The following is a 57671-nucleotide window of genomic DNA, read 5'->3' on the forward strand; positions in this document are numbered from 1 at the left end:
GGACGATAAAGCCGACAACGAAACGGGCGTGCATGAGTATGTTGTATCCACGGGCGATACCCTGAGCAGCATCCTGAATCAGTACGGCATCGATATGGGGAATATCAGCCAGCTTGCCTCGGTGGATAAAGACCTGAGAAACATGAAAGTGGGGCAACAGCTCTCCTGGACGTTAAATGATGATGGTGATCTACAACGTCTGACCTGGGAGATGTCGCGCCGCGAAACCCGCACCTACGACCGCGTTGCAAACGGCTTTAAGATGAGCAGTGAGATGCAGCAAGGCGAGTGGGTGAATAGCCTGATAAAAGGTACCGTAGGCGGCAGCTTTGTTTCCAGCGCCGTGAATGCTGGTTTAACCAGCGTTGAGGCCAGCGCAGTCATTAAAGCGATGCAGTGGCAGATGGACTTCCGTAAGCTTAAAAAAGGCGACGAGTTCTCCGTGCTGATGTCGCGTGAAATGCTGGATGGTAAACGCGAGCAGAGTCAATTACTGGGTGTGCGTTTACGTTCCGGTGATAAAAACTATTACGCGATCCGCGCTGAAGATGGCAAGTTCTATGACCGTAATGGTACCGGGCTTGCGAAGGGCTTCCTGCGTTTCCCTACTGCGCGTCAATTCCGCGTGTCATCAAACTTTAATCCGCGTCGTCTGAACCCTGTTACCGGGCGTGTTGCGCCGCACCGTGGCGTTGATTTCGCCATGCCGCAGGGTACGCCAGTTCTGGCGGTAGGTGATGGTGAAGTGGTGGTGGCGAAACGTAGCGGTGCCGCTGGCTACTACGTTGCGTTACGACACGGTCGTACCTACACGACTCGCTATATGCACTTACGTAAGCTGTTAGTGAAACCGGGTCAGAAGGTAAAACGTGGCGATCGTATTGCGCTGTCCGGAAATACCGGTCGCTCAACCGGCCCGCATTTGCACTATGAAGTATGGCTCAATCAGCAGGCCGTAAACCCGCTGACCGCGAAGCTGCCACGCACCGAAGGGTTAACGGGTTCCGATCGTACCGATTACCTGGCGCAGGTGAAACAGGTGTTACCGCAACTGCGTTTCGATTAATTTCGTCTAAGAAGTATGCGTTCAGAGCCGGTGCTTTAGCAGCATCGGCTTTTTCTTTTGTGCGAAACACCTAGCCTCGCTACACTATCTGCTTATCCACACCGACCCGATGACTCACCCCAGGAACAGGCATGGAAACGAAAAAAAATAACAGTGAATACATTCCCGAGTTTGAGAAATCATTCCGCCACCCACAATACTGGGGCGCTTGGTTAGGCGTGCTGGCGTTTGCTGGAATCGCTTACATTCCGGCTAAAATTCGTGACCCGCTTTTGGGTAAACTCGGTCGTCTGGCGGGGCGATTGGGCAAGAGTGCACGTCGTCGTGCGCAGATAAATTTACTCTACTGTTTCCCCGATAAGACTGAAGCCGAGCGTGAAGCCATTATCGATGAGATGTTCGCCACCGCGCCGCAGGCGATGGTTATGATGGCTGAACTGGCGCTCAAAGGGCCGGAAAAGATCGTTAACCGCGTCGACTGGCAAGGTCAGGAGATCATTGATGAAATGCGCCGCAATGGCGAAAACGTGATCTTCCTGGTGCCACACGGTTGGGGCGTTGATATCCCGGCGATGCTGATGGCGTCTCAGGGTCAGAAGATGGCGGCGATGTTCCACAACCAGGGCAACAAAGTCTTCGATTATTCGTGGAACACCGTTCGCCGCCGTTTTGGTGGTCGTCTGCATGCGCGTAATGACGGTATTAAACCGTTTATCCAGTCAGTACGTCAGGGCTACTGGGGCTATTACTTGCCCGATCAGGACCACGGCGCGGAGCACAGCGAATTCGTCGATTTCTTCGCAACGTATAAAGCGACGCTACCCGCCATTGGGCGTTTGATGAAAGTGTGCCGCGCGCGCGTGGTGCCGCTTTTCCCGGTTTATAATGGCGATACTCACCGCTTAACGATTATGGTGCGTCCGCCAATGGACGATCTGTTGGAAGCGGATGACAACACGATTGCGCGTCGCATGAACGAGGAAGTCGAAATATTTGTCGGGCCTCATGCTGAACAATACACTTGGATCTTAAAGCTTTTAAAAACGCGCAAACCGGGTGAGGTCGAGCCTTACCAGCGTAAAGAGCTGTACCCGAAGAAAAAGAAATAATTCGGTAACCCGGCCGAGCGAATACGACGCCGGAAATAGGCACCGAGCCTTCCCGGGGGCGGCGTAAACGCCTTGTCCGGGCGACCATGTAAAAAGCCCAGTCCTCAGGACTGGGCTTTTTTGTACCACCAGAGAGACTTACTCGACGGTGAGGATACGCGTGGTGTTCGTTGAGCCCACGGTGCTCATCACATCGCCTTGGGTCACGATGACGATGTCGCCGGACATCAGATAACCTTTGTCACGCAGCAGGTTCACCGCGTCGTGTGCTGCGGCTACGCCATCGCAAGCGCTATCGAAGAATACCGGTGTCACGCCGCGATACAGCGCCGTCAGGTTAAGCGTGCGCTCGTGACGAGACATGGCAAAGATCGGCAGGCCAGAGGTAATACGTGAAGTCATCAGTGCAGTACGACCGGATTCGGTCATCGTGATGATTGCCGTTACGCCCTTCAGGTGGTTTGCTGCATACATCGCAGACATCGCGATTGCTTCTTCAACGTTATCGAACTGTACATCCAGACGATGTTTAGAAACGTTGATGCTTGGGATTTTCTCGGCACCCAGACACACGCGGGCCATAGCCGCCACGGTTTCAGATGGATACTGACCGGCAGCCGTTTCAGCTGACAGCATCACGGCATCGGTACCATCAAGCACGGCGTTTGCCACGTCCATAACTTCTGCACGGGTTGGCATAGGGTTTGTGATCATCGACTCCATCATCTGGGTCGCAGTAATCACCGAGCGATTAAGCTGGCGGGCGCGACGAATCAGCGCTTTCTGAATACCGACCAGTTCAGGGTCACCGATTTCAACGCCGAGGTCACCACGAGCGACCATCACCACATCAGAGGCCAGAATGATGTCATCCATGGCGTCCTGGCTGCAAACCGCTTCCGCACGCTCTACTTTCGCGACGATTTTGGCATCGCAACCTGCTTCGCGTGCCAGACGGCGTGCGTAGTTCAGATCCTCGCCACAGCGTGGGAAGGAGACCGCCAGGTAATCAACGCCAATTTTCGCGGCGGTATGGATGTCAGCTTTGTCTTTTTCGGTCAGGGCTTCAGCGGAGAGGCCACCGCCTAATTTGTTGATGCCTTTGTTGTTGGACAGCGGGCCGCCAACGGTCACTTCGGTGAAGACCTTCATGCCCTGAATTTCCAGAACTTTCAGCTGTACGCGGCCATCATCGAGCAGCAGGATATCGCCTGGAACAACGTCAGCGGGCAGGCCTTTGTAGTCAATACCGACTTTCTCTTTATCGCCTTCACCTTTACCCAGGTTGGCATCAAGCAGGAATTTATCGCCGATATTGAGGAAAACTTTGCCTTCTTTGAAGGTCGAAACGCGAATTTTTGGACCCTGCAAGTCACCAAGGATGGCAACATGACGTCCCAGTTTTGCTGCAATTTCGCGGACTTTATCAGCACGAAGCTGGTGATCTTCTGCTGTACCGTGAGAGAAGTTCATACGCACGACGTTAGCGCCAGCGGAAATCACCTTCTCGAGGTTATTGTCGCGGTCAGTTGCTGGGCCTAATGTGGTAACGATCTTGGTTCTGCGAAGCCTTCTGGACATGTAATACTCCGTTGACTAGTACAACTTAGGTGTTGCGTGAACAGGAATTCGGCAATGTCGCCAGCTTGGCGCTACCGAATGAGTTAATTAATGACGCTATTATTATCGCTTTTAGTGGTTATCGCTGTGTGCTGAAAGCTCTTTATCAAACCGCGATTCTTTCAATGCTTCTTTGACTCGCTTCAAATTATCCCTGAATTTTGCACCACGACGTAGAGTAAAACCCGTCGCCAGGACATCGATCACGGTGAGCTGTGCCAGCCTGGACACCATTGGCATGTAGATGTCGGTATCCTCAGGAACGTCCAACGTGATGGCGAGAGTGGCTTCTCGTGCCAGCGGCGTACCGGCTGAAGTGATGGCGATAACCATCGCATCGTTTTCTCTTGCCACTTGGGCTATCTCAACCAGGCTTTTGGTTCTGCCGGTATGGGAAATGAGCACCACAACGTCGTCATCGCTGCAATTCATACAGCTCATTCGTTGCAAAACAATGTCATCAGAATAGATGACTGGGACGTTGAAGCGGAAAAATTTGTTCATTGCATCGTGTGCGACGGCTGCCGACGACCCCAGCCCGAAAAAGGCAATTTTATTGGCCTGGGTGAGGAGATCGACCGCGCGATTGACGGCCGACATATCCAGCGATTGACGCACATGGGCGAGGCTTGCCATGGCGGATTCAAAAATTTTCGCCGTATAGGCTTCGACGCTGTCATCTTCGTCGACATTACGATTAACGTACGGTGTACCGTTAGCCAAACTTTGGGCAAGATGCAATTTAAAGTCGGGGAATCCGCGCGTTTCCATGCTGCGACAAAAGCGGTTAACGGTCGGTTCGCTGACCTCCGCTTCCAGGGCGAGTGCGGCAATACTTGAATGGATTGCCTGGTCTGGGGCCGCAAGAATAACTTCCGCGACTTTTCGCTCGGATTTGCTAAGGTTTTCCAGTTGGGACTGAATTTTTTCCAGCATGTTCATCGTAGCAAGGCGCTCATAGATTGAAACGATTCCATTAATGGGTGAAATCTTCGGGCGTTTTAGCAAGAATATACGCTCGAACCCGGTCATAAAGTGAATAAGCACGGCAAAAAATGTTGTTTTTTTTCATTACATGATCAGCGTCGTATTTTAACTGACGCCATTGAGGCGAAAGAACAAACAAAATTGGCGGATTGCCTAACGCTGTTGCCACAACGGTTCCGATTTGTGCGATCGACGGATGAGAAGGGCGTTAAAGGGTTTCGGCAATTTGGTAAACACAGTACAGTGCACCGTAAGAAAATTACAATGATATCCGTCGTTTTTCAGGAAAACCTGATAGATCACGGATATGTAGCCTGGCACAGAACCAGGAACTTAAACTGAGGAGAATGACATGGCGGTAACGCAAACGGCGCAGGCATGCGATCTGGTCATTTTCGGCGCTAAGGGCGATCTGGCCCGCCGAAAACTGCTGCCTTCCCTGTATCAGCTTGAAAAAGCCGGGCAGATTAATTCGGACACCCGGATTATCGGGGTGGGTCGTGCAGACTGGGACAAAGCGGCGTACACCAAAGTTGTCCGCGAAGCGCTTGAAACTTTCATGAAGGAGAAAATTGATGAAAGTTTGTGGGATACCCTCAGCGCACGTCTTGATTTCTGCAATCTGGATGTGAATGACGCGCCCGCGTTCTCCCGTCTAGGTGAGATGCTCGATCAAAAAAACCGTACCACCATCAACTACTTTGCAATGCCACCAAGCACCTTTGGCGCCATCTGCCGCGGTCTGGGTGAAGCCAAACTGAATGCGAAACCAGCGCGCGTCGTGATGGAAAAACCGCTGGGTACTTCGCTTGAAACATCCCGTGAGATTAACGACCAGGTTGGCGAGTATTTTGAAGAGTGCCAGGTTTACCGTATTGACCACTATTTAGGTAAAGAAACGGTATTGAACCTGCTGGCACTGCGCTTTGCCAACTCCCTGTTTGTTAACAACTGGGACAACCGCACGATCGACCACGTGGAAATCACCGTGGCCGAAGAAGTGGGTATTGAAGGTCGTTGGGGTTACTTCGATCAGGCCGGCCAGATGCGCGACATGATCCAAAACCACCTGTTGCAGGTTTTGTGCATGATTGCCATGGCGCCGCCTTCAGATTTGAGCGCTGACAGTATCCGCGATGAGAAAGTGAAAGTGCTGAAGTCTCTGCGTCGAATTGACCGCAGCAATGTGCGCGAAAAAACCGTTCGCGGCCAGTACTCCGCTGGTTTTGCGCAAGGGCAGAAAGTGCCAGGCTACCTCGAAGAAGAAGGGGCGAACAAATCCAGCAACACTGAAACCTTCGTCTCGATTCGTGTGGATATTGATAACTGGCGCTGGTCTGGCGTGCCGTTCTACCTGCGTACGGGTAAACGTCTACCGACCAAATGCTCTGAAGTTGTCGTCTACTTCAAGAATCCTGAGCTGAACCTGTTCAAAGAAACCTGGCCTGAATTGCCGCAGAACAAACTGACCATCCGTTTGCAGCCGGATGAGGGCGTCGATATCCAGATTCTCAATAAGGTTCCGGGTCTGGAGCACAAGCACAATCTGCAAGTCACCAAGCTGGACCTGAGCTATTCTGAAACGTTCAATCAAACGCACCTTGCTGATGCCTACGAGCGTCTGCTGCTCGAAACGATGCGTGGCATTCAGGCACTGTTTGTGCGCCGTGATGAAGTGGAAGAAGCCTGGAAGTGGGTCGACTCCATTACCGAAGCGTGGGCAAGCGATAATGATGCGCCAAAACCGTATCAGGCTGGCACCTGGGGACCAGTGGCTTCTGTTGCCATGATTACCCGTGATGGTCGTTCCTGGAACGAGTTCGAATAAGCGGTATTGATAATCCGTAAGGGTTATTTTACCGGTAACATGATCTAACACAGCATGTAGTGCTTTTTCTGCGCATTTAAGCCCCGGGTGGATTCACTCCCGGGGCTTTTTTTATTACACTACCCGTAGATACTTGCCTCTGAGCTGCGCTATACCGGTGTTTTTGATAAGTTAGCCCAATGTATTCACCGTATTTGTTGGCGGCCTGGACAGAAAAATTTTGAGGAGCCTTTATGAACTCTGTAATGTTACGGGTAACAAATCGCATTATCGAACGCTCTCGTGATACGCGCGAAGCCTATCTGGCGCGTATTGAGCAGGCAAAAACTGAAACGGTTCACCGTTCAGAACTGGCCTGCGGCAACCTGGCGCATGGCTTTGCAGCCTGTCAGGCTGACGATAAAGCGTCGCTGAAAAGTATGCTGCGTAACAATATTGCGATCATTACCTCCTACAACGACATGCTTTCTGCCCATCAGCCGTATGAAAACTATCCGGATCAAATCCGTAAAGCGTTGCACAGCGTCAATGCGGTTGGTCAGGTCGCGGGCGGCGTACCGGCCATGTGCGATGGTGTCACGCAGGGGCAGGACGGTATGGAACTTTCCTTGCTGAGCCGTGAAGTGATTGCCATGTCTGCTGCGGTTGGCTTGTCTCACAATATGTTTGATGGCGCGCTCTATCTTGGTGTATGCGATAAAATCGTCCCGGGGCTGGCGATGGCTGCGCTCTCATTTGGCCACTTGCCGTCTATCTTCATCCCATCAGGCCCGATGGCCAGCGGTCTGCCAAACAAAGAAAAAGTGCGTATTCGCCAGCTTTATGCCGAAGGCAAAGTTGACCGTAATGCGCTGCTGGACTCCGAAGCCGCTTCCTACCATGCGCCAGGAACCTGCACCTTCTACGGTACTGCCAATACCAACCAGATGGTGATTGAGTTCATGGGGATGCAACTGCCGGGCTCATCATTTGTTCACCCGGATGCTCCGCTGCGTGCTGAACTGACCGCGGCGGCGGCACGTCAGGTGACGCGTATGACCGGCAACGGCAACGACTGGATGCCGCTGGGTAAAATGGTTGACGAGAAAGTGGTGGTGAACGGGATTGTGGCATTGCTGGCAACCGGCGGCTCAACAAACCACACCATGCACCTGGTAGCAATGGCTCGCGCGGCGGGCATTATCATCAACTGGGATGATTTCTCCGATCTTTCCGAAGTGGTTCCACTGATGGCGCGCCTCTATCCGAATGGCCCGGCTGACATAAATCATTTCCAGGCTGCGGGCGGTGTACCCGTGCTGATACGCGAACTGACGAAAGGCGGTTTGCTGCACGAAGATGTGAACACCGTAGCAGGTTTCGGCCTGTCTCATTACACCATGGAACCGTGGTTGAATAACGGCAAGCTGGACTGGCGTGAAGGCGCAACCGCGTCGCTTGATGACAGTATTATCGCAACCTTTGACAAGCCGTTCTCTAAACATGGCGGCACCAAAGTCTTGAGCGGTAATCTTGGTCGTGCGGTGATGAAAACCTCAGCTGTGCCGGTTGAAAACCAGGTGATTGAAGCGCCTGCCGTGATTTTTGAAAGCCAGCATGATGTACTACCAGCGTTTGAAGCGGGTCTGCTGGATAAAGATTGCGTTGTTGTTGTGCGCCATCAAGGGCCAAAAGCGAACGGCATGCCAGAATTACATAAACTTATGCCGCCACTTGGTGTATTATTGGACCGCTGTTTCAAAATTGCGTTAGTCACTGATGGCCGACTGTCTGGAGCGTCCGGAAAAGTCCCTTCAGCGATTCACGTGACCCCTGAAGCCTATGACGGTGGACTGCTGGCAAAAGTGCGCGACGGTGACATGATCCGCGTGAACGGCCAGACTGGCGAGCTGACGCTGCTGGTGGATGAAGCCGAACTGGCTGCGCGTCAACCGCATATTCCTGATCTGAGCGCTTCGCGCGTGGGCACAGGTCGTGAGCTGTTCGGTGCACTACGGGAAAAATTATCCGGTGCAGAGCAGGGCGCAACCTGTATTACCTTTTAAGATGACACGATTTGTAGATCTGGCGAGAGAAAATTTCTGATGAAAAACTGGAAAACAACTGCAGAAGCAATCCTGACCACTGGCCCAGTAGTACCGGTTATTGTGGTAAACAAGCTTGAGCACGCTGTACCGATGGCAAAAGCACTGGTTGCTGGTGGTGTACGTGTACTGGAAGTCACGCTGCGTACCGCATGTGCAATGGAAGCGATTCGTGCCATTGCGAAAGAAGTTCCGGATGCTATCGTCGGCGCGGGTACCGTGACCAACGCACAGCAGTTGAAAGAAGTCACCGAAGCGGGCGCACAGTTTGCTATCAGCCCGGGTCTGACCGACAGCCTGCTGAAAGCAGCAACGGCTGGGACTATCCCTCTGATCCCGGGCATCTGCTCTGTATCTGAACTGATGCTGGGTATGGAACACGGCCTGAAAGAGTTCAAATTCTTCCCGGCTGAAGCGAACGGTGGCGTGAAAGCGCTGCAGGCTATTGCTGGTCCATTCTCTCAGATCCGTTTCTGCCCAACTGGCGGTATCTCTCCGGCTAACTACCGTGACTACCTGGCGCTGAAAAGCGTTCTGTGTATCGGCGGTTCCTGGTTGGTTCCGGCTGATGCGCTCGAAGCAGGCGATTACGATCGTATCACCAAACTGGCTCGCGAAGCGGTTGCTGGCGCGAAACTGTAAGGTGTTGCTTTACCCGGCCTTGTGACCGGGGAGCAGAAAAGAAGGGCGGGTATGCGCAAGCAGCCCGCCTTTTTTCTTATCCTTGAACGATGACCGCCGCCGCGGCGATTTTTGCCCGCTCAACGGCGTCTTCAACGCTATCACCGGTTGCCAGCGCGACGCCCATACGGCGGGAACCGGCGATCTCCGGCTTGCCGAAAAGGCGCAGTTGCACGCCAGCGCCCAGCGCATTTTGCACATTATCAAAAGTGACGTTGCGGCTGGTTAACTGTGGAAGTAACACGGCGGAAGCACAAGGGCCGTACTGACGAATACCGCCAACCGGCAGGCCGAGGAAGGCGCGGACGTGCAGGGCGAATTCAGAGACGTCTTGTGAAATTAGCGTCACCATCCCGGTATCGTGAGGACGCGGTGACACTTCACTGAACACCACATCATCACCACAGACAAACAGTTCAACACCGAACAGACCGTAGCCACCAAGCGCCAACACGACTTCACGTGAGATTTCCTGCGCCCGCGCCAGTGCAAGTTCGCTCATTTGCTGCGGCTGCCAGGATTCGCGATAATCGCCGTCTTCCTGACGATGACCCACCGGTGCGCAAAAATGAACGCCATCTACGGCATTTACTGTCAGCAGGGTGATTTCAAAGTCAAAGTTCACCACGCCCTCAACAATGACACGACCGGCACCTGCCCGTCCGCCCTGTTGTGCGTACTGCCATGCTTGTGCCAGTTGGTCTTCATGGCGAATAAAGGTTTGCCCTTTACCGGATGAGCTCATCACCGGTTTAACGATGCACGGTAGGCCGATATCAATGACGGCCTGACGGAATTGCGCTTCGCTATCGGCAAAGTGATACGCCGAAGTGGGGAGCTTCAGCGTTTCCGCCGCCAGTCGACGGATGCCTTCACGATTCATGGTTAACTTTGTTGCGCGGGCGCAGGGCACCACATGCTGACCGGCCTGTTCAAGCTCAATAAGCATGTCGGTGGCAATGGCTTCAATTTCGGGCACGATAAAGTCAGGTTTTTCCTGCTCAACCAGAGCCTTTAACACCCTCTCATCAAGCATATTAATAACATAGGAACGATGTGCGACGTGCATTGCTGGCGCATCGGCATAACGATCAACCGCAATGACCTCAATCCCTAATCGTTGACATTCAATGGCGACTTCTTTGCCTAATTCACCCGAACCCAAAAGCATTACGCGCGTCGCAGCAGGACGCAGAGCTGTGCCTAATAACGTCATGACCCATTCCACCGTCTATCCAAAATTTGACGCATTATAAACGAAAACGTTTGCGTCTGTCTTGTTATCGCTGTTTTGTCGGCACTATCACCTTAAATTTGCGCATCTTTATGCGTAACAGACATATCCTGACATCTGCTCGCTTAGGCTGGGTTATTAATGCATTTCTACTGGAGGTCATATGTCAGGTTGGCTTAATCAACTGCAATCATTGCTTGGACAGAAATCAGGTGACGGGAAAAAAGATCTCAGCCAGATGCTGGTGCCTGGCGCTTTAGGTGGGCTGGCTGGGTTGCTGGTGGCCAGCAAATCGTCGCGCAAAATGCTTGCAAAGTATGGCACTGGCGCGCTGCTGGTCGGCGGTGGTGCAGTTGCCGGAAGCGTGCTGTGGAACAAGTATAAAGATAAATTGCGTGCAAGCCCGCAAACTGAAACGAAATACGGCGAACCGGCGGCCCCGCTTGATGTTCGTACTGAACGCATGATTCTGGCGCTGGTCTTTGCCGCGAAGAGTGACGGGCATATTGATGCAAAAGAACAGGCTGCCATCGAGCAACAGTTGCGTGAGGCGGGTGTGGAAGAGCAGGGACGGGCGATCATCGCTCAGGCGATTGAGCAACCGCTGGATCCGCAGCGTTTGGCACGTGACGTTCATAACGAAGAAGAGGCGTTAGAGCTTTATTTCATCAGCTGTGCCTCCATTGATATCGATCACTTTATGGAGCGCAGCTATCTGAACGCGCTGGGCGATGCACTGAAACTGCCGCTTGAAGTACGTGAAGGGATTGAACAGGATTTACAGCTGCAAAAACAGCAACTTTAACGGTCAGAACGCAGGTTTTGCTTGCATCGCCGTCTAATTTGTCCACCCTTAGAGGGTGTGACTAAAACAGATGAATAATGAGATGCCACCTAAAGCGAAACGGATCCCCCACACCATGACATTGCATGGTGATACGCGTATTGATAACTACTATTGGCTGCGTGATGACACACGGTCTGAGCCTGCGGTACTTGACTATTTAAAGCAGGAGAATGACTACGGGCGGGAGGCGATGTCCTCGCAGCGCAGCTTACAGGACAACGTTCTTAAAGAGATTATTGACCGAATTCCGCCCCGTGAAGTCTCCACTCCCTATATCAAAAATGGTTACCGCTACCGACAGGTCTATGAGCCGGGACACGAGTATGCGATTTACCAGCGTCAGGCGTTAAACGAAGAAACCTGGTCGCTGCTGATTGATGAAAATAAACGCGCGGCGGACAGTGAGTTTTATACGCTGGGCGGCCTCAATGTTGCGCCAGATAATAATCTGCTGGCCGTTACCGAAGATTTTCTATCACGTCGCCAGTACGGTTTGCGCTTCCGCCATTTGGACAGTGAAACCTGGCTGCCGGAGGTTATTGAAGATGTCTCTCCTGGCGTGGTGTGGGGAAATGACTCACGTACCCTCTATTACGTGCGTCAGCATCCGACCACGCTGCTGCCATGGCAGGTCTGGCGTCATCAGATAGGCGCGCCCACTTCACAAGATGAGTTAATTTATGAGGAAGCTGACGAAGCATTCTATGTCAGCCTACATAAAACCTCTTCACGTAAGTACGTGGTGATTGCCCTTTCCAGTGCGACCACCAGTGAAATGCTGTTGCTGGATGCTGATAAAGCTCATGCACAGCCTCAGTCGTACCTGCCGCGTCGTAAAGATCATGAATACAGCCTCGATCATTATCAGCAGCAGTTCTATCTACGTTCCAACCGTGACGGTAAAAACTTTGGCCTTTACCGCAGCGAAAGCTGGGAAGAGAGCGCGTGGCAAACGGTGATCCCGCCACGTGATACGGTGATGCTGGAAGATTTCACCCTGTTTCGCGATTGGCTGGTGGTGGAAGAACGCCAGCAGGGGTTAATTCGTCTACGGCAGATCCATCGCCACAGTCAGCAGGAGCGGGAAATTGCGTTTGATGACCCCACCTATGTAACGTGGATTGCCTATAACCCGGAGCCTGAAACCTCCTGTCTGCGTTATGGTTATTCGTCAATGACCACACCGGATACGCTCTTTGAGCTGGACATGGACAGCGGGTCGCGCCAGCTGCTTAAACAGCAAGAGGTGAAAGGCTTTGATGCCAGCCACTATCGCAGCGAGCGTTTATGGGTAACGGCACGTGATGGAGTCAATGTTCCGGTGTCATTGGTGTATCGTCATGAACATTTCCGCGCCGGGAAAAATCCTCTTCTGGTCTACGGCTATGGCTCTTACGGTGCCAGTATGGACGCCGATTTCAGTAGTAGCCGCCTGAGCTTACTCGACCGGGGTTTTGTCTTTGCTATCGCCCATATTCGCGGTGGTGGTGAGTTGGGGCAGCAATGGTACGAAGACGGCAAGTTCCTCAAAAAACAGAATACGTTTAATGACTATATCGATGTCTGCGATGCGCTACTGATGAAAGGCTACGGTGATCCAGCGCTGTGCTACGGTATGGGGGGAAGTGCGGGCGGTATGCTGATGGGAACGGTGATTAACGAACGTCCTGAGCTGTTACACGGGGTGGTCGCTCAGGTGCCATTTGTCGATGTCGTTACCACCATGCTCGATGAATCTATCCCGCTGACGACCGGGGAATTTGAAGAGTGGGGTAATCCTCAGGATGAAACCTATTATCAGTACATGAAATCCTATAGCCCGTATGACAACGTCAAGGCGCAGGCATATCCGCATTTATTGGTGACCACTGGGCTGCATGATTCTCAGGTGCAGTATTGGGAGCCGGCGAAATGGGTGGCAAAACTGCGTGAGCAGAAAGTCGATGATAACCTTCTGCTACTGTGTACCGACATGGATTCTGGCCACGGTGGTAAGTCCGGGCGCTATAAGAGCTATGAAGGCGTGGCGCTAGAATACGCCTTCCTGATTGCGCTGGCGCAGGGCACGTTACCCGGACAAACGGAGCGCTAGTTACTTCTCCAGATAGTGCTTTAACGTCATTTTGAGTTCCGGGCTCATGCGCTCAAGGTTATTGAACAGCCAGCGCAGATAGCCCGGATCGTCTTTGGCGATCTCAGCCACTTCCTGCCCGCGGTATTTTCCAAAGGTAAATGTGCGCAGCAGCGCGGGGCGTCCGGTGACGTCAACCATTTGGTTCGCCGTCCAGCCGGAAACGTCCATGATATCAATCAGCAGCGCTGCGGTGATGTAGCAGTCATATAAGGCGCGGTGGTGGTGAAGACCTGGCGGTGTCGCCACGCTCAGCTTGCGGGATTTATACAGCGCCATATTGCTGTACTTAATACCCGGCCACAGTCGGCGCGCCATCTTCATGGTACAAATCCACTCGCCTTCCATTTCCGGTAGTACACGGCGGTCAAAACTGGCGTTATGCGCCACGTACCACGGGCTTCCCTGGTAGAAGGGAACGACATCTTCAATCCACGGCTTGTCGGCAACCATCTCTTCGGTGATGCGGTGGATAGCCATCGCCTGGGCGCTGATAGGGCGGTCAGGGCGCACCAGGTGGCTCATTGGATTGACAATTTTACCGTCTACAACATCGACGGAGGCTATCTCAACGACGCCCCCTTGTAAGTCGCAGGTTTCGGTATCGATAACGCGCAGCATGGCGAACTCCCGGCCAAAAACGCCTAGCGTAAAGGAATGATCTCGCCTTGCCAACCCTGGGCGCTTTTTCTGCCGGTGAGCAGCAATTCACCGCTGTCGGCACGAACGATAAGTTGTCCGTTTTCATCCCATAGCGCGCTCCCCCCAGAAAACGTCCCGCTCGCATAATTGGACTTTAGGACGGCGATAGCATACTTATGCGCGAAACGTTGCAAACGCTGGGTCGTACGCTGCTGCTGGGGTTCAGCCATCGAGCTGACGGTCGCCAACAGCGATGCCTGATGTGACAGCTCGCAGCCTTCATCGTTAAGTTCAAAGATGCTGATTTGATCGGAGTCCGGTGCAAGACAGGTTCCATTTCCCTGATGATGTTTAGCCGGTTGACGGGTGTGAGGGGCGAAAATGACGATGCCTTTAATCCGTGTGCCGTTTTGGTCGACCGGCAGTCCGGCAATGATGGTCATTTGATAACGCTGGGCTGCGTCACTCAGCGGTTGAAGCTGGGCGTCGCAGGGCGGGGTCGGGAGGTATTGTTCATCATTGGGCCCGGTGAGCGATAATTCAGGGAAAATTAATACTTTGCATGCCTGCTTTGCGGCGGCATCGATAAAACGCAGATGGTGGGCGATATTTTCTGCGACGTCTCCTTTACGTGGCGCATATTGCGCCGCAGCAATAGTCCATGTCAGCATAGTTGCATCCTTCAACACGTGTCAGTGGTCTTTTATTCTGTAAAAGAGTATCAAATCGGATGTCAGGATTTGTCACTAAGCGTAATCATTATTTAGATTTCGGCTCATACGGCAGACGAGAAAGATTGACGGACGCTAAACGGTGCGCAATCAACCGCTCACGAAACCAGTCTCGCAAGTGTTCGGGCTGCTCGCGTTCGACAACTTCGGCCACGATAGGCATGTTGTAGCGTTCTTTAAACGCGACGCCTGCGGCAGCTAGGTCGACGTTGACTTTATCCATCTCATCTTGTGGAAGGGTGGCGAGATTGGTTTGCATAATTGACTCCTTAAGGTAACGCGCAAAAGTTACTAAGAGTCTCGCAAAATGGCAAGTCCATAGGGCGCTTATCTCGACTCGAACATTATACAGCGTTATTCTTTAAGCTAGATTGATAACTAAAGGGAATGATGGAAATGAACTTCACCACGTCTCGCGCATTTTGTGCATCGCTATTCTTGTTAGGCATCTTTTCGACTTCGCAGGCTTTAGCGCATGCGCATCTACAGCAGCAAACGCCTGCCGCTAATTCGGAAGTCAGCCCCGCGCCGCAGACACTCACGCTAAACTTTTCAGAAGGTATTGAAGATAACTTTAGCGGCGTAACGCTGAAAGGGCCGAATCAGCAGACCATCACTATCGGCAAAGCGGTACGTAACGGGACAGATAAAAAGCAGCTTGTCGTCCCGTTGACGGAGTCGCTGGCATCAGGGTTGTACACCGTTGAATGGCACGTTGTTTCGGTCGATGGCCATAAAACGAAAGGCCAGTATCAATTTAGCGTTAAGTAATCATGCTGACGGCACTCTATATTGCGCTACGGTTTATCCATTTCACCTCACTAATGGTCGCTTTTGGCTGCACACTTTACGGCGGCTGGTGGGCACCACCTGCTCTACGACGTTTACTGACACAGCGCTTTTCTCAGTTGCTACGGGGAATGCTGGTACTCAGTGCGCTTACCGCAATGTTGATGCTGGGCGTACAAGGCGGGTTAATGGGGGGAGGCTGGTCAGATACCTGGCGACCTGACATCTGGCGAGCGGTGTTGCAAACACAGTTTGGTAGCGTCTGGCTATGGCAGATTGTATTGGCATGGGTTGCTTTGGGGATTGTCTGCGTACATCCCCGTCAGATGATGCGGAGACTTTTGCTTCTTGGGGTGGTGCAGTTTATTCTGCTCGCAGGTGTCGGTCATGCAGCCATGGGCGATGGCGCGATGGGGTTAGTGCAGCGGACAAATCATGCGCTGCATCTACTTTGTGCTGCCGCATGGGTGGGCGGGTTGGTGCCATTTCTTTATTGCCTACGTCTGACCAATGGGCGCTGGCGTACGCTTGCGATAACCACCATGATGCGCTTCTCCCGCTATGGTCACCTTGCGGTCGCAGGGGCAATTGCCACCGGTCTTATTAACGCCTGGCTTATCCAGGGGGGCATGACAACGGCAACACCTTATGGTCGCGCCTTATGGGTGAAATGTGGCCTTGTTCTACTGATGGTGACGGCGGCGTTAGTGAATCGCTATCTTCTGGTGCCACGCTTGGCAGCATCCAGGCCGCGGGTTCATCACCTGTTTATCCGTATTACGCAGGTTGAAATTGTTTTGGGGGCCGGGGTACTGGCATGTGTAAGCCTGTTTGCGACCTGGGAACCCTTTTGATTAAAAATGGCGAAATTATGAAAAAAATGATCTTTTCTTTATTGCTGTTAAGCGTGTCGGGTACGGCGCTGGCAGCACAAGTTATCACGGTCAGCCGTTTTGAAGTGGGCAAAGATAAGTGGGCGTTTAACCGTGAAGAGGTGATGTTGACCTGTCGGGAGGGGAATGCGTTGTATGTGATAAACCCGAGCACCCTGGTTCAGTATCCGTTGAACGACGTGGCGCAAGAACAGGTGAAAGCCGGAAAAACCCAGGCGCAGCCGCTCAGCATCATTCAGGTTGACTCCCCCAAACAGCCGGGCGTAAAAATGAGTTTAGCGCCGTTTATTGAGCGAGCGGAGAAACTTTGCTAACCAGTAGTATATCCATCTGAAAATTAACAAAAAACCGCAGCCTTTCTCGCGAAATGTCTGCGGTTTTTTCATTTTATGCCGTTTATTAGACGAAAATTTTCAGCTCACAGAGGGTGTGGACTGGAAAACCTGTCACGGTCATCTATTCTTATAAAGCAAGGCGATTGAGCCTGCATTAATGCCAACTTTTAGCGCACGGCTCTCTCCCAAGAGCCATTTCCCTGGACCGAATACAGGAATCGTATTCGGTCTCTTTTTGCCTGCTGTATACGTCCGGCAGGACAAACAGCGTCATGCGACCGCGTGCTTGTTAAACCAATGTAAACAGATTCGCGCTGCCATCCAAGCATTTTTTCACCTATGAGGTAAAATTATTTTTGCCATAACAGGGGAATTTCCGTACCCGTTATCGTATTTGTCCAGGAGTCGTCTGGATTAAATAAAAAGATCAACGGCTAATAATATTAATGTGCGGAAAATGGTGTACTATTTCGGCCTGTTACTAAAAATCTCTATTTTTTTTTTACGAAAAGGTGCATGCTTGCGGCGAGTTTAGCCACAGCTTGCCACGCCACGTCTTTTGCTGTCTCTGTGATGTTTTGTAAAAATCATACAGGTGGTGAATTTGTCGAACGTAGTACTGTCGAACACTTATACGTATCGCATAAAGACAGATGAACGGAATCGTTTTTTCCTTAGGCGTTACCTGTGCTCCACGTTACTGGAATAAATGATGTTCAAAAATTTTGATTTCCGCTTGCTTCACCCGCGTAATGGGCTGAAGTGGTTCGCTTTGGCTGCATTATGGTTGGTGGTTCAACTCCCTTATCCAATACTGCATTCCCTTGGCACTTCTGTTGGTAAAGCATCACGTCGATTTTTAAAACGCCGTGAGCGCATCGCTGCACGCAATATTGAACTCTGTTTCCCCAAAATGGACGCTGCTGAGCGGGAAAAATTGATTGAGCAAAACTTCATGTCGCTTGGCATGGGGCTTATCGAAACCGGAATGGCCTGGTTCTGGAGCGATGCACGCGTCAAAAAATGGTTTGATGTGGAAGGCTATAACAACCTGATCAACGCGTTAAACGAACAGCGTGGTGTAATGGTAGTTGGCGTCCATTTTATGTCTTTAGAATTGGGTGGCCGTGCAATGGGCTTGTGCCGTCCGATGATGGCGACTTACCGCCCGCATAACGATCCGCTCATGGAATGGGTGCAGACTACCGGTCGCCTGCGTTCTAATAAAGCGATGATTGACCGCCGTAACCTGCGTGGTTTGGTTCAGGCATTAAAAGCCGGTGAAGCCGTATGGTTTGCGCCCGATCAGGACTACGGCCCGAAAGGTAGCGTATTCGCACCATTTTTCTCGGTGAGCGAAGCGGCAACCACCAACGGTACCAACGTCCTTTCGCGCTTATCCGGCGCCGCAATGCTGACGGTGACCATGGTGCGTAAACCGCACAAGAAAGGTTATACCCTGCATATCAGCGAAGCGATGACGGATTACCCGAAAGGGGATGACGTTTCAGCGGCGTCCTATATGAACAAAATTATCGAACGTGAAATTCTGCGCGCGCCAGAGCAGTATCTGTGGGTGCATCGCCGGTTTAAAACCCGACCTCGGGGAGAAGCCTCTTTATATAAGGCCGTTCCGCACGCCAAATAATAAATAACCCGCCTGATGGCGGGTTCTTTTTGGGTTAAGCAAGCCGCATAACCCAGGCGTCGGAAGGTTGGTCGTAGTGTTTACGATAAAGGACTGACTGTTCGCCATCAAGAAGTGCGGGAATGCTGATATCGGCATCCCAGGCATCAAGTTGCATGCATAAATCAGGATCGGACTTACAAGGGATACTTAACGTTCGTTCGCCGTGTTGCTCGGCATGCAGCACGGCATCATCAATTTCGAATGCGCCGATGCGTACGCTGGTTTTACTCATAGTGATCTCCGTTACTCTGCTGACCGGGTGTGGTACGACCAGTTGGGCCGTACCTTTCAGACTAGTCAACGCGGAGATTTATGCCAGTCAAAAAATGCGTTTTTTTATCCGCTACTCAGACTTGTTGGTAAACAGCTTGCCATCACGAACCAGCTCACGTGGATAGCTGTTTTTCAGACGCGAATTAATCCGCTTAGCTAACCCCAACGGGAAGCCCTGGAAGGTGACAATAACATCGTCATGCGCAGGAGATTGTTGCGGGTAAACATCGCGACCCCGATACCACTCCTGCGCCTCTTCCAGCGTTAACTCGTGTCCCCGCTTGCTGGTGTTCGCCAGCGCTATTACGGCCTCATGCTGCCAGCGGAATCCTTTATTGTACGTTTCGGCAAGTTTAATACCAATGCGGGAAAAGCGAACTTTCCCGAGCAGCGGTGCAATCTCTGTCGGGAACAACCAAATTTCTTTGTCTCGTTGCCACAGCGTGAGTGCGTCATCCCACTCGATACCTACGCTTCTCGCCGCGTCCGCAACGCTTGCTGACTCACGTGTTTTCATCGGCATGAATGGGAGTTTACCGACCTTATAACCTGGGACCGGCAGCGCGTCGATGCTGGCTGTTTTATGCAGTCGGGCGACGAAAAAGCCTTCACAGTCGTAAATTTGTGGGAAAACGTGCAGGTAGCCTTCTGGGGTCAGCGCTTCTTTCGCACTCGGGAACAGTTCACCCAGTGTCGAAACCGTTACGGCATCCGGGTAGCGTTCTAGCAGCCAGGCCACGACGGACTCATTTTCATCGCGGTTTAGCGTACAGGTGGAATAGACCAGCGTCCCGCCCGGACGTAGTGCATGGAAGGCGCTATCGATAAGTTCACGCTGGGTATTGGCAATGTCTTGATTGCTGGCCTGAGACCAGTTTTTTAACGCATCCGGGTCTTTACGCACCACACCTTCACCGGAGCAGGGAGCATCGAGCAAAATAGCGTCGAAACACTCGGGAAGTGCTGCGCCGAAAACACGACCATCGAAATGGGTTAAGGCGGTGTTACTGATCCCGCAGCGGCTGATATTGGCATGTAGAACCTTGACGCGACTGGCGGAAAACTCGTTCGCCAACAACATGCCACGGTTATTCATTCTTGCGGCAATTTGGGTGGTTTTTGAACCAGGGGCGGCGGCGACATCCATTACGCGCTCAGGGGTTAACCCTTCGGCGAACAGTGCGGCAACAGGGAGCATTGAGCTGGCTTCCTGAATATAAAACAGACCGCTTAAATGTTCTGCGGTACTGCCCAGCGGCAATTCATCTTCATTCTCGCGTTCAATCCAAAAACCTTCTGCGCACCAGGGTACGGGCGTTAACTGCCAGCTGTAGGGTGCAACCAACGCCAGGAAATCATCGACCGTAATTTTGAGTGTGTTGACGCGTATGCTACGGCGCAGTGGGCGCTGGCAGGCATCAATAAACGCTTCATAGGAGAGATGAGCAGGCATGGCCTCACGCATTTGCGCAAGGAATTCATCGGGGAAATAGACTGAGTTTTGAGCCACTGGCGAGTACCACAAGGAGATAAAGAGCGCGCAGTCTACCAGAAAAATGCGCCGGTGGCAGGCACCGGCGCTTACGCAATTAACGCGGCAGGGCAGTACCCCACTCGCGCCACTCTTTCGGTTCAGACTCCAGCAACAGGTAATGCTTACCTTCCTGCGCTTTCGGTGCCAGCGGTGTTCCTGGCGGAGTGGCGAAGGCGATCCCACCACGAATGAACTGATTAAAGGTGCCGGTTTTCACCACGCCGCCAATCAGACCAAAGTCGAGGCTGTACCCGGATGCCAGCCAGAATACGGAGTTATTCCGCACCAGATGCTGATATCGTTGACCGATGCGCATTTCAATCATCACGCGGTCAGACAAGCTGCCCAGACGCAGACCCGTAACCGTACCGACTTCTAACCCGCGGAACAGAATCGGCGTACCAATATTCATCGAGCCGGCTTCTGGTGCTTCCACCACGATGTTCAGACCGTTGAGATATCGTGAGTCGGAAATCGTCGCTTCCTGCAGCTCAAAGTCCCGGCGCATTTCGCCGTGTCCCGGCTCCACGTTAACGTAAGGCTGGAGCAGGGTATCCAGATGCTCGACACCGGCGGCGGAAATCTGCGGTGTGATCACCGAGAATCGGGTCCCGCGACGGGCGAAGGTGCTCACGTATTCCGGGTAGAGCACCGCGCTGGCTTCCACTTCGTTACGTGAAGCGTTCAGCTTGAGATCCTGAACTTGTCCGATATCGATACCCAGATAGCGAATTGGCATTCCGGAGGAGAGTTTATCGGCATCAAATGCGTGCAGCGTGATTTGCCCGCCGATGGCACGTGCAGCCGTCTCTGAAGCAAACAGGACGCGTTTGTCTCCTTTGCGAATGCCGTTCTTCGCTTCGTTAATATTATCGAAGCTGACCGCGCCTTTTAGCGCACGAGACAGTGGTGACGCCTGTACCGTTAAGCCGCTGCCGTTAAGCTGGACTTTCGCGCCACCTTCGGCCCAGAAAACGCTATTCGCGGACAACAGTGAGCGATACTCGGGCTTAATATGCACCGCAATATCAAACGCATTTGCTTTTGGCTGGACGGAAGTTATCTCACCGACTTCAAACTTACGATACAGCACGACGGAACCGGTCTGAATATCCGGCAGGGTTTCTGCCGTTAACATGAGCGTCGTGGTTGGGAAATCGCTGAGGTTATTCTCCTGTGCTTTTTCCAGATTGGCGTATAGCGGATAGGTCGCTTTCATGGCACCTTTCTCACCCGGCAAAATGCGAATACCGCCGCTTAACCACTCGTTGGCGCTGGCACCCAGGAATTCAATACCATCGATGCCAACCTTTACGTCCATCTTGCTGTTAACAACGAACTTACTGTCGCCGTGAACCAGGTCGCGGTATTGCGGGTCGATAGCGATAGCAAATTCGATTCCCTTCGCGCCCAGTGTGCGCTGTAACACCTGACCAATTTTCACACCGTGCAGCATGATAGGTTGACCGCCTTCAATGCCATAGCTTTCCGGTGCCGTCAGCGTCAGCGTCATGACGCCTGGCTGTTGCAGCAGCGTTTTATCCGAGGCCAAAACTGCAAAACTATCTTTTGGTTCACCGTCACCGGGCACCAGTTCAAAGGTGCTGCCGGTGAGCAGCATGCTGAGGTTTGGATTATCCAGCGTGAGTTTCGGTTGATGGAGTTCAATGCGTGTCTTGTCACGCAATAACGACACAACGCTAGGGTCGACCGTCATCTCACCGGTGACTGAACCGTCAGGGTTAAGCGTGAGTTTGGTTAACTGGCCGACTTCAAGTCCTTGATACAGCATTGGTGTAGAGCCTGCTTTCAGACCGTCACCGCTGGGCAGTTGCAGTTTAACGATAACGCCGCGCTGGCTGTGTGCCAGATCCTCGTACAGACCGTAGTCATCGTTTTGCGTCGCCTCTTTCGAGTCGGACGGTGAGTCAAAGGCTATCGCTCCGTTCACTAAAGCGGACAGGCTTTCGAGTTGCACTTTTGCACCGCTCAACCCAACGTCGGCTTTGATCCCCGAAACGTTCCAGAATCGGCTGCCTTTTTTGACCAGGTTGGTGAAGCGACGCTCAATCAGCACATCAATGGTGACGCCCTGATTGTTGGGATTGATGGCGTAGTCGTAAACCCGGCCGACGGGGATTTTGCGGAAATAGACCAGTGACCCGCTGCCGAGCGATCCTAAATCAGGCGCATGAAGATGAATCATCAGCTCGCCGTTGTTCAGACGATATTTGGGCTGTGTATCGAGCGCAGTGAAGCGTTCGCGCGGTTCACCTTTACCTGGCATCATGCCGATATAGTTACCGCCAACCAGCGCATCGAGCCCGGAGACGCCAGCCAGAGAGGCTTTGGGGGTTACCAGCCAGAATTGGGTTTCAGCCCGTAGCGCATCTTCCATATCGCTTTTGATGCTGGCTCGAACCTCAATTTTGCTGCGGTCACTGGCAAGACGAATATCCTGCACTGTGCCGACCTCAACCCCTTGGTAACGCACCGGTGTACGTCCGGGGACAATACCGTCCGCCGACATAAAGTCGATGGTGATAGTGGTGCCTCGGTCTTCATAGCTATTCCAGATAAGCCAGCCCGCTATCAATAATGCAATGACCGGCAGCAGCCAGAACGGCGAAATGCGACGTTTTGTTTTAATTCGCGCTTCAGTCTGTGAAGCGTGCGTTTCCTGACTCATGTGCATCCCAAAGTAATCGGCTGTCCAGCCATTCAACAGCAAGAATAGTTAATATTACCGCAGCACCAAAATAAAACGCAGCGGGACCCATTGTGAACGCGAGCAGCTGATCGCGGTTAATGAGTGACATGGTTAATGAAATGACAAACAGGTCGAGCATTGACCAGCGGCCAATCCAGGTGACAAAACGCAGCAGCAGTATACGCGTGCGCAGCCCCTGTTCACATTTAAAGTGGATACTGATGAGCAGCGTCAGCATCACAATAATCTTAGTAAATGGCACCAGTATACTGGCGATAAAGACCACCGCTGCTACCGCAATATTACTGCTTGCAAGCGACATAATCCCTGAAAGTATCGTATCTTCCTGGCGTCCACCATTCACATAGATGATGGAAATCGGCAGCAGGTTGGCGGGAATAATAAACACGATGGAAGCGATAAGCGCAGCCCAGCTTTTTTGTAAGCTCTGTCGCCGACGAAGGCGTAGCGGCGTATGGCAACGGCGACAGCGGCCGCGGTCGTCGGCAAAGCCGGTGTAGTGGCAACCCAGACACACGCGGAGGTTGGCATCGGGTCGCGTTGCGGGGCGTTGCGGATAGAAGCGCTCCCAGAGCTGTTCAATATTGAGATGAATGAGTGTCAAAATGCTCAGTACCACCAGGGAAATGAACGCGAACAGGCCGACTCCAGGCTGCAAAAACGCATAATCCTGAACTTTAATCGACGCAACGGCGATGCCTACCAGGTAGATATCCAGCATGACCCACTCTTTAAGTTTCTCCAGCATCAGCAGCACGGGGCGAAGATTCATACCCAGAATATTACCAAGCCACAGATAGGCGATGGCCAGCACCAGCACCGCCGGTGCGGCGACGGTACAGAAGAAAACCATCGCGGCCGTGACCGGGTCACCACCGTACGTCATCTGCCAGATACCCGACAACAGGCTAGCATCGATGCGTACGCCCAGCAGATAAAGCCGCAGCAGCGGTTCGCTCCAGGCGAAAGGCATGAGCAGCAGCATAGTAATCGCCATGGCACCCAGACGGGTCAGCGACCAGTCTCGTCCATCACGAACTTTGGCATCGCAGCGCGGACAGTAAGCGCGTTGTGATGATTTTACGACCGGTAACCGAAAAAGCGTATCGCACTGGGGGCAACGTTGGTAATGTGCCCACGGTAGTGGTTTGATAACGGTGTGAATTCGGATTTTTTTTGCCGGCGTTATACGTGAAGTTATCAGTGCCATTTATTACATTGAGAAATGAATGTATAAATCTATCTTAACCTAAGTATGGATTCATCTTGAGCCCGAACGCACTTAATGCGTATTTTATAAGACCGTAAATCGGGTAACGAATCAGTAACATCGCAAACAATAGTGATCAAATAATGACCAAGACAGAGTTTTACACGGATCTTAACCGTGATTTTCAGGCATTGATGGCAGGTGAAACAAGTTTTTTAGCAGTAATCTCCAATACTAGCGCGCTGCTGTATGAGCGACTGTCAGAGGTAAACTGGGCCGGTTTTTATCTGCTGGAAGGCGATACTTTGGTTCTGGGGCCGTTCCAGGGCAAAATTGCCTGCGTGCGCATCCCCGTTGGCCGTGGTGTTTGCGGTACTGCCGTGGCACAAAATCGTGTGCAGCGCATTGAAGATGTTCACGCTTTTGATGGTCATATCGCCTGTGATGCGTCCAGCAATGCTGAAATCGTGCTGCCGCTTTTGGTGAATAATCAGGTTATCGGCGTGCTGGATATCGACAGTACGGTGTTCTCGCGTTTTAGTGAAGAAGACGAGAAAGGTCTGGTTGAACTGGTCGGCCACCTTCAAAAAGTGCTTGAAGCCACCGATTATCAAAAATTCTTTGCACCCGTCGCAGGATAATCAACGGATAACGTAGCATTTACGGATGACGTCATTATAATGTCGCCTGTTCATGCCTGCGGCTAGTTGGCTACGTCCGTTGTAATCAGGAAATTTCATGGAAAATCAACCTAAGTTGAATAGTAGTAAAGAAGTTATCGCATTTTTGGCCGAACGTTTCCCGCAGTGTTTCAGCGCGGAAGGTGAAGCTCGCCCCCTGAAAGTCGGTATTTTTCAGGATCTCGTCGAGCGTGTTGAAGGGGAAATGAACCTCAGCAAAACGCAATTACGTTCAGCATTACGCCTTTATACCTCAAGCTGGCGCTACCTTTACGGTATCAAAGCGGGTGCAGTACGCGTTGATCTCGACGGCAACCCATGTGGGGAACTGGATGAGCAGCACGTGGCGCATGCGCGTCAGCAGCTTGAAGAAGCTAAAGCTCGTGTTCAGGCGCAGCGCGCAGAACAGCAAGCGAAGAAACGCGAAGCGGCTGCTGCCGCAGGTGAATCAGGTGATGCGCCACGTCGTGAACGTAAACCACGTCCACCGGTGCGCCGTAAAGAAGGGGCAGAGCGTAAGCCGCGCGCAGCCGCTGCACAACCTGCCGCTAAACCTGTTCGCGAAGTACGTGAAGAAAAACTTACTCCGGTATCTGACTTGTCAGTGTTGACTGTCGGTCAATCCCTGAAAGTTAAAGCGGGCAATAACGCCATGGACGCCACGATTCTCGAAATCACCAAAGACGGCGTTCGCGTTCAGCTTACTTCTGGTATGTCAATGATTGTACGCGCAGAACACCTGGTGTTCTGAAACGGAGGCCGGGCCAGGCATGAACACATTTTTTAGGCTCTCCGCGCTTGCTGGCCTGTTATTAATAACAGGCCATGCCGTAGCGGTTGAAGATATTACCCGTGCTGACCAACTTCCCGTTCTTAAGGAAGAGACCCAGCACGCGACGGTGAGCGAGCGCGTAACATCGCGCTTTACCCGTTCTCATTATCGCCAGTTCGATCTCGACCAGGCTTTTTCAGCCAAAATTTTCAATCGCTATCTGAATTTGCTGGATTACAGCCACAACGTGCTGCTGGCAAGTGATGTTGAGCAATTTGCGGCGAAGAAAGGGCAGATTGGTGACGAACTGCGCTCAGGTAAACTGGACGTCTTCTACGACCTCTACAACCTGGCACAAAAACGCCGCTTTGAGCGCTACGAGTATGCGCTTAAGGCGCTTGAGCGTCCGATGGACTTCACCGGTACTGATACTTTTAACCTCGACCGCTCTAAAGCACCGTGGCCAAAAGATCAGGCCGAGCTGAATAAGCTGTGGGACGGCAAGGTCAAATATGACCAGTTGAGTCTCAAGCTAGCGGGCAAAGACGACAAAGAGATTCACGACACGCTGGCTCGTCGCTATAAATTCGCTATACGCCGTCTGGCGCAAACGAATAGCGAAGATGTCTTCTCGTTAGCGATGACCTCTTTTGCGCGCGAAATTGATCCACATACTAACTACCTTTCCCCACGTAACACCGAACAGTTTAATACCGAAATGAGCCTGTCTCTGGAAGGTATTGGCGCGGTGCTGCAAATGGATGATGACTATACCGTTATCAACTCCATGGTTGCAGGTGGCCCGGCAGCGAAAAGCAAAGCGATTAGCGTTGGCGATCGCATTGTTGGCGTGGGCCAGACAGGGAAAGGGATGGTGGATGTGATTGGCTGGCGTCTTGATGACGTTGTTGCCTTGATCAAAGGACCAAAAGGCAGCAAAGTCCGCCTCGAAATTCTGCCTGCCGGCAAAGGTTCGAAAACCCGCATTGTTACGCTGACTCGTGAACGCATCCGCCTTGAAGACCGTGCGGTGAAAATGTCGGTGAAAGGTGTTGGCAAGGATAAAGTCGGCGTTCTCGATATTCCTGGCTTCTACGTCGGTCTGACCGAAGATGTGAAGGTACAGCTGCAGAAGCTAGAAAAACAGAACGTTAGCAGCGTGATTATCGATCTGCGTAGCAACGGCGGTGGTGCACTGACGGAAGCCGTATCGCTTTCCGGTCTGTTCATTCCGTCAGGCCCAGTGGTGCAGGTGCGTGATAACAACGGCAAGGTTCGCGAAGACAGCGATACCGATGGCGTGGTGTATTACAAAGGCCCGCTGGTGGTTCTGGTCGACCGCTTCAGTGCATCAGCATCGGAGATTTTTGCCGCTGCGATGCAGGATTACGGCCGCGCGCTTATCGTCGGTGAACCAACCTTCGGTAAAGGAACCGTGCAGCAGTATCGCTCTTTGAATCGTATTTACGATCAGATGCTGCGTCCTGAGTGGCCTGCGCTTGGCTCTGTCCAGTACACCATTCAGAAGTTCTACCGCATCAACGGCGGCAGTACGCAGCGTAAAGGTGTCACTCCGGACATTCTGATGCCAACCGGCAAGGAAGAAACCGAAACGGGTGAGAAGTTCGAAGACAACGCATTGCCGTGGGACAGCGTCAACGCTGCCACTTATGTGAAGTCCGGCGATATGCTGCCGTTCGAACCTCAGTTGTTGAAGCTGCACGATGAGCGTATCGCGAAAGATTCAGAGTTCCAGTACATCGCTAAAGATATTGCCCACTTCAATGCGTTGAAGGATAAACGCAATATTGCTTCTCTGAATTACGCTCAGCGTCTGAAAGAGAACGATGAAGACGATGCAACGCGTTTGGCGCGGATTAACGATCGCTACAAGCGTGAAGGCAAAGCGCCGCTGAAGAAAATCGACGATCTGCCGAAGGACTATAAAGAACCGGATCCTTATCTCGATGAGACGGTTAAAATCGCCGTTGATCTGGCGCGGATTGAAAAAGCCAATCCCGTAGAACAACCTGCGGCGAGTCAATAATCCTCAACAGGCACAAGCAATTGTGCCTGTTTTTTTTATCTCTCTCATATTCTCGTCAACAACTATGCTACAAAATGTAAAGTTGTGTCTTTCTCGTGACTTAGCCTAACGTGATCGTTGAAAATTGCCGTATTGCCCCTACGATATGGGTAATCGCATAGTGCGTTTTGTTAAAAAGAGGTTAAAAGTAAATTATGATGCGAATCGCGCTCTTCCTGATGACCAACCTGGCAGTGATGGTTGTGTTCGGGCTGGTGCTCAGCCTGACAGGAGTTCAGTCGAGCAGCATGACGGGTCTACTGATCATGGCGCTGCTATTTGGTTTTGGCGGTTCTATTGTTTCGTTGATGATGTCGAAGTGGATGGCGTTGAAGTCGGTAGGCGGTGAGGTTATTGAACAACCGCGTAACGAGCAGGAACGTTGGTTAATGACGACCGTTGCACGTCAGGCGCAGCAGGTCGGTATCGCTATGCCGCAGGTAGCGCTTTATCACGCGCCGGATATTAACGCTTTTGCCACCGGCGCTCGCCGTGACGCTTCACTGGTTGCGGTAAGCACCGGTCTGTTGCAGAACATGAGCCGTGACGAAGCGGAAGCGGTTATTGCGCATGAGATTAGCCACATCGCCAACGGTGATATGGTCACCATGACGCTTATCCAGGGCATCGTGAACACCTTCGTTATCTTTATCTCGCGCGTTATTGCGCAGATTGCTGCCGGTTTCCTCGGCGGCAACCGTGATGAAGGTGAGGAAGGGGGCAACGGTAACCCACTGATCTATTTTGCCGTTTCCATGGTACTGGAACTGGTGTTTGGTATTCTGGCGAGCATTATTACCATGTGGTTCTCGCGCTACCGTGAATTCCATGCTGATGCGGGTTCCGCGAAACTGGTAGGACGTGAAAAGATGATTGCCGCATTGCAACGTCTGAAAACCAGTTACGAGCCGCAGGAAGCTAGCAGCATGATGGCGTTTTGCATTAACGGTAAGTCGAAGTCACTGAGCGAAATGTTCATGACCCACCCGCCGTTGGACAAACGTATCGAAGCGCTGCGTAGCGGCGAATACATGAAGTAAAACTAAGCGCCTCAACTGAGGCGCTTTTCAATTTGGCCCTAACTTTGTGCCCGAGGTTGGGTAATACGTAAACCACTAAACAGAGTTGCAACGACCGCCAGTGTCCCCGCGAGGAGCAGAGAAACGTGGGTACCGCCATTGCCAAAAGCATTGAACATCAGCGCGACCAACGCAGCACCGGTACTCTGACCCAATAGACGAGCTGTCCCCAGCATCCCACTCGCGCCACCACTACGGTTGCGTGGAGCAGAGGCAATAATCGTGTGGTTGTTTGGCGACTGGAATAGACCAAAGCCTGCCCCGCACAACAGCATACGCCAGATAATATCGATATCAGTGGGTGATGCGGGCAGCATCGCCATCGCAAATAACCCGCAGGCCATCACGCCCATTCCCAGTGCGCCTAGCAAGCCCGCATGTACGCGCTCAATCAAATAACCTGCCAGCGGAGCCATCACCATTGTCGCCAGTGGCCATGGCGTTAACAGCAGTCCGGTTTCCACCTCGCTACGCCCAACAATACTTTGCAAGAAGAAGGGTAATGAGACCATCGCCAGCATCTGGGCGCAAAATGAACATATAGACGTGCAAATAGAGAGTGAAAAAAGTGGGATGCGCAGCAAGTCAACCGGCAGTAGTGGGACAGGAAGACGCAATTGACGGCGTACGAAGAAGAAGCCTATCACCAGTAATGCGACCACTTCAGCAACCACCAGCGTAATGGACTGGCCCTGAGCAAAGCCGCTTAATGCGGTAATCAGCAGGCCAAAGGTTAGCGCATTCATCACCGCGCTTGGCAGGTCGAAACGTTGAGTTTGACTGCGGGTCCCGTTCGACGGCAAGAATCTTACGGCCAGCAGCCAGGCGATAATTCCCAGCGGTACGTTTATCAGGAAAAGCCATTGCCAGGAGGCCAGAGACAGTATCGCGGCGGCAATCGTCGGCCCGGCAGCCGAGGAAACGGCGACCACGAAGGAGTTAATTCCCATCCCGCGCCCGAGCTGACGCTGCGGGTAAATCAGACGAATAAGAGCCGTATTCACACTCATCAACGCTGCGCCGCCAAAGCCTTGCGCAATGCGCGCGAGCGTCAGCATCTCCAGTGAATGCGAGAAGGCACATAACAGAGAGGTTAGGGTAAAGACCACCAGACCGGCTTTATAGATCCGGTGGTAGCCAATCATATCGCCAAGAAAGGAGAGCGAAAGCAGGGAGATGACAATCGCTATCTGGTAGGCGTTGACTATCCAGATCGAGGCCGCAGGTGATGCATTCAGGTCTGTGGCAATCGTGGGTAATGCCACGTTTGCAATGGCGCCGTCGAGTACGGCCATGGTAATACCAATAACAATGGTCAGAATGGCGCCATACCGCTGGGGGACCGGCAAGCCATCAATCAGGGGTCTAGTCATGAGGGGAAACTTGTTTTTATGGAAATTATTTACCAGAAAATGATTCTAGCATTGATTAATCCATTGAATGTCGCAGATTTGTAACCAGGTCACAGAAGTTTCATTGCTACAAAGGGATTGCGAAATTATAATAAAAACCGGTTCTAATATTTATAAAACAGTTGCGATGAGGTGATAAATGTCAGCAGCGGATTTGGACAAGCAGCCAGATTCTGTCTCTTCGGTACTAAAGGTTTTTGGTATCCTGCAGGCACTTGGCGAAGAACGCGAAATCGGTATTACTGAACTTTCGCAGCGCGTCATGATGTCGAAAAGCACCGTTTATCGCTTTTTGCAGACCATGAAATCGTTGGGGTATGTTGCCCAGGAAGGGGAGTCCGAAAAGTATTCGCTCACGCTGAAACTGTTTGAGTTGGGTGCTCGCGCATTACAGAACGTCGATTTGATTCGTAGCGCAGATATCCAGATGCGTGAATTGTCTCGTTTAACCAAAGAGACCGTTCATCTGGGTGCACTGGATGAAGACAGTATTGTCTACATCCACAAGATCGATTCTATGTATAACTTGCGTATGTACTCCCGTGTGGGACGTCGTAACCCGTTGTACAGTACGGCAATTGGTAAAGTGCTTCTCGCCTGGCGTGAGACTGACGAAGTGCGTCAGATTCTCGAAGGCGTTGAATACAAGGTGAGCACTGACCGTACCATTGCTAATACTGATGAGCTGATCACCGTGCTTGAGCAGGTGCGTAAGCAGGGTTATGGCGAAGACAACGAAGAGCAGGAAGAAGGGCTGCGCTGTATCGGTGTTCCGGTATTTGACCGCTTTGGCGTGGTTATCGCAGGATTGAGTATTTCCTTCCCAACTCTGCGCTTCTCAGAAGAGCGTCTGCATGAGTATGTGGCGATGCTGCACACGGCTGCCCGTAAAATTTCAGAGCAAATGGGTTATAACGATTATCCATTCTGAATCTGAGACAAAATGCCCGGTTTTGCCGGGCATTTTTTTGTCCATTTTTAGCCTTCGTCGACAACGCTTACGCTTTTACGCAGCAGTGGGCAGCTTGGGCGGCCAACAACACCGTTGTCACCGTGAAGGTAAAAAGCCGTGCTAAACCCTTGTGCTGTGAGATATTTACATTGTAGTCCCAGACCACCTGCGGTTTTCTGACTTCCCGCCAGCACGCCATAACCACTCATCAGCACCCCGATGGCAACAATCGCCAGAAAAATGACGGTTCGGACAAATAGGCGCATAAGAATTCCTCTTCTATTATTTTCTTCATAGATAATACGATACTTCGTTAACGGATTGACACAAGCCTATGATTCCTAAAAGCGCGAGATGCCGTTACAGTTAGCCGCGGTTTAAGGTTAGCATGCTAACCTGATTGAATCTGAGTAAGAATTCATGCGGAGAGTGGAGTGAAAAAGTTTCGGTGGGTATTATTGATACTCGTAATTGCTGCCTGCCTGCTGCTGTGGACCCAGATGATCAACGTTATGTGCGATCAGGATGTTCAGTTCTTCAGCGGTGTGTGCAGCATTAACAGGTTTATACCCTGGTAAAACATTTTTGCCGGTAGCGATTTCCTTCCGTAATGTGAGTGGTAGAATAGATCGTTCCTTTTGAGGTGGTAAAATGAGTGATCTAGTAAGTTCTGGGGCATTAAATCTGGCGTCATTGGCGTTATCCTTCCTGTTGCTGTTAGTCGGTCTGGTGTTGTGGTTCTTTGTGAATCGCGCCAGTTCTCGTGCTAACGAGCAAATCGAACTCCTTGAATCGTTACTCGATCAGCAAAAGCGCCAGAATGCGCTGCTGCGTCGACTGTGCGAGGCAAATGAGCCCGAGAAAAAAGAAGAAGTGGTGCCAAAGGCAGAAGATGTAAAAGAAGACAATGAAGATGATTTTATTCGCCTGGTCGCGGAGCGATAGTCTCTTCAACGAATGACACCGTGCAGCCTGTGATGGGCTGCCGGAAAGTGAGTAAAGCACCATTTCAGGGCAAATCGCCCATTCTCCTCTGAACGTTCGTTTCATCGACGCATGTCTGTCGTGACACTTCCTGAATCTCACTTTTATTGCCGCTTGTTTAGGCCGATGGCCGCCTCAACCAGTATGTTATTGTTATCAGTGCGTCATTCATAGTCGCTATTTCCGCTACAGGATATATTATCCTTCGTATTAATATAGTAGCGGCGCTTAATTAATCACCGAATTTGTTGCGCATAATCTGTGTGAAATGAGCGAAACGTTTTTATTGCCTTATGATGAGGCAATGTCATGAAAGTTTCATTATTTTGGTGCAGCCTTACAGGCGTTATTAAACGTACATTCTGTGATTGATTACCGAACACCTGTAAAGCACTTATAACCGGCCCGCCAAATGCAGGCCAAAAAGTTATAGTGGAAATAGCACTAAGGATATAAAAAAATGTTGGGTAATCTGCTTCACTCGGCGCGCAGAGGTAAAGCTGCATCATGTTAAAAAAGTCTTACGATACCGTAAGCTAGGTCACATTTGAGCCTGGGGTGCAGTGTATCGATAAAGCGTTAAAGGGGCGGCTAATGCATACTCTGGCAAATGATTTGTTGGGATTTGTGCGGCGGATCGAGACACGTTTAAAAATGGCTTGCCATTAATTACGTAGTATGTGATAACACGTTTTGGGTTAAACGAGGTACAGTTCTGTTTATGTATGGCATTATCAGTAAAGAAGTCCTGAGTAAAAACGTTGACGTTGAATACCGCTTCTCTGCCGAACCTTTAATTAGTGCCGCATGCAGTCATGTCTCAGTTTTATCTATATGAAAACGCCTGCGGGCGCAGAAAACACTCTAAGGAATTTTGCAAATGGCAAAGATTAAAGGTCAGGTTAAGTGGTTCAACGAGTCTAAAGGTTTTGGCTTCATTACTCCTGCTGACGGCAGCAAAGATGTATTCGTACATTTCTCTGCAATCCAGGGTAACGGCTTCAAAACTCTGGCTGAAGGCCAGAACGTTGAGTTCGAAATTCAGGACGGCCAGAAAGGCCCAGCGGCTGTTAACGTAACCGCTATCTGATTCGACAATCACTGATCTTGCGGCGCGAGAGCGCATCATCATCAGACATAAAGCCTCGCGAATGCGGGGCTTTCTCATTTTAACTTCTGCCACTTTTACCCTCGCTTCGCCTTTCTCCCTTGCCTGAATAGCGGTACACTTTCGCCCTTTGATATCATGCCGGAGTCGTTATGTCCTACAGTTGTCCGCTCTGCCACGCGCCACTTACGCGCAGCGGCAATAGTTACCTTTGCCCACAGCGTCATCAGTTTGACCAGGCGAAGGAGGGCTACGTCAATCTCCTGCCTGTACAGCACAAACGCTCCCGAGACCCAGGCGACAGCGCCGAAATGATGCAAGCGCGTCGTGCGTTCCTCGATGCTGGGCACTATCAGCCGCTTCGCGATGCCGTCAGTGAGAAGCTACGCGCCATACATCCCGAACATCTATTAGATATTGGTTGTGGAGAAGGGTATTACACCCATGCCTTTGCCGCTGATGCGAAGGAAACGTGGGGGCTTGATGTCTCAAAGACGGCCGTTCGCTACGGGGCTAAGCGCTATCCGCAGGTCAACTTCTGTGTGGCATCCAGCCAGCGTCTGCCGTTTGATGACAACAGTATGGATGTGGTTGTACGCATTTATGCGCCCTGCAACCCTCTTGAGCTTAAACGTGTGGTTAAGCCCGGCGGCTGGGTCATTACGGTGACGCCGGGCCCGCGGCATCTCATGGAAATGAAAGGGTTGATTTATAGTGAGATACAGCTCCATGCGCCACATTCAGAAGTTATCGAGGGCTTTAGCTTAATCAGCCATGATGCATTGGCCTATCCGATGCAACTGACCGGAGAGGAAGCAACAACCCTATTGCAGATGACGCCGTTTGCGTGGAGAGCTAAACCGGAAGTGTGGGAGACGTTGAAGCGGGAAACGCAGTTTGACTGCCAGACGGATTTTGCGATCCATGCCTGGCAGCGCGAGGCAGATTAACCTAGAAAGTGCGCGTAGAGGATTTGCGCGCCAATGGCGATTAACACAATCCCGCCCAGAATTTCGGCTCGTTTGCCCAGCAGCGGGCCGATAAAACGTCCCACCATGATACCCAGTGTCGACATCATAAACGTGGCGCAGCCGATGGCAAACGCGGTGGTGAGGATGTTGACTTGCAGGAATGCCAGACCAACGCCGACGGCCATTGCATCAAGGCTTGTTGCGATAGCGGTGGTCACCAGCAGCCAGAAGCCGTGACGACGCGGCGCTTCGGTTTCTCCTTCATCGCAACCCCCACGGACCCCCTCAAGTACCATTCGTCCACCGAGGAAGACCAACAGCACAAAAGCAACCCAGTGACTCCAGGCCATGACAAACTGGCTTGCCAACATTCCCAGACCCCATCCGATAAGGGGGGTGAGCATCTCAATGACGCCAAAAATCAGGCCGGTGCGCAGAGCTTCAGAGAATTTGGGTTTATGCAGCGTTGCACCTTTACCGATTGATGCAGCGAAAGCATCCATCGACATACCGAAGGCAAGCAGGATAGTGGCAGTAAAGTGCATGAAGATGTCCAGACCGGGAAGTTTCCATATGACACATTACTGCCCCCAGTAATCAGCAGTGAATGCGTCTATGGTCTCGCTTGACTACTTGATGTAATCCGTACGCACCACGTTTTTCAACGAGTATGTTGACACGTACATTTCCAATGGGATGGAAATCAGCTACTCCCCAACGACGGACGCAACCTTAACATATTTTTAGAATATAAAACAACTCTTGCTCTTGCATATTTAATTATTTGATGATAACGATTTTCATTTAGATTTGTTAGGTAATGAAAACGTTAATAAATAGAAGAGGGGATTGCGTGATAAACATAGCCAACGCTATAACTAATCTGTCCGAAAATACAACAGGTATAGTATTGGCTATATTATAACCTACTGAGAATTAAGCAGAAGTTTGTAGATCCGTTCGAGGTCGTCAATATTCTTTACGCGAACCAGCAGGCGCCGTTGTTCTAATTGCATCACCAGAACGCCATCTTCAGATAAATTCATTTTTTGGATACGACTGTATTTTATCCACGCATTAGAAAAGAAGAAGCCTTCGCTTTTAAAGATAATTCTTGGGCTGCGGATCCAGAACAGATAAAAACCCATCAGCGCCAGTGCGCATAATAACCATGTGGTAATTAAAGCGCCGTGGTTAGTGACATTGTTGTACACCAGAATGACAATCAGCACGACGAAGATCACGCTGTCTACCCGACCTGGGCGTAAAAGGGGAACGGAGAGTAGGGTGGCGCCATGACGGCGGGGCATGATGAACTGGTCATAGATGGCGAATGCGAGTAGCGCAACGATGAAAAGAACCAGTACCAAATCCGTTATTGTCATTAAGCCTCCAGATAAAAAAAACCGGGGGCAATTGCCCCCGGCGTACATCATATATTACAGACCCAGCAGGCCAACAGCGTAACCTGCGATACCGATGACGAAGAAGCCAACGATGATCCACAGGGCGTTCACTTTCTTACGCAGCAGCCACATACACGCGAAGGTCAACAGCAGCGGAACCAGACCCGGCATCAGCTGGTCAAGGATAGTCTGCACGGTGGTCACACGGGTCTGACCATCCTGACCGGTGATGGTTGAAACCACCAACGGGATGTTCACGTGTGTCCACTTGTTCACCAGGGCCCCCATAACAAACAGGCCGAGGATTGACGCCCCCTCAGTCAGTTTCTGCAGGAAGCCGCCGCCCATATCGCTAACGATATCGATACCTTTACGATAGCCATAAGCCACGCCGTAATAACGGGTTGCTAAACGCACCACGTTGAACAGAATGAAGAACAGCAGTGGCCCAAGCAGGCTGCCGCTCATCGCGATACCAGCACCCAGCGCCGCGAAGACCGGACGTACAGTACCCCAGAAGATTGGGTCACCCACGCCTGCCAGCGGACCCATCAGACCAACTTTGATACCGTTGATGGCAGCATCGTCAATCTCCGCGCCGTTAGCACGCTGTTCTTCCATCGCCAGCGTAACGCCCAATACTGGCGCGGCTACGTATGGATGGGTGTTAAAGAATTCCAGGTGACGTTTGATGGCTTGTTTGCGCGCATCGTTGTTCTCTGGGTAAAGGCGTTTGATTGCCGGTACCATCGAGAAACAGAAACCCAGCGCCTGCATACGTTCGAAGTTCCATGAACCCTGAAACAGGTTAGAACGAATGAACACGCCACGAATATCACTCTGGGTGAGTTTTTTCTCGGTGGTGGTAGTTTTAGTCATATCAACCATTTCGCTCACCTGTTAGTCCAATTCGTTATCAAGATCGTTAGAACCAGCCGCCTGAGCAGGAGCACCTGCAACGCGGTTATATTTCGGGCTCAGCTGGATGTAGAGGATAGCCATTACTGCGCCAATCACGCCCAGAGCAACCAGGTTGAAGTTAGTAAATGCTGCAGTCACGAAGCCGAGGTAGAAGAACGGCATCAGGTAGCCTGCGCGCATCATGTTGATGACCATCGCGTAACCGACGACTACGATCATGCCACCAGCGATGTTCAGACCGCTTGTCACCACTTCTGGGATCGCATTCAGCATGCTCTGTACTTCGCTTGTGCCTACGGATACCGCAACGATAACCGCAGGGATTGCGATACGCATTGCTTGCAGGAACAGGGAAGAAACGTGGAGCCACGAAATTGCGGTTAGGTTGCCGTTATCGGCCGCCTTATCTGCCGCGTGCTGGAAGGCAACGGTGATAGTACGAACGATGATGGTCAACACCTGGCCTGCTGCTGCCAGTGGGATAGCCAGTGCGATACCGGCACCGATACCCTGGTGACCCGCAATAACCAGAACGGTTGAAATAATTGAGGCCAGGGCCGCATCTGGTGCAACTGCCGCACCGATGTTCATCCAACCCAGTGCGATCATTTCAAGGGTACCACCGATGATAATACCGGTTTTCATATCCCCGAGAACGGCACCAATCAGCGTACAGGCCACCAATGGACGGTGGAACTGAAATTCATCAAGTACCGACTCCATACCCGCGATACATGCGACGATGAACACCAGCACAATCTGAAGAGTGGTAATCTCCATTGTACTTCTCCTATTGCTTAAACAGACTTATGTGTGAAGGCTAAAAACGTTGCCAGCGCGGTTATTTATCCGCTTTGGCAATCAGATCCATCATTTTCAGTTTCTGATCGGTGGAAACTTTACGGGCTTCCAGCTCGATACCGCGTGCATTCAGTTTCTTGAACGCTTCGATATCTTTCTCATCAACGGAAATTGCGTTATTCACCTGGGTTTTGCCCTGGCGGAACGCCATACCACCGATATTCACAGTGGTGATTTTCACACCGCCTTCCACGATACGTTCAACGTCAGTCGGGTTAGTGAACAGCAGCATCACACGTTCGCCCGCATACATCGGGTTGTTGTAAACGCGGATCATTTTGGCGACATCGACAACGTGTGCCGTCACGCCCGGAGGAGCAACCTGAGTCAGCAACGTTTTACGCACGGTATCAGCAGCAACTTCATCGCTGACTACGATAATGCGTTTGACGTTGGTCTCTTTGGTCCAGCGGGTAGCAACCTGGCCGTGAATCAAGCGGTCATCGATACGTGCCAGGCCGATTACCATGTAATCGTTCGGGCCCATCGCTTTCGCTGGGGTAGCGGCTTTTGGTGCAACCGGTGCTGGAGCGGCTTTCTCAACGGGTTTTGCTTTCAGCGCTTTCACGCCTTCGCTACCGGTTTCAACCGCCAATGCAACCAGCTCATCAAAGCTTGGGTTATCATCGCGAGCCATGAAGGTTTCGACCAGCATCGGTACGTTGACGCCCGCGATGACTTCATAGTTTTCTTTATCGACAACAATGCGGCTAGCCGCGTTGAATGGGCTACCGCCCCAGGTGTCGACGAGGAACAACACGCCTTTACTGGTATCAAGCTTTTCCAGTTGTGCGGTGTATTTTTCGATTAACGTTTCTGCATTCTCGCCAGGCACGAAATCGATCCAGCCAACGTTTTCCTGCTCGCCCAACAGCATTTCTGCCGTTTTCAGCAGTTGTTCTGCTGCCCAACCATGTGTGCCTATTACAATAGCAATCGTCACTTGCTACCTCCTTTTATTATCGTGTGTATCAGTAGGGCTGATACAAGATGAGCCGAGTTCGTTACCGAATCGATTCAGACAAGGGTTAGAGAGATAAACCAATAATTACCGAGAATTATTTTAGACAGTGAAAGAATAATTAATGTGATGAAGATCCGTAATTTAGTTAAAGGTTCGCAATTATTTTGCGCTGTAAAAAATTACCTTACATTTTGCAAAGACTGGTAAATTTTTTCCAAATTGGCTGTTGTTTTTGCTATGTTAACGCTTCGTTTAATTACACAGGAGTATAGGGCATCAGCCCGAAGTATGGATCGTCACCGACGCCTTTTCGCATTTGCTCGCTTTTGCGGCACACCTCCCGGCACTTCGCGCCACACTTTTCTATCGTCAGGTATCGTCTCGCTTAAACATGACACAGCGATGACCCGTCTTGTCTCTCGTTGGAGTGGTTTATGGAATTGTTAATGGATCCGCAAATCTGGGTCGGATTGTTGACGCTTGTTGTGCTGGAGATTGTTCTCGGTATTGATAACCTGGTCTTTATCGCCATCCTTGCAGACAAACTGCCGCCTAAACAGCGAGATAAAGCCCGTCTTATCGGCCTGTCTTTGGCACTGATTATGCGCCTGGGGCTATTGTCCGTGATTTCGTGGATGGTAACGCTGACTGCGCCGCTGTTTAGCGTGTGGGGGCACACCTTCTCAGGTCGAGACATGATTATGCTGGTGGGTGGTCTGTTCTTGCTGTTTAAAGCGACGACGGAACTCCACGAGCGGCTCGAAAACCGACAACACGACTCTGGTCACGGCAAAGGTTATTCCAGTTTCTGGGTGGTGGTGGCACAGATTGTGGTGCTTGACGCCGTCTTCTCGCTGGATGCGGTGATTACTGCGGTGGGCATGGTGAACCATCTGCCGGTGATGATGGCGGCAGTCGTTATCGCGATGGGTGTGATGCTACTGGCTTCAAAGCCGCTGACCAACTTCGTCAACCAGCATCCAACGGTCGTCGTACTGTGTCTGAGCTTCCTGCTGATGATTGGTCTGAGCCTGGTGGCCGAAGGCTTTGGTTTCCATATTCCGAAAGGCTACCTGTACGCCGCAATTGGCTTCTCGATAATCATCGAGCTGTTTAACCAGATTGCCCGTCGTAACTTTATCCGTCACCAGTCAACGCAACCCCTGCGTGCGCGTACCGCTGATGCGATCCTACGCCTGATGGGCAATCGCAAGCCCGTCACGGCCGCGGTAGATGACGGTCATAAAACCAACGTACCGGTGCCAGAAGGCGCGTTCGTTGAAGAAGAACGTTACATGATTAACGGCGTACTGACGCTGGCCTCACGTTCGCTGCGCAGTATCATGACACCGCGCGGTGAAATCAGCTGGGTGGATGCGGATCTGAGCGCGAATGAAATTCGCGAACAGCTTCTGTCTTCACCGCACAGCCTGTTCCCGGTTTGCCGGGGTGAGCTGGATGAGATTGTCGGTATCGTTCGCGCTAAAGAGCTTTTAGTTGCGCTGGAAGCGGGTGAAGACGTTCTGGCATTAGCGGCGGCCTCGCCGGCGATTATCGTGCCGGATACGCTGGATCCTATCAACCTGCTGGGCGTACTGCGCCGGGCGCGGGGGAGCTTCGTGATGGTCACCAACGAATTTGGTATGGTGCAGGGGCTGGTTACGCCGCTGGACGTACTGGAAGCGATTGCCGGTGAATTCCCGGATGCCGATGAAACACCGGAAATCGTCGCTGACGGTAATGGTTGGTTGGTGAAAGGCTCCACCGATTTACATGCTCTGCAACAAACGCTGGGGCTGGAAAATCTTGTCGATGAAGACAATGATTATGCCACCGTGGCGGGACTGGTGATTGCGGTAAATGGGCAGATCCCGCAGGTAGGGGAAAGCGTTGAATTACCCGCAGTGCAGATAACCGTGACCCAGGCGAATAACTACCGAGTCGATCAGGTACGGGTTGTGAAGCTCGTGTCAGCGCACGACGAAGAAGAGTAACGTACCAAATGATAGCCCGGGCGAGGCGTTAACGCCGACCCCGGGAATTGGCATCAGGGCTTCCCGGCTTTGCTTGGCCGGGCTACTTATCGGGCGTTTCTTGCAACGCCAGCCATTGGGGAAATTCTTCCAGCCGCATGGGTTGGGCAAACCAATAACCCTGTAGCATATGAACCCCATGTTGCTGTAAATACCGGGCCTGACCAGGCGTCTCTACACCCTCCGCGACCAGTTCAATATTCAACCGTTGCCCAAGGGCGATAATCAAATCCGTCACCGTCGAGTTTACCGAATCAGTACCAATTGCCTTGGTAAAGGATTTATCGATTTTCAGTATGTCCGGATGCAGCATCTCCAGCCATGACAGTGAACTGTTGCCGGTTCCAAAATCATCTATCGCCAGTTTTATTTGCTGATTTCCCAACTCGCTGCGCATCTGATAATTCACATCGTGCAGCGCTTCGCGCTCGGTCAACTCAACGGTTAACTGCTGAATCGGCCGTACGTTAAACCAGTATTTGTGCAAGTCTTGCAGCAAGCGGCCATTTTTAAAGTGGGGGGCCGCGACGTTGATGCCTATCTGGAAGTTGGGATCCTGAGGAAAAAGATGTAGCTTCTGCGCCGTTTCGCTGATCACGTAGCGGGTAAGCGGAATGATCAGGTTTTGCGTTTCGACAATCGGAATAAAAACGTCCGGTTCTATCCAGCCCACACGAGGATTATGCCACTTGAGCAGAATTTCTACGCCGGTGCAGCGCTGTAGCCGCGCATCCATTTGCGGTTGGCAATACAGGCTGAACTCTTTCCCCGCAATCCCCATATTAATTTCGCGCGCAAAGCTCAGGCGACCGGCGGTCACCAGCCAGGCAATCCAGGTAAACAGGACGCTCATGATAATAGCCAGCGGCAATTCGGACAGTAGACTCTGGAACGCTAACCGGGAAGGGCCTGGACTTAATGCACTAATACTAAAGGGAAAATGTGAGGAATGTTGGGTGTAGGCTTTGTCGTTTGAATGTCCTAACTGACCGGTGATCCCTGTCGCATGTTGATAATACTGCTGACCGACGTTGAGACTCATCCCGCTTATCAGCGGCGGTGAAGACTCCAGAATAATATTGCTGATTAAATCAATATTGAGCGAGGCGAGCACGCCATCCCTTCCGTCAGCCGAAGCTGGAAACCACTGGATGAGGATAGGGGTACCTTTTAGCAAAGAATGGTCGATGGTGAGTTGCAGTAGCGGCGTGCTGCTTGGTAATTGTGCCTGAAGGCTGTGCACTGGCACATCTCGGTTACCAAGCGCGCTGGAGCAATACAGCTGACCTGATTTCACCAGGGCAATAGACCGCACGGTTTGCAGCGCAACAGCGAGTTTGCGTAACGGTAAATGAATCGCCTCGCAGGGCTGTCCTACGAGAGCCAGCATGTCGGCACGCCGCGTTTCCAGCGGATGCAATAAAGTATCCATCCGCTCGATAGAATGCCGGGTGAGCGAGTCTATTTGATTCTGATTTATAGCGCGCTGCGAAATAAATCGGGCTCCCAGAGTAATCGCAAAAGCACAGACAGCGATAATCACACAGACGGCGATTCGCTGGCGTAGATACTTCCTGATAATCCATTGTGCGGTTTGCATATCCGAGGCTCGGTGCAGATGTATTGATAATGAAAATACCAGTGACGATAAAGCAAGTGTAGAGGGAAGAGATAAATGTGAGAAAAAAGAGGTAAATAAATCACCCACCCGTATGACGGGTGGGTGGAATAACGTATTAGTCGCACTGAACCTTGATAGCTAAACCGCCGCGAGACGTCTCGCGATATTTCGCGTTCATGTCCTTACCGGTTTCATACATGGTTTCAATGACTTTATCGAGCGATACGCGAGGCTCGCTGGTACGACGCATGGCCATACGTGAGGCGTTAATCGCTTTTACGGAGGCGATGGCGTTACGCTCAATACAAGGAACCTGAACTTGTCCCGCTACCGGGTCACAGGTCAGCCCCAGATTGTGCTCCATGCCGATTTCTGCCGCCACACAGACCTGCTCTGGGCTCGCGCCCAGAATCTCAGCCAGACCCGCCGCGGCCATAGAACAGGCAACCCCGACTTCACCCTGACAGCCGACTTCTGCACCGGAAATAGATGCGTTCATTTTATACAATGCGCCGATTGCCCCGGAGGCGAGGAAGTAACGGATATAAATCTCTGGTGTCACCGGTTCGATAAAGTGATCGTAGTAGGCAAGAACGGCCGGAACGATCCCGCAGGCGCCGTTGGTTGGTGCAGTCACCACACGCCCGCCGGCAGCGTTCTCTTCGTTAACCGCCAGCGCAAACATGTTGACCCAGTCAATCACGTTCATCGGATCGTGAGACAGTTTGTCGCTTGCCACCAGCAGACGACGCAACGCAGAGGCACGACGCGGTACGCGAAGCGGCCCAGGCAGAATACCTTCGGTATTCATCCCGCGGTCGATACAGGCGCGCATGGTCTGCCAGATGTTGCCGAAGTAGGCCTCAATCTCTTGCTTACTGTGCAACGCCAGTTCGTTTTGCATCACCATCCCGGACAGTGACAGTCCGGTATCTTTGCAGTAGCCGAGCATTTCAGTTGCGGAGGCAAACGGGTAGGGTACCTGAACTGCAGCGCTTGCTTCTTTGCCAAAGTGCTCTTCATCGACGATAAAGCCGCCGCCGATGGAGTAGTAGGTTTTGCTATAGATAAGCGTCTCACCCGCCCAGGCGTGGATCTGCATGGCGTTTTCGTGCAGCGACATATTTTCGCTACGAAAACGCATACCATCATTGGCCGGGAAATCGACTTCGACGCGGCCTTGTGCGAGCAATAAACGGCCGCGCGTTTCCACATCGCGGATAAACGCGGGAATGGCATCAATATCAACGGTATCCGGCTGGTTGCCCGCCAGACCCATAATAATGGCGATATCAGTATGGTGGCCTTTACCGGTAAGGGACAGTGAACCATAGACGTCAACGGCAACGCGCGTTACGTCATCAATCAGTCCCTTTTCGACCAGGTCATCGACGAACTGTTTGCCAGCCTTCATCGGCCCTACAGTATGGGAAGATGAGGGACCAATCCCCACCTTAAACATGTCGAATATACTAATCACTTTAACACTCCTGAACAGGGTTGCCGCGTCGTTGCGGCAACGATGTAATAACTGCGCATAGTGTATGAGGGAACCCGAAACTCAGCTTAACTATTCACATGAATTTAACTAATGAGTAGCCTTGGTTTTACTAATGCTGAATACCGGTTGTTTAGATAAGTATAGTCAGGGTTTCAGGCCGACTTGTAGCGCCAGCTCACGAATGATGCCTGCGGTCATGCCCCAGACAAAATAGTGCTGATACCACGATAGCCAGACGCGATGAGAATTGCCGCGACGATGCACGTCAAGAGGGTGATAGCGCCCCAGCCGAAGCGCCTCGGCAAGCGGCATCTCGAAGACGGATGCCACCTCGTCCTCGCAGGCATGATAATGCAAATCTGGCGGGATGACGCCCAGCACCGGGGTGACCTGAAAACCGGTCACACTGTCCACCGGAGGAAGTACGCCAATGATATCCACACATTCCGGGGGAATCGCCACCTCTTCATGTGCCTCACGCAGGGCGGCGGCAATCAGCGAGGCATCGCTGCTGTCCACCGCGCCGCCGGGAAACGCCACCTGCCCCGGGTGTTTGCGCAAACGCGCGGAACGCTGGGTGAGCAGCAGACCGGGCTGCGGGCGGCGGACAATCGGAATCAGCACCGCCGCCTGACGGGCATTTAACGCAGCGCGGGTGGTCTGCGGGCGCAGTAGCTGAAAGCGGGAGAGAAAGTCATCCAGATCCAGCGCGTTGACGTCCATGGTTATGACTCCAGTTGCGATAAGATACGGTTTACTTTATCAAATGTTTCCTGATATTCCGCACCTTCTTCACTGTCAGCGACAAGGCCACCGCCCGCGGAGCAGTAGAGTGTGCCTTCTGAGGCGGTAACGGTACGGATGGTAATACTGGTATCCATGTTACCGCAGACGCTCAGGTAGCCAATACTGCCGCACCATGCGTTGCGTCGATGAGGTTCAAGCTCATCGATAATTTCCATCGCCCGCACTTTCGGCGCGCCGGTAATCGACCCGCCGGGGAATGCCGCGCGCAACAGATCGGTAGCGTGCAGCGCGGCAGGCAAAGTTGCCGTAATGGTGCTAACTAAATGGTGTACTGCCGGGAAAGGTTCGACCACAAACAGCTCCGGCACACGCACGCTACCCGGTACCGCCACGCGGCCAATGTCGTTGCGCATCAGATCGACAATCATCAGATTCTCTGCACGATCCTTCGGCGAATGGGCCAGACGTCTGGCCTGTTCGGCATCGGCGATGGGGTCTTCTAGCCGCGGTAAAGTACCTTTAATCGGACGCGTCTGGATATGTCCCTGCTCAAGCTGGATAAAGCGTTCAGGCGACAAGCTCATGATGGCGCTATCATCGAGACGCAAAAAGGCGCTGAACGGTGCACGATTGGCGCGGTTAAGACGAACAAACGCCTGCCACTCATCGCCTTGATAGCTTGCCTGAAAACGCTGCGCCAGGTTGACCTGATAGCAGTCGCCGCTTTGCAAATATGCCTGCACCTGACGGAATTTTTCACCGTATTGCTGGCGACTCATATTGGATTGCCAGCGCGAGGTCAGTGCAAATGGCGCGACGGTTGGCGCTTGCTGCTGTAGCCAGGCCAGACGCGCATTCACGTCACCGTAGCAAAGCAGGGTGACGACCTGTCGATGATGGTCGACAATCAGTGCCCAGTCATAAATGCCCACCGCCATATCCGGCACGCTAATATCGTTTAACGCCCGTTGTGGCAAATTTTCAAACCGCCGTCCGAGGTCGTAACCCCAAAGCCCAACGGCTCCGCCAATAAACGGCAAGTCCGGTAACGGAGTATCACTAAACGGACAATCTGCCAGCACCTTTTGTAATAAGCGTAATGGGTCGTCAGATGATGTTTCGGTCTTTTCTGCATCGCTGACTACGGTGACATCGCCGCGCGTCACAAGCGTTGTACACGGCTGCGCCACGATAATGTCATAGCGGCTGTGCGGGTGGTCAGCAAAGCCGGAGTGCAGCATCATTGCCCATGGCGAGGTACTCAACGGCGCAAAATAGTGTTCTGCGGCGTCGGGTTGCCAGGGAAGCGTCAGGGTTGAAGGGTGTAACATGGTCTTTTCTGTCAAGCCTTGTCTGTGCTGCCTATGGCGAATACTCGGGCAGCATGAAATAATAAGCGCCCACAATGTAGCAGGAGTCAATGATGTTTGCAGGATTACCTTCACTGAGCCACGAACAACAGCAACAGGCCGTTGATCGCATTCACGAACTGATGGCGCAGGGCATGCCAAGCGGACAGGCCATTATGATCGTGGCTGAAGAGCTGCGCGCCAACCACACCGGCGAACAAATTGTTGCCCGTTTTGAGGATGAAGATGAAGACCAGGCAAGTGAGGACGAAGACGAGTAAGTCAATGTCTTGCTTGCTAAAACCTTTACTGCTGGCGCTGGCTTTCGTGCCTGCGCTGGCCGCCGCACAGTCGGGCTGTCAGCTGACCGATACCACCCTGACGCTGCAAAGTTACACTGCCGATCCCCACCACGAACGCATCGCCATGTACTGGCGTAAACCCGATGGCAAAGATTATGGATCGTTACGCGCGCTGCTGTCCGCGATAAACGGCGACGGTCGTGTGCAGATGGCGATGAACGGCGGTATCTACGATAAATCCTACGTGCCGCTTGGCCTGTATATCGAAAAAGGCCAGCAAAAGGTGGCGGTGAATCGGGCAACAGGCGGCGGTAATTTCTTTATCAAACCCGGCGGTGTGTTTTATCTGCGCGGTCAGCAGGCGGGGATCGTCACGCTGGATAAGCTGAAATCAACGAAAGGCATGGATTATGCTGTACAGTCCGGCCCGATGCTGATTGAAAACGGTAAGATTAACTGGCGGCTGAAGCCGTCGGCCACCTCGCGTAAGTTGCGCAACGGCGTCGGCATTAACGCGCAGGGTAAAGTGGTGTTTATGCAAAGCGCGCGGGAAACGAATTTCTACGACTTTGCCTGCTACGCCAAATCGCGCCTTAACGTCCAGCAGATGCTGTATCTCGATGGCACCATTTCTAAGATGTACCAGCAGGGCGGCAGCGTGCCCTGGCAGTACCATCCTTTCGTCAGCATGATTACAGTCGAAGAACGTTAAAGGCGCCTTCCGTTGCCGGAAGGCGACAAGGTCACATCATGACATCCGGCAGTTGCGCTGGATTATCGAACAGTGTTACATGCGTCACTCGCTCGCCGCGCCAGAAAGTAAGCTGTGTGCCGAAAGCTGCGTGATGCACGCTCACTTCGGTTAACGGCGCAGATTTTGCCAGATCCCACAGACAGACAAACCGTGCCTGCGGCAGATGATTGCGCAACACCAGATAGCTGAGTTCGCTTACCGCCGGGTTATCCGGTGCTAACCCCTGCCATAGCTCACCATCACCCGCCAGCCACAGCGCTACCGTATCGTCTTCACGGGAAAAATGGCGTGGCTGACAGCCGTGCAGCGGTGTCATTGTTGAATCTGTCATATGACGTAGCGGCCCACTAAGCGAGAAGGGCTGCGGCGTGCCGCTTTGATCCAGCGCCTGTGCCGCCAGATGGAGCGTCCAGTCAAGCTGCTGACGATGCGGGTTCTCCACCGTTGACAAGTCGATCAACACATCATCCAGCCACAGCAAACGGCGGCGAAAGCGCACTTCGCGCCAGGCGTTAACATCCCACTCGACCCGTGAATGGCTATTCAGCACTGGCAGTGGTTTGCCCCAATCCACCTCTGTATCCAGCCAAAGAAAATCATCGCCCATATGCCAGCCCAGCACATCCGGATTCGCGGGAGGCTGGTTGGTTTGATTCACCGTCAGGGTGTTATGGGTAGCGCTGTTTTTGTAATAATCATAGTGCATTTTTGCACCGTAACCGGTGGTGCCCAAATCCGGAAGCAGCCAGCCGTCGCGCTGCCACAGCATCAGACCCAGCCGGTCATAATGGTCGTGCTCGCCGCCCCACGGGCTATGTTTAATCAATAGCACCTGTTGTGGTCGGCGCCAGAGCGTGATCCCGGCACCAGGGGCGAATAGCGACTGCTGTGGAATAAGAACCGGTGTGGTCTCCGGCAGCGACCGATTGCGCCACAGCAGCGTTTCGCGCTCATCGGGCTCCTCAGCCGTAAACTGCAACACCGCAGCGTATTGCGGGTCGTGCCAGATAAACCAGGCAAACTCATACAGATCCCGGTGATGCAGTTTTTCCTGCCCGGCAAGGCAGTCATTCAGCCGTGGGAAGGTGCCATCCGGCAACAGCAATGAGAGCGGAAACTTCAGCATCGGCTGATACCACGAGCCATCAATCAGGCTCCAGCGAGTGCCGCGCGCCAGCTTCTCAAAAGCAAAGAACCCCTGTAGCGCGTAGTAGTGGTAATGCACCGACCCCTCAAACCACAAGCCCTCCGCAAGTAGCCCATGCTCTAACTGCCAGCGCAGGCCGTACGGTTCATTAACGGCAAACTCAAGAAGCTCCTCATCTTCAAGGACAAAGCCCAGCACGGCGAGTGCGGCGCTGATTTTCACCTCGTGATTATGAATCTGTGGGCTTCGATGCTCGCGTAAAAACGCCGCTGCACAGCGCAGAAGGTTTTGGCTGATGTGTTGCTCTTCGCTAGTTGTGACGCTGTCACGAATAAAATCGTAACCCAGGGCCATATCCAGAATGCAATTGGCTTCGCACAGCGTTTGGGCGTTCATTTTCCCCGGGCCATTGTGGGGAATATCTCCATGGATTTCGTAGCCGGGATAGACATCCGCATACCCCATCAGTAGCGTATGGACTTTATCGCGATAGTGTGATTCACCGGTCAACTGCCACAGTAGCCCCAGTTGCTGACAGGCACTGGCGTTGCGCCCGTTCATCTCCCGCCACCACGCTCCGTCCCACGGCTCGCCGCTAAAAACTTCACCGTCAACCGGGCAGGCGTGATGATGAGGGGAGTCTGCCTGCCAAGTGAGCCGCACCCCATGGTGCGGGCAAAAATAGTAGAGATTCCAGCTCGCAATCCCGGTCTGCGGGATGCGCACGTCGGCGTCGAGCATCGGCTGTGCATTCTTCACGAGCTGTTCAATCAGGCCGTTATTGCCGGCTGCACGTCTGGCAATGTCGGGCCATAGCCCAGAAAATTGTTTCATCAGTGGTTATCCTTGACCTCTGCTGATGCGGGGAGCGGAGCAATTAGCGTGGTGATATCGTCGGGGTATTTCGCGCGCAGCCACTGGGCTTTTTCGCGGAACAACGCGTCATCCGGCCAGGCGTGGGCGGCGGTGGCAATATTCCGTAGCGCTTTCTTATCGTCCATTTTGTCGAGGTCTTTCCACGGCCACGGTGTATCGCTGTTAATAAATCCGGCGATGTATTGATAGCCTTTGCGCAAGCTATGGTCGTCGAGAGTGAAGTTCCAGATATCAACGCCCGCTTTCTCGCCCAGACGCCCCAGGCGATTATAGGCTTCGAGGTTGAAGTTGCTGTAGTGCCACGGACGGGTGCGCTCCAGCTCCGCCATCTGGCGGCCATCAACGTCAAATTGTCCGGCAATGCGCCGCAGTTGGGTGATGTACAAACGCTTTTTCGCTTCGTCGTTTTTGCCGCTGAACAGCGCAAAGGTGGCGGCCTGCATATCAAAGTAGGTGCCGTGATTATTATGCCAGTTCTCTTCCTCAAAACCGTTCTGGCTGGTGGTCATCCAGTGATAAAACTCGCCGAACCACTGCTTGAGTTCCGCCACTTCTGACTCGCTCAATGCGCCGGAGGATTGCAGCAGGGCGATGGCGTCAACTACCTCGACCAGCGCCCGACTGTCGATAATGCCGATGCCGCGGCCGGTATTGATGCCAGGGATCGCCTGCGCATGCTGTAGATTTGGCGTCATACGGGTTTTTGGATTGAGGAACCAGCTTTTAATCTGCTCGGCGGCCTTCTGTGCGTAGCGGCTATCTTGTGAGAAATACCACGCCAGCGCCAGCGTGGACACGTCGTTGCTCATTTTCACCAGGCGGTTTTTGTCGGTTGCATCGCTGTTGGCATCCGGGTTGGTTTGCCCATCTTTACGGATATACGGCAGCCCGTCTTTGGTGTTGGGGTCTGGCCACCAATATGGCGGGAAGCTGTAATAGTCGTGCTTATTGCCGCTGGCGGCGACCAGCGTTTTGTCCATCACCGAAAACAGCGGGTGCTTCAATGCCAGGTCCGCTTTCTTTAGCAGCGCGTCCTGTGCTTGCACAAACAAGGGATCTTTAGCGGCTATTTGCTGGCGGCTGAAGGCCAGATCTTTACCATCAAGCGTATAAGGCTCTGCGGCATACAGTGATGTGCTTAGGCCACAACAAAGTAACGCAAGGCTGAATATTCCAGGGCGAGGTATTGAGTTCATCGTGATAACCCTTCTACAAATAAGAGAAAAGATAACAATAGAATTTTACCTGCCACATATTTAAGAGGCATAAGAGACAGGCGGTTTAATTAAAAATAATGTATTTATGAAAGCGATGCTGTGCAGTGTAAAAGACAAAGTGATTTTTTTTGTGATGAGCTTCAAGCTTATAGGGTTGAATAAAAAATGACGTAATTAATGCAATGTGAGTCACGGAATTATACTTTTTTCTATTTTTGTTGATAATTTTAACAAAATCAATAAAATGTTATCTGTATGAATTTAAAGGATAATAATTTTAAGTCACTTTTCATGTCACTTCCTGATGTGATCTGCTTCAACTTTTTGATTTTTGAAATACAATTTCTTTTTTGTGTGGTTGTATTGGAAAATACATTTCTATTTAATGATTGAAAATAATTTTCACGCATCTTGTATTAATAGCAAAATGCTATTCATTTCATCTGAAAATGCATTAATTGCGAATTTAATTACCTTTGTGCCCTACAATAAAGGATATGCAATCATGTCTGCGAATAAATTACGTTCATTATTACTCCTTTCCGCACTGGGATTTGGCATCGGGCAGAGCTACGCCGCCACAACCCTTAACGTCTGGATCCGCGCGAGCAACGACTCCAAAAATATCTACAAACAAGAGGCGGAGAAGTTTGAAGAAAAAACCGGAATTAAAATCGAATACTTCAACGCGACCACCGATTTTGAGCAGCGTCTGGCGCGGGCAACGGCGGGCAATGCCTTACCGGACCTGATCTTTAACGATGCGGCGTCACTGGGGCAGTTTATCCAGCTCGGCATTGCCGATGAAATCGACCCCAAAGCGATAAGCGGCGGCGATCAGTTGTATCAGACGGCCTGGAACAGTACCCGCTATATCGACGGCAAATACTACGGCGTGCCAACTTCGGCGCAAACCTTCGCCCTGTTCGTGCGCAAAGACTGGCGTGAAAAACTCGGTTTGCCGTTACCGAAAAGCTGGGATGACATCCAGACTCTCGCCAAGGCCTTTACTACTCAAGACCCGGACGGCAACGGTAAAAATGATACTTACGGTTTTATCGTTCCGGCATCCACCACCCGAGGCTATGCCAGCTGGTTTATGAGCAGCTTTATCTGGCAGGCCGGAGGCGATTTCGTCAGCGACCATAACGGTAAATTCAGCGCTTCGCTCAATACCCCGGAAGTCGCTCAGGCGATGACCTTTATGCGCACCATGATGTGCGAAAAGGTCACCCAGCCGGGCGCAATTAATGCCACGACTGCCGATGTTATTCCGTCTTTCCGATCAGGACAAAGCGGCATGTTCTTCAGCGGCCCATATCACATTGCGCTGTTTGATAAAGACCCAGGTAAAGATAACTTTGAGGTGGTGCCGGTCGTTGGACCAAAAGGTGAGGCGACTCTCGCCGAAGGCACCACGGTCTTTATGATGAAGAGCAGTCAGCAAAAAGAGGCCGCCCGCAAATTTATCGAATTTATGATTTCCCCGGAAGGTCAGGAAATTGGCATGGGCAAAGGCAGTAAGCACATTCCCGTTGTTCGTTTACCGGTGAACAAGAACGTCGATGTGAAAGCGGTGTATCAGGACACGCGCTGGGAAACCTTCGCCAAACTGTACAACGAGCAAGGGCGCTATGTGCCGCAAATTCCAAACTGGACGCCGGTACGTCAGGTGGCAGCCGATGGCTTTAACCGCATCTTTGCCGACTGCAACAGCGACATTGCCGCTGAGCTGAAGACAATTGACGGCAAGGTAAACGCTGAGCTTGAAAAACAAAATGTGCTGGCTAAGTGAGGAATGACGTTATGACGCTGCACGAGACGAAGTCCTCGCCGCTAAAGCAAGCCGCTTCGCCTGACGCGACCGGATGGCTGACGGCAAAACGCAAGCGGGCGCTAATCCCGTGGCTGTTTCTCGCCCCCGCGCTGATTATTTTTAGCTGGTTTAAGTTCATCCCGATGATTCAGGGCTTGGTGATGAGCTTCTACAAGGTCAACTTTAATCAGCCGAATGAGTGGGTGGGGTTTGCCAACTTCACCCGCGCCTTCGCCGACGTTGAACTGCATGCGGCAGTGGTCAACACGCTGCTGTACGTGGTGGTCACCATGTTCGCCGCTGCAATACTCGCGTTTTTCCTCGCCATGCTGCTGGAAGGCCCGGCGCGTCATCTGCGCTTTATCCGTACCGCCATCTTCTTACCGGCGGTCACCAGTGCGGCGATTGTCGCCGAAATGTGGCGCATCCTGTTCAACCCAACGCCAAATGGGGTGATGAACCATATCCTGAGCTGGTTTGGCATTGCGGATCAAGGGTTCCTCGCCAGCTCCGACCAGGCGCTGGGCGTCATTATGCTGCTGCACATCTGGAAAGCGGTGCCGTACAACATGGTTATCTTCATTGCCGGTCTGGCGGGAATCAGTCGTGACCTGTACGACGCCTCGAACGTGGACGGTGCGAACTGGTGGAACCGTCTGCGCTACGTCACGCTGCCTGGCATGATCCCCGCACTCTCGGTGGTGCTGATGCTCTCCTTTATTCGTGGTTTCCGCGTCTTTGCTGAAGTGTACGCCACCACTGGCGGTGGGCCGTCAAACTCCACGGAAATGGTCATGACCCACATCTATAAACTGGGTTTCGAGCAGTTTGATTATGGCTACGCCTCGGCGGTGTCGTTCCTGCTGTTCACCTTTACGGTGCTGTTAACCATCTGTCATCTGACGCTGAAAAAACGTATCGCACGTTACTAAGGAGCCGTGATGTTAAGTAAACGTTGGGATACCGCAGGGCGCTGGTGCATCTACGCGCTGCTGCTGATTGTCTTCGTCGGGCCGTTCTGGGGCATTGTTGCCACCGCCTTTAGCGGTGCGCCGGTGAAACCGGGTGAGCTGTTGGCCTGGCCAAATCAGTTCTCATTCGAGAATTTCATCTTTGCGTGGATGGATATTGGCGTCTGGCAGTATCTGCTAAACTCGATTCTGGTGGTGTTCTTCGGTACCGTGTTGCAGGTGTCGGTCAGTGCGCTGGCGGCCTATGCATTAGCGCGTAAGAAGTTTCGTGGCGTGGCGCTGGTCAGTCTGGTGATTCTCTCTACCATGATGCTGCCGGAAGAGGTTATCGCCATTCCGCTGTACATGATTATCAACTGGCGGCTGCCGTTTATCGATGCTTCGCTTTACAACAGCTACCTCGGGATGATTCTGCCAGTGGTGGGCTGGGCGTTCTCCATCTTCGTGCTGACCGAGTTTATGTCAGCCATTCCGAAAGAGCTGGAAGAGGCGGCGCGAATTGATGGTGCCAATGAATGGCAGATTTTCTTCCACGTCATTCTGCCGCTGGTGAAACCGGCGCTGGGCACGGTGGTGACCTTCGGCTTCATTATGATTTGGGATCAGTACCTGTTGCCGCTGATTGTGGTGAACCAGGACAGCCTGAACACCATTCCGGTGATCCTCGGTACGCTGCGTACCGATGAGAGCATCACGCCGAACATTTTTATCGCTATTACGTTACTGGCGATGCTGCCAAGCATCATCGTCTATCTGGGTCTGCAAAAACATTTCAATCGTGGGATTATGTCCGGCGCGGTCAAAGGATAAGGGGTTAGCGATGGGATCTGTTGTATTAAATAGCGTGCGCAAGTCATACGGTGATGCACACGTCATTAAAGATGTGTCGTTGACTATCCCGGACGGTGAATTCTGCGTCCTCGTCGGCCCCAGCGGCTGCGGGAAATCCACGCTGCTGCGTATGATTGCGGGTCTTGAGGAAATTTCCGGTGGCGAAGTACACATTAACGAACGCAATGTCACTGAGGTTGAGCCAAAGCTGCGCGATATTGCGATGGTGTTTCAGAGCTACGCGCTGTACCCGCAAATGACGGTGCGCGAGAATATGGGTTTTGCTCTGAAGATGGCGCGGCTGCCGAAGGCGGACATTAATCAGAAAGTTAATGAGGCGGCGGCCCTGCTGGGGCTGGAACCGTTGCTTGAGCGTCTGCCAAAAGATCTCTCCGGCGGCCAGCGTCAGCGCGTGGCGATGGGGCGTGCCATTGTGCGTAAGCCGCAGGTGTTCTTGTTTGATGAACCGTTATCGAATCTCGACGCCAAATTACGTACCCAGGTGCGTGGTGAAATACGCGAGCTGCATCGCCGGTTAAAAACCACCTCGGTTTATGTCACCCACGATCAGATTGAAGCGATGACCATGGGGCAGATGATCGTCGTGCTGCGCGATGGACGTATCGAGCAGGCGGGAACGCCGCTGGAGCTGTACGACCAACCCGCGAATCTATTTGTTGCAGGTTTTATTGGCTCGCCGGAAATCAACCAGCTACCGGGTGAGGTGGTATTGAGCGGTAACGCAACCAGTCTGCGCCTGAAAGACGGCTCGCTGCTGGCGCTGCCTGCTGGGTTACAGGTGAAAAATGGTCAGCAGGTGGTGTATGCCATTCGCCCTGAGCAGGTGAACGTGGTGCATGAAGCGCGCGATGACGCACTGGCAGCGAAAGTGACGGCGGTGGAGAATACCGGCTCGGATATGCAGCTGTTCTGCGACACCGGCGGTGGGGCGTTTACCTCGGTGTTCAAGCAGCGTCTGCCGGTCAAAGAGGGCGATAACATCTGGCTGCAACCGAAACTCTCCGGCGTGCATCTGTTTGACGCGCAAAGCGGCCTGCGCATCGCGTGTGTGGAGGAAAAATAAGGTGGCGATGAAGCTCTACACCCTGGATGAAAGCTGTCTGGAAAATGCGCGGGCGGGATTAAAGCAGCCATTTTCACCGTTGCAACTGGCGCTGAGTAAACTGGTTTCTGAGGCTGATGTCTTGAGGCGCGAACCGCCGGAAAGCGTGGTGCATAAAAAATTGCGCCCGGCGAGCGGCGATGCGCACGATTATTACAGTCTGGGCACCTACTGGTGGCCGAATCCGAGGCGGCCCAACGGGCTGCCCTATATTCGCCGCGACGGGCATATTAATCCGCAGTGCGAGAATAACGACACCGATACCTCGCGCATCATCCGCATGTGCGAGCGTTGCCTGACGCTGGGATTAGCATGGTATTTCACCGGGCAGCGGCAGTATGCGCTGGCTGCGGCGCAACAGATTCGCTGCTGGTTTCTCGATGCGGATACGCGAATGAACCCGCATCTGAACTACGGTCAGGCGATCCCGGGGATTGTCTCCGGTCGCGGCACCGGGCTTATCGACACGCGCCTGTTGTGGATGGTGGTCGATACCATCGGGCTGATTAATGCCGCAAGTGTACTGGATACTGACGATATTATCGGTCTGCACCAGTGGTTTCGCGATTTTAACCACTGGATGTACTACAGCGAAATCGGCCATTCCGAATACGTCTGGCACAACAACCACGGCACCTGGTACGACGCCCAGCGCACGGTTAACGCGCTGTTCTATGGCGATAAAGGGCTGGCGTCGTGCATTATCGAGCAGGGGATCACCCAGCGGATGGCGGCGCAAATCGACCAGGACGGCAAGCAGACGATGGAGCTTGAGCGCACCATTCCGTTCCACTACTCGCTGTTTAATCTGGAGGCGCATCTGCTGCTCAATCGCTACGCCGAGCACGTTGAATTTGACCGCTGGAATCATATTCGTGACGGGCGCGGGGTGAAACAGGGGATTGATTACCTGGTGCCGTTCATCCGCGAACCGGATCTGTGGCCGTACAGTGATTTGCAGGGGATAGTCTGGGATAGCGCGTTGCGGGTGTTGTTGCAGTCGGTGCGTGGCTATCCGAAACAGTCGGCGAGCTACCGTGATGTGCTGAAATGTGTGCCGCAGGAGACATTACAGCTAAAAGAACAGTTGATGTGGTGCCCGGGCTGATAACCCGGGGCATTGCCCTGAGGTATCCCCAGTAAATTTTTATAATTTAACGAATAAGCTAATGTATTGCTCTGAAAGGGAAACTCGCACTGTTCGGTTCCCTCGCCCCTTTGGGGAGAGGGAGCACTCCGTGCCTGACCTTATTTCTGGGGATGACCCGTCCTGAATAGCGTTGACACATTTAACTCGCACCTTGAGGAAAATGTGATGAACCAATACGTTAAACGCACGCAACGCGATTACCCTCTATCCTTTAAATTGGCCGTTGTCGATCAGGTCGAAAAAGGTGAAATGACTTACCGTCAGGCGCAAGACCACTACGGTATTCAAGGCAGCTCTACCGTCATGAAGTGGCTCCGCAAGTATGGCCTACTCGACTGGCTTTCCTCCTCTCCTGTCAGAAAGTGTGGAGTTAACATGCCAAAAATGCCCCTTACTCCCGAGCAACGAATCAAAGAACTCGAACAGCAACTCGCTGAATCACAAGTTAAAGCCCAGTTTTTTGAAGCTGTTGTGAAGGTCATGAACACGGGGTTCGGAGCCACACTGACAAAAAAGCAGTTGGCTACGTTATCACGCAAGCACAAACGCCGGGACTCACAGTAACGCGCGTTTGCCGGTTCATGGGAATTAGCCGACAGGCGTGGTATCAGTCTCTGCAGCGTGAGCGAGGGAGAGAATTACAGGCTCAAAATATTATCGAACGGGTGATGACAATCCGGCTGCAACAGCCCCGGTTGGGTACCCGTAAATTGCATTACCTGTTGCGACAGCAGGCAGAGCCAGGGATGCATCCTGGCCGTGATCGCCTGTTCCAGATACTGCGATGCTCGCGGTTACTGGTGATGCCTAAACGGGCCTACCATAAAACGACGAACAGTCATCATCACTTTTACCGTCATCCTAACTTATTGAAGTCAGGTGAAAATCAGGTTGTTGCTCGTCGGCCTGAACAGGTATGGGTGGCAGATATCACCTACCTGCCGCTGCATAAGGGAATGGCGTATGTCAGTCTGGTAACAGATGCCTGGTCGAGGAAAATAGTGGGATATCATGTGCATGAAAGCCTGCATACCCGGCATGTGGCCGCCGCGTTTAAAATGGCACTGTTGAGCAGACGCACGGCATCTGCTCTGATACATCACTCTGATCGGGGTATCCAGTACTGTTCAACAGAATATCAGGTGCTGCATGAACGTCACGGGGTGATCTACTCGATGACAGATGGATATGATTGTTATCAGAATGCGCTGGCGGAGCGGATAAACGGGATATTAAAAATGGAATATCTGCTCGTTAAGCCAGAGGATATCGTGCAGGCAAGAAAGATGGTCAGGGAGTCGGTAGAAATCTACAACACACAACGACCACATCTGTCATTAAAATACAAAACGCCCGATGAAGTTCATCAGGCGTTTTAAGGCTGAAAAGTGTCAACCTATATCAGGACTAGTCAGATACCTCAGGGCATTTCCGGCGGCGCTGTGCTTGGCCGGGCTACACAATCGGGCGTAGCCTGGGCGAGGCGCTTGCGCCGCAAATATTTATACCGCCGCGATAATCTTAATCTCAACTTTATACCGCGGGTTCATGAGCTTCGCCTGCACCGTGCAGCGCACCGGCGCGTGACCGGCAACCACCCACGCATCCCATGCTTTGTTCAT

At 52.2% G+C, this 57671-nt stretch carries 54 protein-coding genes and 1 riboswitch (2 of these 55 cut by a window edge); of the genes, 30 read left to right on the plus strand and 24 right to left on the minus strand.

Annotation, left to right across the window (positions count from 1 at the left end; genetic code table 11):
• Both mepM and lpxM read left to right on the plus strand, forming a co-directional pair.
• Positions 1–1066, plus strand: partial view of a murein DD-endopeptidase MepM gene (gene mepM / locus U0026_RS10065; protein ID WP_062776146.1) — the 3' portion only. It extends 254 nt beyond the left edge of the window; 1066 of the gene's 1320 nt are visible here — the last part of the coding sequence; the start codon falls outside the window, past its left edge; the stop codon is at positions 1064–1066.
• Between the two features lie 131 nt (positions 1067–1197).
• Positions 1198–2175 carry a lauroyl-Kdo(2)-lipid IV(A) myristoyltransferase gene (lpxM, locus tag U0026_RS10070; RefSeq protein ID WP_062776147.1) on the plus strand — a complete coding sequence of 326 codons (978 nt, stop codon included), beginning with the start codon at positions 1198–1200 and terminating at the stop codon, positions 2173–2175.
• Positions 2176–2313: 138 nt separating this feature from the next.
• Here the strand turns inward: lpxM and pyk are convergent, their stop codons facing one another.
• Both pyk and U0026_RS10080 read right to left on the minus strand, forming a co-directional pair.
• Positions 2314–3756 (minus strand): pyruvate kinase, encoded by a 1443-nt coding sequence (gene pyk / locus U0026_RS10075; protein WP_062776150.1) that lies wholly within the window; start codon positions 3754–3756, stop codon positions 2314–2316.
• Between the two features lie 111 nt (positions 3757–3867).
• Positions 3868–4737, minus strand: coding sequence for a MurR/RpiR family transcriptional regulator (locus U0026_RS10080; protein WP_062776151.1), 870 nt, complete (start codon positions 4735–4737; stop codon positions 3868–3870).
• Positions 4738–5134: 397 nt separating this feature from the next.
• On the opposite strand from U0026_RS10080, the gene zwf reads away from it, so the two are divergent.
• From zwf to U0026_RS10095, 3 genes are all read left to right on the plus strand, one after another.
• The gene (zwf, locus tag U0026_RS10085) at positions 5135–6610 is read left to right on the plus strand and encodes a glucose-6-phosphate dehydrogenase (RefSeq protein ID WP_062776153.1); all 1476 of its coding nucleotides are present in this window, start codon (positions 5135–5137) and stop codon (positions 6608–6610) included.
• 233 nt (positions 6611–6843) lie between these two features.
• A complete protein-coding gene (gene edd / locus U0026_RS10090) occupies positions 6844–8655 on the plus strand; it encodes a phosphogluconate dehydratase (RefSeq protein ID WP_062776154.1) in 1812 nt (603 codons plus the stop codon).
• A 39-nt stretch (positions 8656–8694) separates the two neighbouring features.
• Positions 8695–9336: a bifunctional 4-hydroxy-2-oxoglutarate aldolase/2-dehydro-3-deoxy-phosphogluconate aldolase gene (locus U0026_RS10095; RefSeq protein WP_062776156.1), complete on the plus strand. Its 642-nt coding sequence runs from the start codon at positions 8695–8697 to the stop codon at positions 9334–9336.
• Positions 9337–9412: 76 nt separating this feature from the next.
• Here the strand turns inward: U0026_RS10095 and purT are convergent, their stop codons facing one another.
• Positions 9413–10591 carry a formate-dependent phosphoribosylglycinamide formyltransferase gene (gene purT / locus U0026_RS10100; RefSeq protein ID WP_062776157.1) on the minus strand — a complete coding sequence of 393 codons (1179 nt, stop codon included), beginning with the start codon at positions 10589–10591 and terminating at the stop codon, positions 9413–9415.
• 181 nt (positions 10592–10772) lie between these two features.
• Here purT and U0026_RS10105 point away from each other — a divergent pair, with 181 nt between their 5' ends.
• Together U0026_RS10105 and ptrB are read left to right on the plus strand one after the other, a co-directional pair.
• Positions 10773–11414 carry a tellurite resistance TerB family protein gene (locus U0026_RS10105; protein WP_062776159.1) on the plus strand — a complete coding sequence of 214 codons (642 nt, stop codon included), beginning with the start codon at positions 10773–10775 and terminating at the stop codon, positions 11412–11414.
• An 82-nt stretch (positions 11415–11496) separates the two neighbouring features.
• Positions 11497–13548 carry an oligopeptidase B gene (gene ptrB, locus U0026_RS10110; RefSeq protein ID WP_062776287.1) on the plus strand — a complete coding sequence of 684 codons (2052 nt, stop codon included), beginning with the start codon at positions 11497–11499 and terminating at the stop codon, positions 13546–13548.
• Here ptrB and exoX read toward each other — a convergent pair whose 3' ends face one another.
• The 3 genes from exoX to U0026_RS10125 all read right to left on the minus strand — a co-directional run bounded on the left by exoX (position 13549) and on the right by U0026_RS10125 (position 15219).
• A complete protein-coding gene (gene exoX / locus U0026_RS10115) occupies positions 13549–14208 on the minus strand; it encodes an exodeoxyribonuclease X (protein WP_062776160.1) in 660 nt (219 codons plus the stop codon).
• Positions 14209–14231: 23 nt separating this feature from the next.
• On the minus strand, positions 14232–14900 hold the full coding sequence (locus tag U0026_RS10120; RefSeq protein ID WP_062776162.1) for a carbon-nitrogen hydrolase family protein: 669 nt from the start codon (positions 14898–14900) through the stop codon (positions 14232–14234).
• Positions 14901–14988: 88 nt separating this feature from the next.
• On the minus strand, positions 14989–15219 hold the full coding sequence (locus U0026_RS10125) for a DNA polymerase III subunit theta (RefSeq protein WP_062776164.1): 231 nt from the start codon (positions 15217–15219) through the stop codon (positions 14989–14991).
• A gap of 137 nt (positions 15220–15356) precedes the next feature.
• Between U0026_RS10125 and yobA the strand changes: the two genes are divergently transcribed.
• The 4 genes from yobA (at position 15357) to lpxP (ending at position 18625) form a co-directional block, all read left to right on the plus strand.
• Complete coding sequence (gene yobA / locus U0026_RS10130; RefSeq protein ID WP_062776289.1) at positions 15357–15731, plus strand: CopC domain-containing protein YobA; 375 nt, start codon at positions 15357–15359, stop codon at positions 15729–15731.
• A gap of 2 nt (positions 15732–15733) precedes the next feature.
• Positions 15734–16603, plus strand: coding sequence for a copper homeostasis membrane protein CopD (gene copD / locus U0026_RS10135; protein WP_062776166.1), 870 nt, complete (start codon positions 15734–15736; stop codon positions 16601–16603).
• A gap of 14 nt (positions 16604–16617) precedes the next feature.
• Positions 16618–16956, plus strand: coding sequence for a YebY family protein (locus U0026_RS10140; RefSeq protein ID WP_126441004.1), 339 nt, complete (start codon positions 16618–16620; stop codon positions 16954–16956).
• Between the two features lie 733 nt (positions 16957–17689).
• Positions 17690–18625 (plus strand): kdo(2)-lipid IV(A) palmitoleoyltransferase, encoded by a 936-nt coding sequence (gene lpxP / locus U0026_RS10145; RefSeq protein WP_062776168.1) that lies wholly within the window; start codon positions 17690–17692, stop codon positions 18623–18625.
• 34 nt (positions 18626–18659) lie between these two features.
• Here the strand turns inward: lpxP and U0026_RS10150 are convergent, their stop codons facing one another.
• The 4 genes from U0026_RS10150 to yebS all read right to left on the minus strand — a co-directional run bounded on the left by U0026_RS10150 (position 18660) and on the right by yebS (position 24415).
• Complete coding sequence (locus U0026_RS10150; protein ID WP_062776169.1) at positions 18660–18899, minus strand: YebV family protein; 240 nt, start codon at positions 18897–18899, stop codon at positions 18660–18662.
• 111 nt (positions 18900–19010) lie between these two features.
• Positions 19011–20450, minus strand: a complete 1440-nt coding sequence (gene rsmF, locus U0026_RS10155; RefSeq protein WP_062776172.1) for a 16S rRNA (cytosine(1407)-C(5))-methyltransferase RsmF — start codon at positions 20448–20450, stop codon at positions 19011–19013.
• A gap of 79 nt (positions 20451–20529) precedes the next feature.
• Positions 20530–23163, minus strand: a complete 2634-nt coding sequence (locus U0026_RS10160) for a PqiB family protein (protein ID WP_062776174.1) — start codon at positions 23161–23163, stop codon at positions 20530–20532.
• Positions 23132–24415: a membrane integrity lipid transport subunit YebS gene (gene yebS, locus U0026_RS10165; protein ID WP_062776176.1), complete on the minus strand. Its 1284-nt coding sequence runs from the start codon at positions 24413–24415 to the stop codon at positions 23132–23134. The genes U0026_RS10160 and yebS overlap by 32 nt, the downstream gene beginning before the upstream one ends.
• Before the next feature lie 143 nt (positions 24416–24558).
• On the opposite strand from yebS, the gene U0026_RS10170 reads away from it, so the two are divergent.
• The 4 genes from U0026_RS10170 to htpX all read left to right on the plus strand — a co-directional run bounded on the left by U0026_RS10170 (position 24559) and on the right by htpX (position 28993).
• Positions 24559–25056, plus strand: a complete 498-nt coding sequence (locus tag U0026_RS10170) for a GAF domain-containing protein (RefSeq protein ID WP_062776178.1) — start codon at positions 24559–24561, stop codon at positions 25054–25056.
• Between the two features lie 97 nt (positions 25057–25153).
• Positions 25154–25846 (plus strand): RNA chaperone ProQ, encoded by a 693-nt coding sequence (gene proQ / locus U0026_RS10175; protein ID WP_062776180.1) that lies wholly within the window; start codon positions 25154–25156, stop codon positions 25844–25846.
• Positions 25847–25865: 19 nt separating this feature from the next.
• Complete coding sequence (gene prc, locus U0026_RS10180) at positions 25866–27914, plus strand: carboxy terminal-processing peptidase (protein WP_062776183.1); 2049 nt, start codon at positions 25866–25868, stop codon at positions 27912–27914.
• A 194-nt stretch (positions 27915–28108) separates the two neighbouring features.
• The gene (htpX, locus tag U0026_RS10185; protein WP_062776185.1) at positions 28109–28993 is read left to right on the plus strand and encodes a protease HtpX; all 885 of its coding nucleotides are present in this window, start codon (positions 28109–28111) and stop codon (positions 28991–28993) included.
• Positions 28994–29031: 38 nt separating this feature from the next.
• On the opposite strand, the gene U0026_RS10190 is transcribed toward htpX, so the two are convergent.
• Positions 29032–30405, minus strand: coding sequence for an MFS transporter (locus tag U0026_RS10190; protein WP_062776187.1), 1374 nt, complete (start codon positions 30403–30405; stop codon positions 29032–29034).
• A 178-nt stretch (positions 30406–30583) separates the two neighbouring features.
• Here U0026_RS10190 and kdgR point away from each other — a divergent pair, with 178 nt between their 5' ends.
• Positions 30584–31375, plus strand: a complete 792-nt coding sequence (gene kdgR / locus U0026_RS10195) for a DNA-binding transcriptional regulator KdgR (protein WP_062776189.1) — start codon at positions 30584–30586, stop codon at positions 31373–31375.
• Between the two features lie 47 nt (positions 31376–31422).
• On the opposite strand, the gene U0026_RS10200 is transcribed toward kdgR, so the two are convergent.
• Positions 31423–31662 (minus strand): YobH family protein, encoded by a 240-nt coding sequence (locus U0026_RS10200; RefSeq protein ID WP_062776191.1) that lies wholly within the window; start codon positions 31660–31662, stop codon positions 31423–31425.
• A gap of 168 nt (positions 31663–31830) precedes the next feature.
• Here U0026_RS10200 and mgrB point away from each other — a divergent pair, with 168 nt between their 5' ends.
• The 5 genes from mgrB to rlmA all read left to right on the plus strand — a co-directional run bounded on the left by mgrB (position 31831) and on the right by rlmA (position 34438).
• Complete coding sequence (gene mgrB, locus U0026_RS10205; RefSeq protein ID WP_064544774.1) at positions 31831–31974, plus strand: PhoP/PhoQ regulatory lipoprotein MgrB; 144 nt, start codon at positions 31831–31833, stop codon at positions 31972–31974.
• A gap of 73 nt (positions 31975–32047) precedes the next feature.
• The gene (locus tag U0026_RS10210) at positions 32048–32341 is read left to right on the plus strand and encodes a YebO family protein (protein WP_062776193.1); all 294 of its coding nucleotides are present in this window, start codon (positions 32048–32050) and stop codon (positions 32339–32341) included.
• 760 nt (positions 32342–33101) lie between these two features.
• The gene (locus U0026_RS10215) at positions 33102–33218 is read left to right on the plus strand and encodes a DUF2627 domain-containing protein (protein ID WP_073971150.1); all 117 of its coding nucleotides are present in this window, start codon (positions 33102–33104) and stop codon (positions 33216–33218) included.
• Between the two features lie 42 nt (positions 33219–33260).
• Positions 33261–33470, plus strand: coding sequence for a transcription antiterminator/RNA stability regulator CspE (cspE, locus tag U0026_RS10220; protein WP_001062678.1), 210 nt, complete (start codon positions 33261–33263; stop codon positions 33468–33470).
• Between the two features lie 170 nt (positions 33471–33640).
• A complete protein-coding gene (rlmA, locus tag U0026_RS10225; protein WP_062776195.1) occupies positions 33641–34438 on the plus strand; it encodes a 23S rRNA (guanine(745)-N(1))-methyltransferase in 798 nt (265 codons plus the stop codon).
• On the opposite strand, the gene mntP is transcribed toward rlmA, so the two are convergent.
• From mntP to manX, 5 genes are all read right to left on the minus strand, one after another.
• Positions 34435–35004, minus strand: a complete 570-nt coding sequence (gene mntP / locus U0026_RS10230) for a manganese efflux pump MntP (RefSeq protein ID WP_062776197.1) — start codon at positions 35002–35004, stop codon at positions 34435–34437. The genes rlmA and mntP overlap by 4 nt on opposite strands.
• A gap of 1 nt (position 35005) precedes the next feature.
• Positions 35006–35187: riboswitch (yybP-ykoY riboswitch) on the minus strand.
• Between the two features lie 198 nt (positions 35188–35385).
• On the minus strand, positions 35386–35844 hold the full coding sequence (locus tag U0026_RS10235) for a DUF986 family protein (RefSeq protein ID WP_062776199.1): 459 nt from the start codon (positions 35842–35844) through the stop codon (positions 35386–35388).
• 54 nt (positions 35845–35898) lie between these two features.
• Positions 35899–36753, minus strand: a complete 855-nt coding sequence (locus tag U0026_RS10240) for a PTS mannose transporter subunit IID (RefSeq protein WP_062776201.1) — start codon at positions 36751–36753, stop codon at positions 35899–35901.
• A 12-nt stretch (positions 36754–36765) separates the two neighbouring features.
• Positions 36766–37566: a PTS mannose transporter subunit IIC gene (gene manY, locus U0026_RS10245; protein ID WP_062776203.1), complete on the minus strand. Its 801-nt coding sequence runs from the start codon at positions 37564–37566 to the stop codon at positions 36766–36768.
• A 61-nt stretch (positions 37567–37627) separates the two neighbouring features.
• A complete protein-coding gene (manX, locus tag U0026_RS10250) occupies positions 37628–38590 on the minus strand; it encodes a PTS mannose transporter subunit IIAB (protein WP_062776205.1) in 963 nt (320 codons plus the stop codon).
• A 455-nt stretch (positions 38591–39045) separates the two neighbouring features.
• Between manX and yoaE the strand changes: the two genes are divergently transcribed.
• Positions 39046–40605 (plus strand): CNNM family cation transport protein YoaE, encoded by a 1560-nt coding sequence (gene yoaE / locus U0026_RS10255; RefSeq protein ID WP_062776207.1) that lies wholly within the window; start codon positions 39046–39048, stop codon positions 40603–40605.
• A gap of 82 nt (positions 40606–40687) precedes the next feature.
• On the opposite strand, the gene U0026_RS10260 is transcribed toward yoaE, so the two are convergent.
• From U0026_RS10260 to pabB, 4 genes are all read right to left on the minus strand, one after another.
• Positions 40688–42244 carry an EAL domain-containing protein gene (locus tag U0026_RS10260; RefSeq protein ID WP_062776209.1) on the minus strand — a complete coding sequence of 519 codons (1557 nt, stop codon included), beginning with the start codon at positions 42242–42244 and terminating at the stop codon, positions 40688–40690.
• Positions 42245–42380: 136 nt separating this feature from the next.
• Positions 42381–43745: an L-serine ammonia-lyase gene (gene sdaA, locus U0026_RS10265; RefSeq protein WP_062776211.1), complete on the minus strand. Its 1365-nt coding sequence runs from the start codon at positions 43743–43745 to the stop codon at positions 42381–42383.
• 165 nt (positions 43746–43910) lie between these two features.
• Positions 43911–44489, minus strand: coding sequence for a CoA pyrophosphatase (locus U0026_RS10270; RefSeq protein WP_062776213.1), 579 nt, complete (start codon positions 44487–44489; stop codon positions 43911–43913).
• A gap of 2 nt (positions 44490–44491) precedes the next feature.
• A complete protein-coding gene (pabB, locus tag U0026_RS10275) occupies positions 44492–45844 on the minus strand; it encodes an aminodeoxychorismate synthase component 1 (protein WP_062776215.1) in 1353 nt (450 codons plus the stop codon).
• A 92-nt stretch (positions 45845–45936) separates the two neighbouring features.
• Here pabB and U0026_RS10280 point away from each other — a divergent pair, with 92 nt between their 5' ends.
• Positions 45937–46143: a YoaH family protein gene (locus U0026_RS10280; RefSeq protein WP_062776217.1), complete on the plus strand. Its 207-nt coding sequence runs from the start codon at positions 45937–45939 to the stop codon at positions 46141–46143.
• A gap of 13 nt (positions 46144–46156) precedes the next feature.
• Positions 46157–46876 (plus strand): phosphodiester glycosidase family protein, encoded by a 720-nt coding sequence (locus tag U0026_RS10285; protein WP_062776293.1) that lies wholly within the window; start codon positions 46157–46159, stop codon positions 46874–46876.
• Between the two features lie 31 nt (positions 46877–46907).
• Here the strand turns inward: U0026_RS10285 and U0026_RS10290 are convergent, their stop codons facing one another.
• Together U0026_RS10290 and U0026_RS10295 are read right to left on the minus strand one after the other, a co-directional pair.
• Positions 46908–48899, minus strand: coding sequence for a heparinase II/III domain-containing protein (locus U0026_RS10290; RefSeq protein ID WP_062776219.1), 1992 nt, complete (start codon positions 48897–48899; stop codon positions 46908–46910).
• Positions 48899–50137 (minus strand): alginate lyase family protein, encoded by a 1239-nt coding sequence (locus U0026_RS10295; protein WP_062776220.1) that lies wholly within the window; start codon positions 50135–50137, stop codon positions 48899–48901. The genes U0026_RS10290 and U0026_RS10295 overlap by 1 nt, the downstream gene beginning before the upstream one ends.
• Before the next feature lie 526 nt (positions 50138–50663).
• Between U0026_RS10295 and U0026_RS10300 the strand changes: the two genes are divergently transcribed.
• The 6 genes from U0026_RS10300 to U0026_RS10325 all read left to right on the plus strand — a co-directional run bounded on the left by U0026_RS10300 (position 50664) and on the right by U0026_RS10325 (position 57428).
• Positions 50664–51953 carry an ABC transporter substrate-binding protein gene (locus tag U0026_RS10300; protein WP_062776295.1) on the plus strand — a complete coding sequence of 430 codons (1290 nt, stop codon included), beginning with the start codon at positions 50664–50666 and terminating at the stop codon, positions 51951–51953.
• 11 nt (positions 51954–51964) lie between these two features.
• Positions 51965–52906: a carbohydrate ABC transporter permease gene (locus U0026_RS10305; RefSeq protein WP_082806315.1), complete on the plus strand. Its 942-nt coding sequence runs from the start codon at positions 51965–51967 to the stop codon at positions 52904–52906.
• Positions 52907–52915: 9 nt separating this feature from the next.
• Positions 52916–53755: a carbohydrate ABC transporter permease gene (locus tag U0026_RS10310; protein WP_004121979.1), complete on the plus strand. Its 840-nt coding sequence runs from the start codon at positions 52916–52918 to the stop codon at positions 53753–53755.
• Positions 53756–53765: 10 nt separating this feature from the next.
• Complete coding sequence (locus tag U0026_RS10315) at positions 53766–54860, plus strand: ABC transporter ATP-binding protein (protein ID WP_062776221.1); 1095 nt, start codon at positions 53766–53768, stop codon at positions 54858–54860.
• A 7-nt stretch (positions 54861–54867) separates the two neighbouring features.
• On the plus strand, positions 54868–56007 hold the full coding sequence (locus U0026_RS10320) for an alginate lyase family protein (RefSeq protein WP_062776298.1): 1140 nt from the start codon (positions 54868–54870) through the stop codon (positions 56005–56007).
• 207 nt (positions 56008–56214) lie between these two features.
• Positions 56215–57428 (plus strand): IS3 family transposase gene (locus tag U0026_RS10325; protein ID WP_126440720.1). Its coding sequence is split into 2 segments (ribosomal slippage): positions 56215–56557 and positions 56557–57428, totalling 1215 coding nucleotides; the frame shifts between segments, so codons are not numbered across the junction.
• 123 nt (positions 57429–57551) lie between these two features.
• Here the strand turns inward: U0026_RS10325 and U0026_RS10330 are convergent.
• On the minus strand, positions 57552–57671 hold the 3' end of the coding sequence (locus tag U0026_RS10330; protein ID WP_062776224.1) for a RidA family protein. It continues 225 nt past the right edge of the window; only the last 120 of its 345 coding nucleotides appear in the window; its start codon lies off the right edge, out of view; it ends in the stop codon at positions 57552–57554.

This window comes from Kluyvera intermedia, from assembly GCF_034424175.1.
GTDB lineage: Bacteria > Pseudomonadota > Gammaproteobacteria > Enterobacterales > Enterobacteriaceae > Kluyvera > Kluyvera intermedia.

Bases quoted from the DNA above. Each gene is read 5' to 3' on its own strand.
- pabB (WP_062776215.1), bottom strand. From the start codon at position 45,844: ATGTTACACCCTTCAACCCTGACGCTTCCCTGGCAACCCGACGCCGCA.
- U0026_RS10150 (WP_062776169.1), bottom strand. From the start codon at position 18,899: ATGAGTAAAACCAGCGTACGCATCGGCGCATTCGAAATTGATGATGCC.
- U0026_RS10320 (WP_062776298.1), top strand. From the start codon at position 54,868: ATGAAGCTCTACACCCTGGATGAAAGCTGTCTGGAAAATGCGCGGGCG.
- U0026_RS10160 (WP_062776174.1), bottom strand. From the start codon at position 23,163: ATGAGTCAGGAAACGCACGCTTCACAGACTGAAGCGCGAATTAAAACA.
- purT (WP_062776157.1), bottom strand. From the start codon at position 10,591: ATGACGTTATTAGGCACAGCTCTGCGTCCTGCTGCGACGCGCGTAATG.
- U0026_RS10295 (WP_062776220.1), bottom strand. From the start codon at position 50,137: ATGAACTCAATACCTCGCCCTGGAATATTCAGCCTTGCGTTACTTTGT.
- U0026_RS10235 (WP_062776199.1), bottom strand. From the start codon at position 35,844: ATGACAATAACGGATTTGGTACTGGTTCTTTTCATCGTTGCGCTACTC.
- lpxM (WP_062776147.1), top strand. From the start codon at position 1,198: ATGGAAACGAAAAAAAATAACAGTGAATACATTCCCGAGTTTGAGAAA.
- ptrB (WP_062776287.1), top strand. From the start codon at position 11,497: ATGCCACCTAAAGCGAAACGGATCCCCCACACCATGACATTGCATGGT.
- kdgR (WP_062776189.1), top strand. From the start codon at position 30,584: ATGTCAGCAGCGGATTTGGACAAGCAGCCAGATTCTGTCTCTTCGGTA.
- U0026_RS10215 (WP_073971150.1), top strand. From the start codon at position 33,102: ATGTATGGCATTATCAGTAAAGAAGTCCTGAGTAAAAACGTTGACGTT.
- edd (WP_062776154.1), top strand. From the start codon at position 6,844: ATGAACTCTGTAATGTTACGGGTAACAAATCGCATTATCGAACGCTCT.
- U0026_RS10280 (WP_062776217.1), top strand. From the start codon at position 45,937: ATGTTTGCAGGATTACCTTCACTGAGCCACGAACAACAGCAACAGGCC.
- exoX (WP_062776160.1), bottom strand. From the start codon at position 14,208: ATGCTGCGCGTTATCGATACCGAAACCTGCGACTTACAAGGGGGCGTC.
- U0026_RS10260 (WP_062776209.1), bottom strand. From the start codon at position 42,244: ATGCAAACCGCACAATGGATTATCAGGAAGTATCTACGCCAGCGAATC.
- lpxP (WP_062776168.1), top strand. From the start codon at position 17,690: ATGTTCAAAAATTTTGATTTCCGCTTGCTTCACCCGCGTAATGGGCTG.
- U0026_RS10310 (WP_004121979.1), top strand. From the start codon at position 52,916: ATGTTAAGTAAACGTTGGGATACCGCAGGGCGCTGGTGCATCTACGCG.
- U0026_RS10300 (WP_062776295.1), top strand. From the start codon at position 50,664: ATGTCTGCGAATAAATTACGTTCATTATTACTCCTTTCCGCACTGGGA.
- U0026_RS10170 (WP_062776178.1), top strand. From the start codon at position 24,559: ATGACCAAGACAGAGTTTTACACGGATCTTAACCGTGATTTTCAGGCA.
- U0026_RS10315 (WP_062776221.1), top strand. From the start codon at position 53,766: ATGGGATCTGTTGTATTAAATAGCGTGCGCAAGTCATACGGTGATGCA.
- U0026_RS10095 (WP_062776156.1), top strand. From the start codon at position 8,695: ATGAAAAACTGGAAAACAACTGCAGAAGCAATCCTGACCACTGGCCCA.
- cspE (WP_001062678.1), top strand. From the start codon at position 33,261: ATGGCAAAGATTAAAGGTCAGGTTAAGTGGTTCAACGAGTCTAAAGGT.
- U0026_RS10080 (WP_062776151.1), bottom strand. From the start codon at position 4,737: ATGAACATGCTGGAAAAAATTCAGTCCCAACTGGAAAACCTTAGCAAA.
- U0026_RS10105 (WP_062776159.1), top strand. From the start codon at position 10,773: ATGTCAGGTTGGCTTAATCAACTGCAATCATTGCTTGGACAGAAATCA.
- U0026_RS10270 (WP_062776213.1), bottom strand. From the start codon at position 44,489: ATGGACGTCAACGCGCTGGATCTGGATGACTTTCTCTCCCGCTTTCAG.
- U0026_RS10305 (WP_082806315.1), top strand. From the start codon at position 51,965: ATGACGCTGCACGAGACGAAGTCCTCGCCGCTAAAGCAAGCCGCTTCG.
- U0026_RS10125 (WP_062776164.1), bottom strand. From the start codon at position 15,219: ATGCAAACCAATCTCGCCACCCTTCCACAAGATGAGATGGATAAAGTC.
- prc (WP_062776183.1), top strand. From the start codon at position 25,866: ATGAACACATTTTTTAGGCTCTCCGCGCTTGCTGGCCTGTTATTAATA.
- pyk (WP_062776150.1), bottom strand. From the start codon at position 3,756: ATGTCCAGAAGGCTTCGCAGAACCAAGATCGTTACCACATTAGGCCCA.
- manY (WP_062776203.1), bottom strand. From the start codon at position 37,566: ATGGAGATTACCACTCTTCAGATTGTGCTGGTGTTCATCGTCGCATGT.
- zwf (WP_062776153.1), top strand. From the start codon at position 5,135: ATGGCGGTAACGCAAACGGCGCAGGCATGCGATCTGGTCATTTTCGGC.
- yoaE (WP_062776207.1), top strand. From the start codon at position 39,046: ATGGAATTGTTAATGGATCCGCAAATCTGGGTCGGATTGTTGACGCTT.
- U0026_RS10120 (WP_062776162.1), bottom strand. From the start codon at position 14,900: ATGCTGACATGGACTATTGCTGCGGCGCAATATGCGCCACGTAAAGGA.
- U0026_RS10210 (WP_062776193.1), top strand. From the start codon at position 32,048: ATGAGTGATCTAGTAAGTTCTGGGGCATTAAATCTGGCGTCATTGGCG.
- rlmA (WP_062776195.1), top strand. From the start codon at position 33,641: ATGTCCTACAGTTGTCCGCTCTGCCACGCGCCACTTACGCGCAGCGGC.
- U0026_RS10290 (WP_062776219.1), bottom strand. From the start codon at position 48,899: ATGAAACAATTTTCTGGGCTATGGCCCGACATTGCCAGACGTGCAGCC.
- U0026_RS10190 (WP_062776187.1), bottom strand. From the start codon at position 30,405: ATGACTAGACCCCTGATTGATGGCTTGCCGGTCCCCCAGCGGTATGGC.
- U0026_RS10200 (WP_062776191.1), bottom strand. From the start codon at position 31,662: ATGCGCCTATTTGTCCGAACCGTCATTTTTCTGGCGATTGTTGCCATC.
- U0026_RS10240 (WP_062776201.1), bottom strand. From the start codon at position 36,753: ATGGTTGATATGACTAAAACTACCACCACCGAGAAAAAACTCACCCAG.
- yebS (WP_062776176.1), bottom strand. From the start codon at position 24,415: ATGGCACTGATAACTTCACGTATAACGCCGGCAAAAAAAATCCGAATT.
- mntP (WP_062776197.1), bottom strand. From the start codon at position 35,004: ATGCACTTTACTGCCACTATCCTGCTTGCCTTCGGTATGTCGATGGAT.
- yobA (WP_062776289.1), top strand. From the start codon at position 15,357: ATGAACTTCACCACGTCTCGCGCATTTTGTGCATCGCTATTCTTGTTA.
- copD (WP_062776166.1), top strand. From the start codon at position 15,734: ATGCTGACGGCACTCTATATTGCGCTACGGTTTATCCATTTCACCTCA.
- proQ (WP_062776180.1), top strand. From the start codon at position 25,154: ATGGAAAATCAACCTAAGTTGAATAGTAGTAAAGAAGTTATCGCATTT.
- htpX (WP_062776185.1), top strand. From the start codon at position 28,109: ATGATGCGAATCGCGCTCTTCCTGATGACCAACCTGGCAGTGATGGTT.